At 42.4% G+C, this 57,671-nt stretch carries 56 protein-coding genes (1 of these 56 only partly in view); 17 read left to right on the forward strand and 39 right to left on the reverse strand.

The window, feature by feature from the left end:
• Both M2273_RS26755 and M2273_RS26760 read right to left on the reverse strand, forming a co-directional pair.
• A protein-coding gene (locus tag M2273_RS26755) for a Crp/Fnr family transcriptional regulator (protein ID WP_429400843.1) crosses the window boundary here: on the reverse strand, positions 1-362 show its 5' portion. The gene continues 214 nt to the left of window position 1, outside the view; 362 of the gene's 576 nt are visible here — the first part of the coding sequence; it begins with the start codon at positions 360-362; the stop codon falls past the left edge of the window.
• Between the two features lie 38 nt (positions 363-400).
• Positions 401-775: a winged helix-turn-helix transcriptional regulator gene (locus M2273_RS26760; protein ID WP_429400844.1), complete on the reverse strand. Its 375-nt coding sequence runs from the start codon at positions 773-775 to the stop codon at positions 401-403.
• Positions 776-870: 95 nt separating this feature from the next.
• On the opposite strand from M2273_RS26760, the gene M2273_RS26765 reads away from it, so the two are divergent.
• The gene (locus M2273_RS26765; protein WP_429400845.1) at positions 871-1,275 is read left to right on the forward strand and encodes a DoxX family protein; all 405 of its coding nucleotides are present in this window, start codon (positions 871-873) and stop codon (positions 1,273-1,275) included.
• A gap of 151 nt (positions 1,276-1,426) precedes the next feature.
• Here M2273_RS26765 and M2273_RS26770 read toward each other — a convergent pair whose 3' ends face one another.
• The 7 genes from M2273_RS26770 to M2273_RS26800 all read right to left on the reverse strand — a co-directional run bounded on the left by M2273_RS26770 (position 1,427) and on the right by M2273_RS26800 (position 5,927).
• Positions 1,427-1,741, reverse strand: coding sequence for a hypothetical protein (locus M2273_RS26770; protein WP_429400846.1), 315 nt, complete (start codon positions 1,739-1,741; stop codon positions 1,427-1,429).
• Positions 1,742-1,769: 28 nt separating this feature from the next.
• A complete protein-coding gene (locus M2273_RS26775) occupies positions 1,770-2,336 on the reverse strand; it encodes an ester cyclase (RefSeq protein WP_429400847.1) in 567 nt (188 codons plus the stop codon).
• A 69-nt stretch (positions 2,337-2,405) separates the two neighbouring features.
• Positions 2,406-3,179, reverse strand: a complete 774-nt coding sequence (locus tag M2273_RS26780) for a helix-turn-helix domain-containing protein (RefSeq protein WP_429400848.1) — start codon at positions 3,177-3,179, stop codon at positions 2,406-2,408.
• A 97-nt stretch (positions 3,180-3,276) separates the two neighbouring features.
• Positions 3,277-3,936 carry a response regulator gene (locus tag M2273_RS26785; RefSeq protein WP_429400849.1) on the reverse strand — a complete coding sequence of 220 codons (660 nt, stop codon included), beginning with the start codon at positions 3,934-3,936 and terminating at the stop codon, positions 3,277-3,279.
• 3 nt (positions 3,937-3,939) lie between these two features.
• Positions 3,940-4,743, reverse strand: coding sequence for a sensor histidine kinase (locus M2273_RS26790; RefSeq protein ID WP_429400850.1), 804 nt, complete (start codon positions 4,741-4,743; stop codon positions 3,940-3,942).
• Positions 4,701-5,369: a hypothetical protein gene (locus tag M2273_RS26795; RefSeq protein WP_429400851.1), complete on the reverse strand. Its 669-nt coding sequence runs from the start codon at positions 5,367-5,369 to the stop codon at positions 4,701-4,703. The genes M2273_RS26790 and M2273_RS26795 overlap by 43 nt, the downstream gene beginning before the upstream one ends.
• Positions 5,370-5,372: 3 nt before the next feature.
• Positions 5,373-5,927 (reverse strand): hypothetical protein, encoded by a 555-nt coding sequence (locus M2273_RS26800; RefSeq protein ID WP_429400852.1) that lies wholly within the window; start codon positions 5,925-5,927, stop codon positions 5,373-5,375.
• Positions 5,928-6,122: 195 nt separating this feature from the next.
• On the opposite strand from M2273_RS26800, the gene M2273_RS26805 reads away from it, so the two are divergent.
• Positions 6,123-6,743 carry a Vps62-related protein gene (locus tag M2273_RS26805; protein ID WP_429400853.1) on the forward strand — a complete coding sequence of 207 codons (621 nt, stop codon included), beginning with the start codon at positions 6,123-6,125 and terminating at the stop codon, positions 6,741-6,743.
• A 273-nt stretch (positions 6,744-7,016) separates the two neighbouring features.
• On the opposite strand, the gene M2273_RS26810 is transcribed toward M2273_RS26805, so the two are convergent.
• From M2273_RS26810 to M2273_RS26835, 6 genes are all read right to left on the reverse strand, one after another.
• Positions 7,017-8,750 (reverse strand): D-arabinono-1,4-lactone oxidase, encoded by a 1,734-nt coding sequence (locus tag M2273_RS26810; RefSeq protein ID WP_429400854.1) that lies wholly within the window; start codon positions 8,748-8,750, stop codon positions 7,017-7,019.
• A 159-nt stretch (positions 8,751-8,909) separates the two neighbouring features.
• Positions 8,910-10,694 carry a hypothetical protein gene (locus M2273_RS26815; protein ID WP_429400855.1) on the reverse strand — a complete coding sequence of 595 codons (1,785 nt, stop codon included), beginning with the start codon at positions 10,692-10,694 and terminating at the stop codon, positions 8,910-8,912.
• A 50-nt stretch (positions 10,695-10,744) separates the two neighbouring features.
• Positions 10,745-11,668, reverse strand: coding sequence for a PorP/SprF family type IX secretion system membrane protein (locus tag M2273_RS26820; RefSeq protein WP_429400856.1), 924 nt, complete (start codon positions 11,666-11,668; stop codon positions 10,745-10,747).
• A gap of 54 nt (positions 11,669-11,722) precedes the next feature.
• A complete protein-coding gene (locus M2273_RS26825) occupies positions 11,723-20,656 on the reverse strand; it encodes an MBG domain-containing protein (protein WP_429400857.1) in 8,934 nt (2,977 codons plus the stop codon).
• A gap of 77 nt (positions 20,657-20,733) precedes the next feature.
• Positions 20,734-21,669, reverse strand: a complete 936-nt coding sequence (locus tag M2273_RS26830; protein ID WP_429400858.1) for a methionyl-tRNA formyltransferase — start codon at positions 21,667-21,669, stop codon at positions 20,734-20,736.
• A gap of 26 nt (positions 21,670-21,695) precedes the next feature.
• A complete protein-coding gene (locus M2273_RS26835; RefSeq protein ID WP_429400859.1) occupies positions 21,696-22,235 on the reverse strand; it encodes a phage tail protein in 540 nt (179 codons plus the stop codon).
• 677 nt (positions 22,236-22,912) lie between these two features.
• Here M2273_RS26835 and M2273_RS26840 point away from each other — a divergent pair.
• Together M2273_RS26840 and M2273_RS26845 are read left to right on the forward strand one after the other, a co-directional pair.
• On the forward strand, positions 22,913-23,620 hold the full coding sequence (locus M2273_RS26840; protein WP_429400860.1) for an aspartyl/asparaginyl beta-hydroxylase domain-containing protein: 708 nt from the start codon (positions 22,913-22,915) through the stop codon (positions 23,618-23,620).
• Between the two features lies 1 nt (position 23,621).
• Entirely contained in the window at positions 23,622-24,572 is a 951-nt protein-coding gene (locus tag M2273_RS26845; protein ID WP_429400861.1) for a hypothetical protein, read from the forward strand.
• Between the two features lie 37 nt (positions 24,573-24,609).
• Here M2273_RS26845 and M2273_RS26850 read toward each other — a convergent pair whose 3' ends face one another.
• From M2273_RS26850 to M2273_RS26895, 10 genes are all read right to left on the reverse strand, one after another.
• Complete coding sequence (locus M2273_RS26850; RefSeq protein WP_429400862.1) at positions 24,610-25,083, reverse strand: RrF2 family transcriptional regulator; 474 nt, start codon at positions 25,081-25,083, stop codon at positions 24,610-24,612.
• A gap of 36 nt (positions 25,084-25,119) precedes the next feature.
• Positions 25,120-25,434, reverse strand: coding sequence for an iron-sulfur cluster assembly protein (locus tag M2273_RS26855; RefSeq protein WP_429400863.1), 315 nt, complete (start codon positions 25,432-25,434; stop codon positions 25,120-25,122).
• Between the two features lie 11 nt (positions 25,435-25,445).
• The gene (locus M2273_RS26860; protein WP_429400864.1) at positions 25,446-25,889 is read right to left on the reverse strand and encodes a SufE family protein; all 444 of its coding nucleotides are present in this window, start codon (positions 25,887-25,889) and stop codon (positions 25,446-25,448) included.
• Entirely contained in the window at positions 25,886-27,130 is a 1,245-nt protein-coding gene (locus tag M2273_RS26865; protein ID WP_429400865.1) for a SufS family cysteine desulfurase, read from the reverse strand. Before M2273_RS26865 ends, M2273_RS26860 begins: the two co-directional genes overlap by 4 nt.
• A 4-nt stretch (positions 27,131-27,134) precedes the next feature.
• Positions 27,135-28,448 carry a Fe-S cluster assembly protein SufD gene (gene sufD, locus M2273_RS26870; RefSeq protein WP_429400866.1) on the reverse strand — a complete coding sequence of 438 codons (1,314 nt, stop codon included), beginning with the start codon at positions 28,446-28,448 and terminating at the stop codon, positions 27,135-27,137.
• Positions 28,449-28,456: 8 nt separating this feature from the next.
• Positions 28,457-29,236 carry a Fe-S cluster assembly ATPase SufC gene (gene sufC, locus M2273_RS26875; RefSeq protein WP_429400867.1) on the reverse strand — a complete coding sequence of 260 codons (780 nt, stop codon included), beginning with the start codon at positions 29,234-29,236 and terminating at the stop codon, positions 28,457-28,459.
• 46 nt (positions 29,237-29,282) lie between these two features.
• Positions 29,283-30,728 (reverse strand): Fe-S cluster assembly protein SufB, encoded by a 1,446-nt coding sequence (gene sufB, locus M2273_RS26880; protein WP_429400868.1) that lies wholly within the window; start codon positions 30,726-30,728, stop codon positions 29,283-29,285.
• A gap of 126 nt (positions 30,729-30,854) precedes the next feature.
• Positions 30,855-32,408 carry a lipase maturation factor family protein gene (locus M2273_RS26885; RefSeq protein WP_429400869.1) on the reverse strand — a complete coding sequence of 518 codons (1,554 nt, stop codon included), beginning with the start codon at positions 32,406-32,408 and terminating at the stop codon, positions 30,855-30,857.
• Between the two features lie 42 nt (positions 32,409-32,450).
• Positions 32,451-33,242: a DUF2182 domain-containing protein gene (locus M2273_RS26890; protein WP_429400870.1), complete on the reverse strand. Its 792-nt coding sequence runs from the start codon at positions 33,240-33,242 to the stop codon at positions 32,451-32,453.
• Between the two features lie 43 nt (positions 33,243-33,285).
• A complete protein-coding gene (locus tag M2273_RS26895) occupies positions 33,286-34,083 on the reverse strand; it encodes a DUF899 domain-containing protein (protein WP_429400871.1) in 798 nt (265 codons plus the stop codon).
• Between the two features lie 323 nt (positions 34,084-34,406).
• Here M2273_RS26895 and M2273_RS26900 point away from each other — a divergent pair, with 323 nt between their 5' ends.
• From M2273_RS26900 to M2273_RS26915, 4 genes are all read left to right on the forward strand, one after another.
• Positions 34,407-36,083, forward strand: a complete 1,677-nt coding sequence (locus M2273_RS26900) for a phospholipase D-like domain-containing protein (protein ID WP_429400872.1) — start codon at positions 34,407-34,409, stop codon at positions 36,081-36,083.
• Between the two features lie 300 nt (positions 36,084-36,383).
• Positions 36,384-36,665, forward strand: a complete 282-nt coding sequence (locus M2273_RS26905) for an SMI1/KNR4 family protein (protein WP_429400873.1) — start codon at positions 36,384-36,386, stop codon at positions 36,663-36,665.
• A 415-nt stretch (positions 36,666-37,080) separates the two neighbouring features.
• On the forward strand, positions 37,081-37,581 hold the full coding sequence (locus M2273_RS26910; RefSeq protein ID WP_429400874.1) for a cupin domain-containing protein: 501 nt from the start codon (positions 37,081-37,083) through the stop codon (positions 37,579-37,581).
• A 120-nt stretch (positions 37,582-37,701) separates the two neighbouring features.
• Entirely contained in the window at positions 37,702-38,238 is a 537-nt protein-coding gene (locus M2273_RS26915; protein ID WP_429400875.1) for a hypothetical protein, read from the forward strand.
• 320 nt (positions 38,239-38,558) lie between these two features.
• Here M2273_RS26915 and M2273_RS26920 read toward each other — a convergent pair whose 3' ends face one another.
• The 3 genes from M2273_RS26920 to M2273_RS26930 all read right to left on the reverse strand — a co-directional run bounded on the left by M2273_RS26920 (position 38,559) and on the right by M2273_RS26930 (position 41,069).
• On the reverse strand, positions 38,559-39,629 hold the full coding sequence (locus M2273_RS26920) for an AI-2E family transporter (protein WP_429400876.1): 1,071 nt from the start codon (positions 39,627-39,629) through the stop codon (positions 38,559-38,561).
• A 110-nt stretch (positions 39,630-39,739) separates the two neighbouring features.
• Positions 39,740-39,883 (reverse strand): hypothetical protein, encoded by a 144-nt coding sequence (locus M2273_RS26925; protein ID WP_429400877.1) that lies wholly within the window; start codon positions 39,881-39,883, stop codon positions 39,740-39,742.
• Positions 39,884-40,037: 154 nt separating this feature from the next.
• Positions 40,038-41,069, reverse strand: a complete 1,032-nt coding sequence (locus tag M2273_RS26930) for a hypothetical protein (RefSeq protein ID WP_429400878.1) — start codon at positions 41,067-41,069, stop codon at positions 40,038-40,040.
• A 505-nt stretch (positions 41,070-41,574) separates the two neighbouring features.
• Here M2273_RS26930 and M2273_RS26935 point away from each other — a divergent pair.
• The 6 genes from M2273_RS26935 (at position 41,575) to M2273_RS26960 (ending at position 45,406) form a co-directional block, all read left to right on the forward strand.
• Positions 41,575-42,126: a hypothetical protein gene (locus tag M2273_RS26935; protein WP_429400879.1), complete on the forward strand. Its 552-nt coding sequence runs from the start codon at positions 41,575-41,577 to the stop codon at positions 42,124-42,126.
• A gap of 342 nt (positions 42,127-42,468) precedes the next feature.
• Positions 42,469-42,774: an ArsR/SmtB family transcription factor gene (locus M2273_RS26940; RefSeq protein WP_429400880.1), complete on the forward strand. Its 306-nt coding sequence runs from the start codon at positions 42,469-42,471 to the stop codon at positions 42,772-42,774.
• A gap of 12 nt (positions 42,775-42,786) precedes the next feature.
• Entirely contained in the window at positions 42,787-43,281 is a 495-nt protein-coding gene (locus M2273_RS26945) for an SRPBCC domain-containing protein (protein ID WP_429400881.1), read from the forward strand.
• Between the two features lie 52 nt (positions 43,282-43,333).
• Positions 43,334-43,810 (forward strand): SRPBCC family protein, encoded by a 477-nt coding sequence (locus M2273_RS26950; protein ID WP_429400882.1) that lies wholly within the window; start codon positions 43,334-43,336, stop codon positions 43,808-43,810.
• 67 nt (positions 43,811-43,877) lie between these two features.
• Positions 43,878-44,441, forward strand: coding sequence for a dihydrofolate reductase family protein (locus M2273_RS26955; RefSeq protein WP_429400883.1), 564 nt, complete (start codon positions 43,878-43,880; stop codon positions 44,439-44,441).
• Between the two features lie 149 nt (positions 44,442-44,590).
• Complete coding sequence (locus tag M2273_RS26960; protein ID WP_429400884.1) at positions 44,591-45,406, forward strand: hypothetical protein; 816 nt, start codon at positions 44,591-44,593, stop codon at positions 45,404-45,406.
• A 100-nt stretch (positions 45,407-45,506) separates the two neighbouring features.
• On the opposite strand, the gene M2273_RS26965 is transcribed toward M2273_RS26960, so the two are convergent.
• The 6 genes from M2273_RS26965 to M2273_RS26990 form a co-directional block, all read right to left on the reverse strand.
• A complete protein-coding gene (locus tag M2273_RS26965) occupies positions 45,507-46,022 on the reverse strand; it encodes a hypothetical protein (RefSeq protein ID WP_429400885.1) in 516 nt (171 codons plus the stop codon).
• Between the two features lie 524 nt (positions 46,023-46,546).
• Entirely contained in the window at positions 46,547-47,050 is a 504-nt protein-coding gene (locus M2273_RS26970) for a hypothetical protein (RefSeq protein WP_429400886.1), read from the reverse strand.
• Positions 47,051-47,142: 92 nt separating this feature from the next.
• Positions 47,143-49,296, reverse strand: a complete 2,154-nt coding sequence (locus M2273_RS26975; protein WP_429400887.1) for a molybdopterin cofactor-binding domain-containing protein — start codon at positions 49,294-49,296, stop codon at positions 47,143-47,145.
• Positions 49,293-49,763 carry a (2Fe-2S)-binding protein gene (locus tag M2273_RS26980; RefSeq protein ID WP_429400888.1) on the reverse strand — a complete coding sequence of 157 codons (471 nt, stop codon included), beginning with the start codon at positions 49,761-49,763 and terminating at the stop codon, positions 49,293-49,295. Before M2273_RS26980 ends, M2273_RS26975 begins: the two co-directional genes overlap by 4 nt.
• A 166-nt stretch (positions 49,764-49,929) precedes the next feature.
• Positions 49,930-50,340 (reverse strand): cupin domain-containing protein, encoded by a 411-nt coding sequence (locus M2273_RS26985; RefSeq protein ID WP_429400889.1) that lies wholly within the window; start codon positions 50,338-50,340, stop codon positions 49,930-49,932.
• A 38-nt stretch (positions 50,341-50,378) separates the two neighbouring features.
• Positions 50,379-51,368: an aldo/keto reductase gene (locus M2273_RS26990; RefSeq protein WP_429400890.1), complete on the reverse strand. Its 990-nt coding sequence runs from the start codon at positions 51,366-51,368 to the stop codon at positions 50,379-50,381.
• 388 nt (positions 51,369-51,756) lie between these two features.
• Here M2273_RS26990 and M2273_RS26995 point away from each other — a divergent pair, with 388 nt between their 5' ends.
• Genes M2273_RS26995 through M2273_RS27005 form a run of 3 tightly spaced genes read left to right on the forward strand, consistent with a single transcriptional unit; the run spans position 51,757 to position 54,720 of the window.
• A complete protein-coding gene (locus M2273_RS26995) occupies positions 51,757-52,920 on the forward strand; it encodes an NADH-dependent flavin oxidoreductase (RefSeq protein ID WP_429400891.1) in 1,164 nt (387 codons plus the stop codon).
• Positions 52,921-52,964: 44 nt separating this feature from the next.
• A complete protein-coding gene (locus M2273_RS27000) occupies positions 52,965-53,846 on the forward strand; it encodes a helix-turn-helix domain-containing protein (protein WP_429400892.1) in 882 nt (293 codons plus the stop codon).
• A gap of 37 nt (positions 53,847-53,883) precedes the next feature.
• Positions 53,884-54,720 carry an SDR family oxidoreductase gene (locus tag M2273_RS27005; protein ID WP_429400893.1) on the forward strand — a complete coding sequence of 279 codons (837 nt, stop codon included), beginning with the start codon at positions 53,884-53,886 and terminating at the stop codon, positions 54,718-54,720.
• Between the two features lie 78 nt (positions 54,721-54,798).
• Here the strand turns inward: M2273_RS27005 and M2273_RS27010 are convergent, their stop codons facing one another.
• From M2273_RS27010 to M2273_RS27030, 5 genes are all read right to left on the reverse strand, one after another.
• Positions 54,799-55,671 (reverse strand): helix-turn-helix domain-containing protein, encoded by an 873-nt coding sequence (locus M2273_RS27010; RefSeq protein WP_429400894.1) that lies wholly within the window; start codon positions 55,669-55,671, stop codon positions 54,799-54,801.
• 228 nt (positions 55,672-55,899) lie between these two features.
• A complete protein-coding gene (locus tag M2273_RS27015; protein WP_429400895.1) occupies positions 55,900-56,079 on the reverse strand; it encodes a hypothetical protein in 180 nt (59 codons plus the stop codon).
• A gap of 19 nt (positions 56,080-56,098) precedes the next feature.
• Positions 56,099-56,521, reverse strand: coding sequence for an organic hydroperoxide resistance protein (locus tag M2273_RS27020; RefSeq protein ID WP_429400896.1), 423 nt, complete (start codon positions 56,519-56,521; stop codon positions 56,099-56,101).
• 21 nt (positions 56,522-56,542) lie between these two features.
• The gene (locus tag M2273_RS27025) at positions 56,543-56,962 is read right to left on the reverse strand and encodes a MarR family winged helix-turn-helix transcriptional regulator (protein WP_429400897.1); all 420 of its coding nucleotides are present in this window, start codon (positions 56,960-56,962) and stop codon (positions 56,543-56,545) included.
• A 158-nt stretch (positions 56,963-57,120) separates the two neighbouring features.
• On the reverse strand, positions 57,121-57,339 hold the full coding sequence (locus M2273_RS27030) for a hypothetical protein (protein WP_429400898.1): 219 nt from the start codon (positions 57,337-57,339) through the stop codon (positions 57,121-57,123).
• Positions 57,340-57,671: the final 332 nt, after the last annotated feature.

Genomic DNA, 57,671 nt, shown 5'->3' on the forward strand with positions numbered 1-57,671 from the left:
TTTTCTCCTTCGCTTATCTCCCGGTAAAGACGCTGTAACTTTTCATAGCTAATAATATACAGCTGCGTAGGCTCCAGGGCCTGGATGCTTTTATCCGAAGCTGTTTGCGGCAAAAAACTGGTATAGTTGCATACAAATTCAAGCTCCTTGCTGAAATACATTGTCCGCTCTTCCTCATCATTATTAATAAAGTAACGAACCAGTCCCTTATTGATGAAGGCTACATGCCTGCATATCTTTCCTTCTTCCAGTAAATAATCGCCGGGTTCAAGGTTTAGTTCGGTAAATAATTCTTTGACGATGCTTTCTTCAGCGGCAGAAAGTTTTATAAATTGTTTAATAACCCTGATCAATAATTCCATTTGCGTAGTTAAAATCCGAATATAGTTTTATAAACACGCTAAACTCCCCTTCGGCTGGTCACTATCCGCTTACGGTGCTGTACTCCCCATTTCTTCAATTCTTCTATCACTTGCTCCAATGATTGGCTGTAAGGTGTAAGCTCATAGGTAACGGTAACCGGTGTGGTAGAAAAAACTTTGCGTTCAACAAATTCATTCAATTCCAGTTCTTTCAACTCTTTCGACAATATTTTAGGGGTGATCTCGCCTAAGGCCCGTTGAATATCATTAAAACGTTGTGGCCCGTTTGCGAGGGCCGCGATGAGTGGTAATTTCCACTTACCATTTAAAACGTAAAGTGTATCCCTTACCGCATTAACACTGGCTTTACATGCTTCTGGGCTGTGTTGTATTTTTCCTGTCAGGGCTTCCATATATAACCAATTACTATCCTAAAGGATACCGCTATCCTTTAGGATAGTAGTATCTTTTTAATAGTAAAGGTAGTTAAGTTTGCAGAAAAAAGAAAATGAAAGCACTAAAAATCACCTATTGGACAACCACTGTTATAGTTGCGTTAATGATGACCTACTCGGCCTACGCCTATTTGACCCAGGCAGCCATATTGCAGGCTTTTCAACACCTGGGGTTCCCTAACTATTTCAGAATAGAATTGGCCGTGGCAAAACTGATCGGGGCTGTTCTATTACTAATACCTCTTACTGCAAGGATAAAAGAATGGGTTTATGCCGGGTTTGCATTTACTTTTATCTCGGCCTTTATAGCACATACATCATCCGGCGATCCTATGGCCAACCGCATAATGCCCATTATTTTCCTGGCAATCCTGATTGTTTCTTATATTACATTTCACAAGAGCAACAGTGTTATAGGTAATCAGGAACCTGCTAAGACCAAAAGCCCTGCGCTTTAATTTGTTCTGATAATACCCCTCGTTTTTGAGCAGTTTATGCAGTTGTGACATCATAAAAAAGCTATGCACAGAATAGCAAAAAGGTGATACCATAAGAAATGAGCAATCAACAAGCGGACAAAGAATTTATCCGCTTGTTGATTGCTCATTATTAATTGTCCATAGGTTGATAAACACCCCTGTCCATCGTAATATTTAGGAGGGTGAGCAACTCCTGAGGATTAAAGCCTATGCGCTGATATTCTGTTTGCACAGCTGCCTTTGCTTTGCTCAAAGCTTCCTCGCTTTCCCAGGTGGCAATAGTTACACAAATTATGTTTCCGTTCCCGTCTTCGCGTTCGTAGGCTGCATCTTCAATAAAACCGGTGAGTTTCTTAATAAAATCCCGATTGTAGTTCATCCTTTCAGTAAATTCCTGTTTCGCGTTTTCGGGAATAACAAACTGATCAATAAAAATTTGTTTCATGATTGCTGATTTTAGGGAGATTATTAATTTATTTTTTAACAGGTAATGGTGGAGGTATTAATCCCTGAGGTATAACTCCTATTTGTTGAAAAAAGCCTAACCTGTCCGATTCCATCCAGGCTTTAATGATCTTACCGCCACTAAACTGAAAAATGTTGACCGCATGGTGGGTAATTTCTTTATTAGTAGGCTGAATTCCGTTAAATGAGCTTGTGTTTGTACCTTTCCATGACCATTTCGCCATCACTTTATCCCCTTCGGCAATTAAATCTTCAATTGTCCATTTGATGTCTGGAAATGCCATCCTTACAGGGGCTATGGCTTGAGCAAATCCTGCAGGCCCATTTTCGCCGAGAACCCCTATATAATCTTCAGCAATAACCTGATCTAATAATTCTAATTTGCCGGTGTTTAAAATATCTTCGTAAAGCTTACGAACGGCTGCTTTATTTTTGTCCTGACTTTGATCTATTCCCATTTTTACTTCTTTTTTTGATTGGGTTAATAAATGATTGATTTTTACTTGTGAAAACGAAGGCATACTGATAACTAATGCTCCCGACAGGATGTAGCCTAAGTTGATTAATGGTTTCATTTTCCTGAATTTTAGTTTATGTAAAATTCAGAACTATAGAAACCTGATGATTGTAAAAAATCATTGATTTTACCAGTAAAGAGGGGATTTGAAAAACTCCAGCGGGGTTTGGCCGGTGAATGATGTGAAGTCTTTTATAAAATGGGCCTGGTCAAAATAACCTGCTGTTAACGCGGTTTCGGTCATGTTAATAGCCGGATCATAGGTATTGATCACATTTCTGAGCCGCACTATGGACGAAAATTGTTTTGGTGAAGTTCCGGTTAACCGTCTGAATCTTTTTTCGAACGGGTCATGGCTTAAGGGCAATGTGCTTACCAGTTCTTTTATCCTGATGGAGCCATTTGCTAATTGTATTTGTTGTATGGCATGGTGTATAAGCAGGTCGGGCCGGGTTTCATTTAACCTGGAGATCAGGAAATGCTCTATTACAGCTATTCTTTGCAAACTGTCTTTAGCATCGGTTAATTGTTCCTCTATCTCATTTAGTTTACCGGGATTGATCAGGGCATCCAGCGATAAACTTATTCCGAATAATTCATGAAGCGGTTCTTTAAAAAATGCGGCGGCACCACCCGGGTTAAAAATCACTAAGAGCGTTGCGGCCTGCCTTGAGTAATTGATCAGGCGTGATGATTTTCTTATCCCTGTTATAACGGCAGCCGGCAACTTGCTTTTAACGCCTTGGACTTCATCACTAACCACTCCCCTGTACCTGAAAGCTATAACCATGGAAGTATCAGGCAATGTCCGGTTTTCCATTCCATGTTCGCTTTCAATGATCATGAAAGTTTTTATGAATGGTTTCAAAATGTTAACAGGAAGATGCGTCTCCATTTTCATACATCCTAATGTAGCGCTTAGAATGAATACTTTGCTTAAATCATTGTCATATTTACCAGGTGGAAAGCATGCTATATTGATTAAAGCATAAATTAATTTATACTTTAATCAACTGATTTTTTATAGCAAAAAGCACCAGGCCCGTACGTGATTTAATATCCAGTTTTTGAAAAAGCGTTTCCCTGTAATTATCAATAGTATGCGGACTTAAGCTCATAGCAGAAGCGATTTCCTTATAAGTAAGTTCTGAACAGCATAACTCCAAAAACCTTATCTCTCTTTCTGATAATTGACCAACCTTGCCATGAATGTCATACTGATCGTCCTGTACCGACCTGATCAGTTTACCCGATACCAGATTATTTAAATAAAAGCCATGGTCAACAACGGTTTGAATAGCCACAACAAGATCGGCTGTTTTTGATTCTTTTAGTAAATAACCGCTTGCACCGCTTTTAATCATTCTAATTATAGGAACATCGTCTTCAAACATACTTAAGGCCAAAACTTTTATTTGGGGATAGTTCTTTTTTAGCCATTGGGTTGATTCGTATCCGTTCATGATTGGCATAGTAATATCCATTAATATTACCTGCGGTAAAGCATCCGGAACCAGTTTGCTTATCATTTCTTCGCCATTGGCGGCACCAAATACCACCTCAATTTCATTCAATTCCGAAAGCAGGCTTGTTACTCCATTCCGAAAAAGTGTATGATCATCAACTATAGCAATACGAATAGTTTTATCATGCTGCATACTCTATTGTTTTTTAGGTATTTTTATCAATACCTCTGTACCCTCTCCGGGTACAGAGGTAAATGTTGCCTTACCGCCAAGCATGGCAGCTCTTCTTTGTATGGTATGTAAGCCCATACCATTGGTTTCTTTCATTTTTTCATCAATAACAAAGCCCTGCCCGTTATCTTTTATAATTAACTGGGTACCCTGTTCAGATTGCTGCAGGTCAACATTGATAACTGTGGCCCTGGCATGTTTAATCACATTGTTTATAATTTCCTGAAACAGACGGAATAGTATGATCTCATTATCCGTTTGTACGATGTTTTCTTGATAATTATCGCCTTTAAAGCTAATTTTATAGATCTCGGTTTTATTTAACCACTCCAGTTCAAACCCAATAGCTGTTTTAAGCCCTTTGCTGATGAGTTCTTTGCCATACAATAAACGCGATAGTTGCCTTAACTCTTTTATACACTGACTGGTGAGCTGCTCTGCCCTTTCTATTTTTTCGAGTGTTTTAAACGTATTATCAATATTATTAATGTTGATAGAGGTTAAGGTAATGGAGGTAAGACTAAGCATCTGCCCTATATTATCATGCAGTTCAGAGGCAATGTTTTGAAGTGTTTGCTCCTGTACCTCCATTTGGGTTTTGAGCAATTCATTTTCAAAACTTTGCCGCAGCCCTTCTTTTTCCTCAGCATGAGCCTTCTTTTTGCGATTATATGAAATAACATATAATATTAAAAACAGCGGCGCTATCAAAAAAATCAATGACGTTAATCCGACGAGGGAGTATATATCCGTTGAAGATATCTGCATATAAAAGCGTATGACCAAAAACCATATAAAATAATATTCAATATACTAAAAACTATGTACCTGATGGAATTACCAAATAATATATGAGTATCCTTGATAAGGTAATTAAAGAATATATTACACGTAGTACTTCCAAAATAAAAAAACAATGCGCCATTAACCCACCAAAATGGCGCGTAAGTGCTTAATTGCATATACTTTTCGTCCATAAGCATCAGGTAATAAAAATATAATGCCGTAAATACAAACACTATTGACATAACCGACGCGGTATAAAATAAAAACTGCCCCATCTGGTTTAAGATGAGCTCTGTGATGTATACAGCCATAAAAATAACCAGCCATATAATTACATAAGGCATTATATTCTTATAGCCTTTAAACAGGTAGTAAAAGAAAAAAGTAACTGTGCCGCATTCGGCTAATAATAAAAGGTTATAAACAGGATAATTATGATGATGTAGCTTTACCCGTATATAAATGCCAGCTACCTCGGTAGCACAGTTTAATAGCATGTAAAAAACAAGTAATCTCCAGGCCAGGCATTTGTCTCTTGTTAAACAAATCAGGCTGGTGATCAGGCATACAAACTCTGATACCGTGTTAACTGTGAAGTAGCTGGCCATAATTTAGTTATCCAATAAGGTAGCGCCTATATCCTTACAATTTGCAGGCGGCGGGCATAGTTCCCCACGGTTTTCAGGAACTGCCATTACTATAAAACCATGTCCGAGGGGGTTTGCTTTGATGGAATTGGTGTAATAATCAACATGGTTGCCATTGATGTACTGCGTTGAAACCATGATCAGCGTATTATAACCCCAATAAGCTTTTTCGGGTTGATGGGGCTGTTTATTACCTATGTACTCCTTATCGTATGTCGACAAATAAAACCTAACGCCGTCACCTTTTTCTTGTTCTATCTGATCGGCCAACGCCCTTAATCTTTCGGCACTAAACCATATACAGCGCGTATCGGGCAGGCTATCTTTAGTTAAACGTTTTACAACCCCGGCATGTGGGGCATAATTCTGCACATACTTTTTGGCCACTTTATAACTCAGTAAATCAGAATCAGGAATAGCCGTTTTAACAGCATTTTGAGGAGCCTGCCTTTCTGTACAGGCGCTCATAAATAAAATAACAAGTGCCGTGGCGCATAAAATGTTTCTTTTCTTTTTCATAATAATTAATAATTGGTTTTCCATATTAGTTTATGAATTTGGTTAATTATTTATTAAAAACCTACTATAAAATATCCCTTTTTTAATACTTAAAAATACCTTGAAAAAAAGCTGTTTTCACCCTATAAAATAATAAGTATTGCCATGAAATTTGTTTTCTCAATGATTAATATTTAACCTTTAAGCAACAAAGACATGAGCACAACTAATCCTACCGTACTACGGTCAGCACCAAAAGGCACATCAGCAACTTTAAAACAAGGCGAACCATCATTGTATGTAAGTTATACCAGCACTTACAACTTTATATACAATGATGAAGGTTCAGGATCAGACGGAGATGTTGGTATCTGGAGGCCGGCTCCATCTGACAATAATTATTTTGTTGTGGGAGATTATGCACAAGGTAATTATGGAAACCCTATAGGTTCATCCCTTATTGTAACTGCGGTAAATGATGATCCCTCAAATCCATTACTATTACCGCCAATACGTTATGAACAAGTATGGAACGACTCAGGAAGCGGCGGTGATTATGACGGCTCTATATGGCGTCCGGTTGCTCCTGATGGCTATGTAACATTAGGCTGTGTTGCCACCCTTGGTTATAATGCCCCTATCATTCCCAATTTCCGCTGTATACGCAAAGACATGGTAACCGACGCGTCTGTAGGCTCACTGATCTGGAGCGATTTAGGATCAGGTGCAGATGGCGACGTATCCTTATGGCAGGTTCAGGGAGTTTTAGGCGTTTTTGTAACCCAGGGAAATTACAATCCTTATATCGGTCCTTGCTTTAAACTGGCAACTACCTAACAATTACCTATTACCTACTCCTTATATCACTGTTTAAACCGGTAGCAAAAAAATTTGCTGCCGGTTTTTTTATTAATCGTTAACCGCAAATTTGATATTAATGACGAATCATTATTGGATCAGCGCCTGAATATAGTAAGAATAAAAACGATGGCCGTACCCATGCAGTACTATTGATCTGCAAAATTAAGCCCGGTAAGCGCTTTGTGCTTACCGGGCTTAATTGTTACATTGTATTAAATAATGCTTGCAGAAAATAAATTCCTATGCGTATTATTTAAATTCCACATCCTGTAAGGCTGTAGTTGATTTTACTTCCTTCTCCTTACCATACAAATGGCGTGACCAATAATCTGTAAGGAAAATATTGTTAGGATCGCGCTGTTCGCGTAGCTTCATAAAATCATCCCAGCGTGTATAGGATCCCTTTATATAAGCTGCCCAATCCTCAAAATTATACTCAGGCAAAAACTTAGCCCAATGTAACCTGAAATCGATGTTTTCTTTCCGAAGCGCTTCCCAGAACTGGCTAAAGAACCCGCCTTTTGCTGCGGGGTTGCCCTCATTGGTACTAAACCAAAAGAAGTCTATCCTTAGTACATCGCGCTGATATGCTGGGCTCAGCCAGTAATTACTTTGTTTACCCGCATAAAGTTCGGTAGAATAATAGCCCGTAGCATTAAACCCGCCTTCTTTAAACAATTTGTCAAGCAGTTGCATCGCGCGTTCCGTATCTGTTAGCGGGATCCATATTTCTGTAAACTCAGTTCCCATCAATACATCATTTGCGCCATTATCCATAGGCAGGCTGCTATAGGTATAATCCATAAATAATTGCCCCTCGCCTTTTTTGGTTAACGGTTGCAGCGCATTAATTACAACCGGATATAGCGCATGCAGTAATCCTGTAAAGGTCATAAAGAAGAGCACCATAATAAAACCGATTATCTTAAGGATAAAGGTGAGCACCCAGGCTGCGATCTTTGCAAAAAAGCCTCCGCCCCATGATAGCTCGGTAAGATGCCTGAATTCTTTAAATGAAGGTTTAAGTTTTTCCCAAACCACCATTATTTTACTATTCCCCAACATGGTAAATAATATAGAGGCCAATAATTGCTCTATATTGCCAATCAGGGAATCCTTTGCAAACTCCTCATAAGGCACAGGGTCAAACACCGGCATAGCCGTCCCGCGCGAAGCCTCCCATATCACTACCCGCTCCACTTTTTCCTGTGGCCACCAAAGCAACCGGGTATAAGGTGTGGCCTTTAAAAAACTTTCAAGGCTGGGTTTACCGGGTGTGCCACTGCCAAACAGGTCAATAGGGCAATCGGCCGGTTTTGTCGGATAGGTGATCTGCTGCCCGTAAATATTAAAAAGCGGTGTTAATTGCAGGCGTACCTTACTCACTATACCCAACAGGCCCAGTGAAAGTACCATGGCGCCAAATTCATCCTCACTGCTATCAAACCATTGCAGGTTACCATTGCCGTCAATAATGGAAAGCGCCGTTATATTTTCGTCTATACTGTACATTAAAGAGCCTCCGGAAGAACCTGTCATCAGGAACCCACTTATGGTTTGATGAGAGATGCCTCCAAGATCACTCAGGGTAAAGCCATTAACAAATGCCTGGTACAACAAACTGTTCTCCAGTGTTGAGGTGCCGGTAGGATCTTCCGGGTCGTATCCCAGGTGTATACCTGCTTCTACTTCAATAATACCCTTCTCTTTATCTACCCACACCAGCCTATTATATTGATCAAACATCACATTCAGATTTGGACCTTTAGGAGGTTTTTGCTCCGATACCTCATTAGGAAGCGGTGGCTCGCCTTCTCCCGGATCGGTATAAATGGCCCTTGCCAGTGAATGGGCCGCGCCCCGGCATCTGATCTCCAATAATTCGCCGGCGGCTTTTTGCACCAGACCTATTAGTTCATTTTCATTAGAGGGATGGTAAAAGCCATCTGCTCCAATCGGTGGTGATAATGATAATAAAGACATAATGATAAGATTTAAGTGATAGATATAATTTTGTTTTACATAAAAACTATCGTATTTATGGTATTACTGAAATGAGGTAAAGGAGTGGTCATCATAACCACTCCCCACATCATTAAATATATTCGCCAGCTCATTCAACAAGCGGGCATACTGTATCAATTACTTTTTCTTCTTCTTATTTAATAAATCATGAGTAGCTATTAAGGGCTGTAGTTTTGAATATATATGGCTCAAAGTATCAGGAAACAAAACAGGGTTAGCAGGGCCGTTGGAATGGCAGTAAAGACAGCTGGTTGTTGTACCCTGAAAATATGTTTCCATAGTGCTGTTGGCCAATACGCTGGTTCCGATAGATACACCTGCGGTAGTATCCGAGCCATAGCTGATCCCCGTAGGTGCAGCGCCGCCGTCTGTCCAGGTAGCGCCAATCAGAATATAGTTTTTGCGGATATCGTTACCAACTAACAATTGATGGATTGTATTATTAATGGAAATAATTTCGCTGTTAGATGCTGCCGAACTTTTATCCTGCTGGTTGGTAACCGAGTCCATAGCACTGCCCCAGGGCATAGTCCGCAGTGTATTACTTGCACTAATTGTATGGGGCGCTATGGCATTAATAGTATCTCCGGCGGCTTTCATGTGCGAAACATTATAGGGTGTATCAACAGCATTTGCATTAAACAACCAGTTTGTGCCCTGCTCCTGTGGTACCGTTACTGTTTTATTATTGGTATCGATATATTGGAAGGTCGCATTTGGCGCATTATTCAGGTGCTCAAAGGTTGCCCATATCATTTCGGGGTGACCTGCCACACTGCCAACAATGTGCATCCCTACTAATGCCATTTTCACTATTTTTTCACCTTTAGGGATCCACTGCGCCGAGTTTGTGGTATCATATGTTGGAATGGAAGCATTCACGGTGACATAATTGTTAGGGTCAGAAAGCGAGCTGGCTTCTACCCATGATGTTTTAAGCTCCATAGCCAAAGCATTTGAATCGGGCAGCGTAACATGGTTGGCCTGGGCAATGGCACAAATACTGTCTCGTGCCGCGGCGGTGGTAGGGAACTGGCTGCCGCTAATTTGTCCGTTCTTTGCCCCGGTTAAATAATAAGCATAAACATCGTTTACAAAAGAAAGGTAATAAACCAGTGCGCCGTTTTTAGCCATTAACGCATCGTTTGTGGCCTGTCCTTCTTCAGATTCTATAACATTACCGGCTGAATCAAGGAATACGAATTTTTTACCCAAAGCAAAGCGGTGTACTATATGCTGCGGATTGTTTTTATGCTGAATAATAGCCTTTGGATGCGGAATAGGCTTACCGGCTTTATCCATAAAAACAATGGCTCCTTTGGCATCTGTTTGTACATGATCAACTTCAACCGCTGCTCCTACATCGTTTTTTACCAGCGCTTTGGTATTTGCCCTAACTACTGGGGTTTCTATTTCAAATAACTTACCTGTTTTTTTGTCTTTAATAACCGGCAACCTGTTAGGGCCGTTCTTCACCAGATGATTGGACATTCTTAAAATAGTATTTGGCAGGTGAGGGATCAGTACGCGTTGATTAGCCGAATCCACAGGCGAAACACTGTAAAATACCGGAGATTCCAATATGGTATTTCCCTGGCCGTAAGCTCCGGAGGCCGGAGAAGTAACCCATGAGAACATCCTCTCGGACCATTGATAAAAATCACAGTTATTTTGATGCGGGAAGGTAACACTATTGGCTGGGGTCACCAATCCATTTTCGGTTGCTGTGCCGCTGGCAAACCAGGTATTAAACGTGTCTTTTGTAACCGTGCATGAAGGTAAAACATCCGGAGGAAGTATACTTCCATTTACAACGGCATTAGAAGAATGAGGAGTACTGCATCTCCACAATAAAAATCCGAATACAACGACTGCGGCAATTACTTTGAACTTATTTTTCATGGTTTTAGGTTTTAATGATGAAAATATGTTTGTTTTAATAGTATGCTTTGTTACTTCTGAAACAGTTTAAGTTTAAGTCCCAGTTCAACCGCTCCGGCGGTATAACTGTTAATCCGGCCGGTTTCCAGGTTATAAGTAAAGTTTATGGCAAATGCTTTTTGGTCAAACGCGAAACCGAGCCCCGCGCTTTGGTTACTGTGATAAATAGCCTGAAGCGATATATAATAATTGACCATTGTAAAATTAAGGCCGGCATCAAAAATGTTGGTTGCCCCTTTTACTTTTCTGAAAGCTACCAGTGGTTCAAATACCAGGTTGCTATAATCATCGTTCGTGTTAATCTTATAACTTATCGCGGTCATGAACAGTACCCTGTCCACATCAATCCGTTCAATGGAGTTTTTGAAAAACGCAGCCTTTAAATTGGGTACAACAGCTTCAACAAACAAATTATTGCTGGTATAGGCTATACCAAAGTCGCCATCTACATAAGGCTTAGCCTGGTTATACCTGGCAATCTGTTCATCGGCTTCGTCACCTACAATTTTATCGCGGTCAAGTCTTGAATCATCTATACCCAGTGATAATCCAAAGTTTAACTTCTGGTTATTATCACTCAGCGGCAAATGGTAGGCATAGGTACCCATAGCCCGGGTTTGCCTTATTAAACCAGCCTGGTCGTCATTTACGTTAATTCCTAAACCTACTCTATCCGTCGCCTGGTAATCGGCAGTGAATACTTGCGATTTAGGCGCTCCGGGAAAAGAGCTCCATTGCTGGCGATAGCCTATATTGAGGTTAAGACCCGGATTAAGGCCAGCCATAGCCGGGTTAATCAGGTACCGGTTTTGAAAGTAAATAGACTGAAACGGATTTAACTGGGCTTTACAGCATAGCGCACTGCAGATAAGCAGCAACATCACCAGTAAAGGCTTTTTTAACATCATATTTTTATTCCGTTTAAAGTTTTTCATGTTATTTAATAATTTCTATAGCTTGTTATTCGCCTTTTCTTTTGTTTAACCTGTTTATCTGTTCCTCACTATGGTTATATACCCTTTAAACTTGCGCTGCTGCGGCCCCAGGTCAACTATGTAATAATAGGTACCTTCTGTAAGCGGCGATCCGCCATAAGTTCCGTTCCAGTCATTTGTATAGCCGTGTTTAGTGTAAACCGTGCGACCACCCCTGTCGTAAACAGTAACGATGTTATTAGGGTAAAGCTGAATGTCCTGTATCAACCAGACATCATTTTTTCCATCGCCATTTGGTGTAAGGATATTGGTAACTACTAAGTTTTTCTGATCCGCCCCTCTGTATATCAATACCGTATAGGTGTTGGTAGTGGTACCATCCTGGGCAGTTACCACAATGGTAATAGTGTTATTTCCCTCATCAAGCGGAATGCTATAGGAAGGACGGTCATTTGGCGTTAATGTGCCATTTACCCTTGCCGTAGCTGTTGCATCAAAAGTTAAGGTAAGCCTGATACGCTCAACATCATTATCTACCTGGGTGGTGTAAGCAAAATTACCCGGTGTAAATGCTGGCAATAATGTGCCCGAACTTAAAGTAAGGTTGATCAGGTTGGCATTGCTTAACGGCCTGACTGTTAATTTTCCGGACACATAATTGAAGCTATAATTAGGAGATACTGCACCGCTTGCTGTAACAGGATAATTTCCTGGCGCTGAATTAATAGTTGCCACTGTTTTTAGTATAGGCTGAGTTATTAAGCCTGCCTGGTTATCCCCGTTTACAAAACCACTATAGGTAGCGGTTAACACCGGATTAGGGGTACCGTATAATCTGCTCTTGTTATCGGCCGTAATGGTCAGCATTGCTTTATTAATAGTTAAAGTTCCCGGAGCATAAACAATATTATAATTAGCTATGGCTGCCCCACTCGCTGTGATAGGATAAGTACCTGCTGCCGATGTGACTGTAGCCGTTGTAACTACAGCCGGTTTGGTTGTTAAGCTTGCGCTGTTATCACCATTAACAAAACCACTGTAGCTTACACTTAAAGCAGGATTGGCTGCGCCATAAATTTTACTTTGATTGTTAGCTGTAATGGTCAACGTAGCCCGGCTCACCACAATATTGCCAGCTACATAAGTAATATGATAATTGCCGGGTGTAAATGTGCCGCCGGTTGCCGCGCTGGCTACTACCGATCCGGTATAAGTATTTACCGCTGCATTTGCCGCCGCTCCTGTGCCATAAGCAATGGTTACACTGCCAATAGTTTCGGAATTTACAAGCCCTGTTGAAGTGAACGCGGCAGAACCGGCACCTCCCGTTATGGTCTGGCCGTAAGGTTTATTTTTATTATTGGCGGTGATGGTTAAGGCAGCCGTTGTTATGGTTAAAACACCCGGTTTGTAAACAATGGTATAGTTTGTTGATACCGCTCCGCTTGCCGTGATCGGGTAAGTATTCACCGGAGAGTTAGTTATCGCGGTGGTACTAACCGTCGGCGCGGTAGTTAGGCTCGACGCATTATCCGTACCTACGAAGCCACTGTAACTCACGCTAAGAGCCGGATTTGCTGAACCATAAGTTTTCGCAGCGTTATTTGCTGTAATGGTTAATGCTGCTGAGGTCACGGTTAAAACACCCGGTTTGTAAACGATAGTATAGTTTGATGATACCGCCCCACTTGCCGTTATCGGGTAAGTGTTGACTGGTGAGTTAGGTATCGCAGTGGTGCTTACTGTTGGCGCTGTGGTTAAACTCGATGCATTATCTGTACCCACAAATCCGCTGTAACTCACGCTAAGAGCCGGGTTAACCGAGCCATAGGTTTTAGTTGCATTATTAGCTGTGATGGTTAATGCTGCCGAGGTTACGGTTAAAACACCCGGTTTGTAAACAATGGTATAGTTTGATGATGCAGCCCCGCTTGCCGTGATCGGGTAAGTGTTGACTGGTGAGTTGGTTACTGCTGTAGTGCTTACCGTTGGCGCAGTGGTTAAACTCGAGGCATTATCCGTACCCACAAATCCGCTGTAACTCACACTAAGAGCCGGATTTGCAGATCCGTAAGTTTTAGTGGCATTATTAGCTGTAATGGTCAGCATCTTCTGCGTAATGGTCAGGTTAGCACCGGTATAGGTAAGCGTATAGTTATTGCTGAGCGCTAAGTTTCCCTGTTTAATGGCATATATACCTGCACTTTCACCCGCATCCCTGATTAACGCTCCGGTGAAAGCATCAGTACCCACCAATGCGCCACTTGTAATGCTATAAGTTAAGGCCGGATCAGAACCGCCATAAGGTTTAGTTTGAGGGTTTGCGGTTACAGTAATGGCCTTTTTACTGATCGTTAGGTTTGCTCCTGTATAAGTGAGGGTATAGTTACCGTTCAATGCCAAACTACCCTGTTTAATAGCATAAGCACCAACATCCTCACCGGCATCCCTGCTTAGTGTTCCGGTGAAGGCATCTGCACCAACCAATGCGCCGCCGGTAATGCTATAGGTTAATGCCGGATCGGCATCGCCATAGGTTTTGATTTTAGCATTTGCAGCAATAGCCACCGCGACTTTACCAACTATAATATCACCGGCAACATAAGTAATATTATAATTACCCGGTGCAAATGTGCCGCCGGTAGCCGCGCTGGCAACTACAGATCCGGTGTATGTATTAACCGTTGCCCCTGCCGCTGAACCTGTACCATAAGCAATAGTTACAGTGCCAATGGTTTCGGAATTTACAAGTCCGGTTGACGTAAACGCGGTTGAACCAGCGCCACCCGTTAATGCCTGACCATAAGATTTAGTTTTGTTACTTGCAGTAATGGTTAGCGACGCCGGTGTTACTGTTAAAATACCCGGCTTATAAATAAATGTATAGTTTGCCGATACCGCTCCGCTTGCCGTGATCGGGTAAGTATTTACCGGCGAATTAGTTACCGCTGTAGTGCTTACCGTTGGTACGGTGGTTAAGCTCGATGCATTATCTGTACCGGTAAACCCGCTGTAGCTCACACTTAATACCGGATTAGCAGAACCGTAGGTTTTCGTAGCATTATTAGCTGTAATAGTTAAAACTTTTTTACCAACTATGATATCACCAGCAACATAAGTGATGGTATAATTACCTGATGTAAATGTACCGCCGGTAGCCGCGCTGGCTACTACAGATCCCGTATAGGTATTAACTGCCGCCCCTGCTGCTGAACCCGTACCATAGGTAATGGTCACACTACCAATAGTTTCGGAATTTACAAGCCCTGTTGAAGTGAACCCTGTTGAACCTGCCCCGCCAGTTATGGCCTGACCGTAAGGCTTCATTTTATTATTTGCTGTAATGGTTAATATCGCAGGTGTTACGGTTAAAATACCCGGCTTATAAATAAATGTATAGTTGACTGATGCTGCTCCGCTTGCCGTTATCGGATAGGTATTAACCGGAGAGTTGGTTACCACTGTGGTGCTTACCGTTGGCGCGGTGGTTAGGCTGGATGCGTTATCCGTGCCCACAAAACCGCTGTAACTCACGCTGAGTACCGGAACGGCTGCACCGTAAGTTTTCGTCGCATTATTTGCTGTGATAGTTAATACCGCCGGTGTTACGGTTAAAGTACCCGGATTATAAATAAATGTATAGTTTGCCGACACCGCTCCGCTTGCTGTAATCGGATAGGTATTGACCGGCGAATTAGTTACCGCTGTGGTGCTTACTGTTGGCTGGGTGGTTAGACTTGATACATTATCTGTACCCACAAAACCGCTGTAGCTCACGCCGAGTACGGGAACGGCTGCACCATAAGTTTTGGTAGCATTATTGGCCATGATGGTTAATGCTGCAGGTGTTATAGTAAGTGTGCCGGGCTTGTAAATAAATGTATAATTTGCAGATACCGCCCCACTCGCCGTTATCGGATAGGTATTAACCGGCGAGTTGGTTACCGCAGTGGTGCTTACTGTTGACCCAGTGGTTAAACTTGCCGCATTATCTGTACCCACAAAGCCGCTGTAACTTACACTAAGAGCCGGATTGACCGAGCCATAGGTTTTAGTGGTGTTATTGGCTGTAATGGTTAATGCCGCAGGTGTAACGGTAAGTGTCCCCGGTTTATAAATAAATGAATAATTAGCAGATGCCGCCCCGCTTGCGGTAATCGGGTATGTATTAACCGGCGATCCAGTTACTGCCGTAGTGGTTACTGTTGGCGCGGTGGTTAAGCTCGATACATTATCTGTACCCACAAAGCCGCTGTAGCTTACACTTAAGGTTGGATTGACTGAGCCATAAGTTTTCGTGGCGTTATTGGCAGTAATGGTTAACGCTGCCGGTGTTACCGTTAAAGTACCTGGATTATAAACGATGGTGTAATTTGATGATACCGCTCCGCTTGCTGTAATTGGATAGGTATTAACCGGCGAATTAGTTACTGCCGTAGTACTTATGGTTGGCTGGGTAGTTAAACTGGATGCGTCATCAGTACCCACAAAACCACTATAGCTCACGCTGAGTACGGGAACGGCTGCACCGTAAGTTTTGGTAGCATTATTGGCCGTGATGGTTAAAATTGCCTGACCTACCGTAAGGTTACCGGCAACATAAGTGATGGTATAATTACCGGCGTTAAACGTGCCGCCTGTGGCCGCGCTCGCTACTACCGATCCGGTATAGGTATTAACTGGCGCACCTGCTGCTGCTCCCGCGCCATAAGTAATGGTTACACTGCCAATGGTTTCTGAGTTTACCAGTCCGGTAGAAGTGAACGCTGTAGAACCGGCTCCGCCGGTTAGTGCCTGACCAAAAGGCTTGCCTTTATTATCGGCAGTAATAGTTAGCGCAGCTTTGCTAACCACAATATCTCCGGCAACATAAGTAATGGTATAATTGGCCGGGTTAAACGTACCTCCTGTGGCCGCACTTGCTGTTACCGAACCTGTATAAGTGTTAACTGCCGCCCCCGCTGCCGCCCCAGTGCCATAAGCAATGGATACACTGCCAATAGTTTCGGAATTTACAAGCCCGGTTGAAGTGAACGCCGTTGAACCTGCTCCTCCTGTTAAGGCCTGACCATAAGGTTTGGTTTTACTATTTGCTGTAATAGTTAATGCAGCCTTTGATACGGTTAAAGTACCCGGATTATAGATAAACGTATAATTAACTGATGCTGCTCCAGTGGCTGTTATCGGATAAGTATTAACCGGCGAGTTAGTCACTGCGGTGGTGCTTACCGTTGGCGCAGTGGTTAAGCTTGATGCGTCATCTGTACCCACAAATCCACTATAACTTATACTGAGTGCTGGATTGACTGAACCGTAAGTTTTAGTGGCGTTATTAGCGGTAACGGTTAACGTAGCCGGTGTTACCGTTAAAATTCCCGGACTATAAACAATAGTATAATTTGCAGATACCGCCCCGCTTGCCGTTATCGGGTAAGTATTTACGGGTGAACTGGTAACCGCGGTGGTGCTTATGGTTGGCTGAGTAGTTAAGCTGGAGGCATCATCTGTACCCGTAAATCCGCTATAACTTACACTTAATACCGGATTAGCAGAACCATAGGTTTTAGTGGCATTGTTTGCTGTAATGGTTAAAACCGCTTTGCCTACTACCAGATCACCGGCAACATAGGTAATGTTATAATTACCGGGAGTAAATGTGCCGCCGGTTGCCGCACTGGCTACTACCGATCCGGTATAGGTATTGACTGCTGCTCCCGCTGCTGAACCTGCACCATAAGCAATAGTTACACTACCTATGGTTTCAGTATTTATCAAGCCTGCTGAAGTGAACGCCGTTGAACCCGAGCCTCCGGTTAGCGCCTGGCCAAAAGGTTTTGTTTTATTATTAGCTGTTATGGTTAACGCTTTCGGCGTTACGGTTAAAGTACCCGGGTTATAAACGAAAGTATAATTTGCAGATGCCGCCCCACTCGCAGTTATCGGATAGGTATTAACCGGCGAATTTGTTACCACTGTGGTGCTTATCGTTGGCGCGGTGGTTAAGCTCGATGCATTATCTGTACCTACAAAACCGCTGTAGTTCACGCTGAGTACGGGAACGGCTGCACCATAAGTTTTGGTAGCATTATTGGCCGTGATGGTTAATACGGCAGGGGTTATAGTTAGTGTGCCTGGTATATAGGTAATGGCATAGTTTGTTGATACGGCCCCACTTGCGGTGATCGGATATGTATTAACCGGCGAGCCCGTTATCGCGGTAGTATTTACCGTTGGCCCAGTGGTTAAACTTGCCGCATTATCTGTACCCACAAAGCCGCTGTAGCTTACGCTAAGCGTCGGATTTATGGAGCCGTAGGTTTTTGTGGCATTATTTGCGGTTATAGTCAATGCTGCCGGTGTTACTGTTAAAGTACCCGGATTATAAACGATGGTGTAATTTGATGATACCGCCCCGCTTGCTGTAATTGGATAGGTATTAACCGGCGAATTAGTTACTGCCGTAGTGCTTATGGTTGGCTGGGTGGTTAAACTGGATGCGTCGTCAGTACCCACAAAACCGCTGTAGCTCACGCTGAGTACCGGAACGGCTGCACCGTAAGTTTTGGTAGCATTATTGGCCGTGATGGTTAAAATTGCCTGACCTACCGTAAGGTTACCGGCTACATAAGTGATGGTATAATTGGCCGGATTAAATGTACCGCCGGTAGCCGCACTCGCTACTACCGATCCGGTATAGGTATTAACAGGCGCTGCTGCTGCTGATCCTGTGCCATAAGTAATGGTCACACTGCCAATGGTTTCTGAATCTACCAGTCCGGTAGAGGTGAACGCTGTGGAACCGGCTCCGCCGGTTAGCGCCTGGCCAAAGGGCTTGCCCTTATTATCGGCAGTGATAGTTAATGCGGCTGGGGTAATCGTTAAAGTACCTGGTTGATAGATAAATGTATAATTAGAAGACACCGCTCCACTTGCTGTGATAGGGTAGGTATTCACAGGCGAGTTAGCTACCGCGGTGGTAGTTATGGTTGGCTGGGTGGTTAAGCCTAAGGCATTATCCGTACCCACAAAGCCGCTGTAGCTTACAGTAAGTGCCGGCACTGGCGCGCCGTAAACCTTGGTATCACTATTGGCGGTAATGGTTAAAGGGGCTTTGTTAACCGTACTGGCAACTGTAGCAACATTAACACTGGTAGCACCAGTACTGCTCAATACCACATTGCCCGAATAATTACCTGCATTGATGCCGGAAGCAAGCCTGATGCGAACCTGCGTGGATGCGATATTTCCTGATAAACCAACAGTAACCGTGTTAGTAAACGTGATATTATCTGTACTTACTTCAAAACCTGTTGGTGCGGTAACTAAAATACCAGCAGCCATGTTTACGCCTGATACATTAAATGTGCCTGCCGATGATGCGGTGCCATAAGTTGTAGTCAATGCTGATAGCGTGCCTGTTGTACTGATGACCGGAACAGCTATCGTTATATTTTTGGTAGCAGGTGTGCTGTTTATATTGCTGTCGTTCACTACAAATGTTACTGTACGGGTAGCAGTGTTAGGGCTTGCGGCGGTGTTTTGATAAGTTACAGCTCTTAAAGCAGCCTGCCACTGCCCGGTTGTTGCCGTTGCACCTGCCGATGTGAGGGCAAATACGCCCGTTGTAGTGTTAAAACTACCTGCTATATTACCCGTACCTCCCGGGGTAAAAGCAAGGAGATCTTCGGCAGACTGGAAATTACCGGTGATGGTAACTGTTGCCGATGCAAGCGTGGCATTGTCAATATCACTTACGGTGATGCCATTATCAACAGCCACAGCCGATGGGCCGGTAAATGTTGTTGAGCCTCCTGAGGCTGTTACAACCGGCGGGGTATTAGGGGTAAGCGTTGTTACATTAGCTGGATTACCGGCAGCAGTACTTGTCTGGTATTTTTCGCTGCCCGATGTACCGTTATACTCCACTACCATTACCTGGTAGGCGGTTGCCCCGGTAAGCCCGGTTACCGGTACAAATGTACCCGTTCCGTTGTACACACAGTACCAGCCGGTAGCACCTATTTGTGTTCCTGAACCAAAAGCAGCATTTCCGGTATAGGTTGTATTATTTGCCGGCGACGGACTACCGCTTGATGCCGCTTTAATAAATACAGCTCGTGATGAGCCGTTACCATTTGTCCAGCTGGCGGTAAATGATGTTGTAGTAGTACTGGCAAAGGTTACATTGCTTGCCTGTGTGGTTGGGGCTGTGATCACCGCTCCCAAAGTAAATGATGCCGGAAAATTAGCTCCATTTAGTGACAGGTCCTGCGCAGATGGACTCTGGACCCAGTTGGCCCGGTCGGCTATTAAGCTGAGTATTGCGGTTCGCGTGCCTGCAAAGCCGTGACTTTTGGCATTATAAACATAATTGTGATTAACATTTTGACCACAAAAAGCAATGGCCGTAGCAGCATTGCTATTGTTTGAATTGGTAAGCCCCGACGGCAATTGTGAATCGCGATTAGTAGTTACCGCTGTGGTTTGCCAATCGAGCGTTGTGCTGGGCGAACCATTTGATGTGGAGCATGAAAACCCGTAAACAAATGTTGGAGAAGCATCTGAGCCTTGATAAACAATTGTTTGGTCGCCATTATTAGCAAAAATACTGGCACTTGTCCATCCCGATATGGAAGTTGACCCATTTGGGAAACCCGTAATTGTTGGATTAGGACCAGCACTAATGCTTACGTTAACTACCGTACCCGCGCTAACCGCTGCCGAAGCAGTCCAGGTAATAGTTCCTTCTGTGGCTAAATTATTAAATCCGGAACCTGTCCACCCCCTGTCTGTAAAGTTTACAACCGTGTTGGCACTTATATCAGTTAAGGTAACAAATGCAAATTGCCCATTGGTTATATTGAAGCCAATTACAGCAATATCGCCGGGAGTCAGCGTAGTTTGTGCATTTGCAAATTGCAAAGAACACATCACGGATACAAACAGAAAAAAGAATATTCGTTTGCTTAAATGTAAAAATTCATTCATGCGATTGTGATAAGTAATTTAGGTTAGCAGATGCTTTAAAAAATCTTTCTTAATAGGCTGTAAAACCTATCTATATATTATATCTGGCTTATAAAACTTTGCCCGGTTTTAAATCCGTATGCAACTGCAAACCGGGCTGGTATATAGCAGTTATTGATCTTAAAATAGTTTATATTTAATAACTTATTTCCTTTACAAACCGCTCCAAAACCATGGTTCTTTTTAATAATAATGGTTCCCGGAGCATATTGCTGGTTATTTGTTATGGTAATGGTCGCGTCCAAAATTTTCAATTCCAGTCCATTGAACATGGTGATTGCACCCATATTCCAGGAGTTACAAGCCTTTATCATATCAATGATCTCCCCGGCCTCCATCCCATCCCAATTAATCAGAATGTCTTTAAGTTGTGGCCGTTCATAATAAGCGGCCTTACTTTCATCTTGTTCAATTTCAGGTAGCGCGATACCTGAATTAATACTATTCAGAATTTCAAATACTCCCACTACCTGTAGCTCACCAAATAGCTGATTAACATGATCATAGCTAAAATGTGGCTGATTTGTTACCGTATGTTGCCATTTTACAGGTCCGCTATCAAGTTTATCTGTAAGGCGATGGATAGCTAATCCTATTTCTTTAAATCCCTTCCTCAGTTGCCAAAAAACAGGTGCTGGCCCTCTAAACTGTGGCAACAGGCCAAAATGTATATTGTAAATACCGTGCTTTACATGGGTAAATTGCCCGGTTTTTACAATGCTGCTATAGCCCACAAAAAAAATAATATCTGGTTGGTATAACTGCCCCCAGCTATACAGATCGTCTTTCCCGGTTTCAAAAGTGAGCGCAATACCTGCAGCATTACAAAAACCCGCTGTTACACTCATGTCTTGATTAGGGTCGGCCGATTTACCAACATATAACATTACCCCTGCTTTATTTTTATAGTTATATAAATTTGAAAGCAGGGGCATGTATAACATTGCTGAATTTGATACAATACCTATTTTCATCAAATACAATTCAGCGTATAAATCATTTAGTTTCTTGCCGGAAAAATTCCGCTTAAAGCAATAATAAAGGTTACTGCCAGGAAAGGCTGCATATTATCATGCGGCTGACTCCCGCCTGCCGGCGCGATCATACCCGGAGCCATGGTTGTATTGGCACTTGCCGGCGCTATAAAGTTTAGTGGGTTACCTCCCGAGTCGGGATCAGCAGAGACAGCTAAAACATTCCCGGTCGGCGAGCCCTGATCACCAACTGTAGTACTTGCAGCAACAGCATGGCTGTGCATAGGCATCTGGGTACTTATTAAGGTCACATTTTCTTCCCCAGCCGATTCTCCAATGGTTCTGGGTGTTAGGCCCGGCCCTTGCCCCCAATGTATCGGGGCCCTACCCTCCAGATTAGGCAACGCGAAGGTTGTTACACCATCACCACCATACGTAGTACCTAAAATTGAAAACAACGCCGAGTTTTGTGATATGGCCATAAGCTGACCATTACATAATGCCCAGCCGCGGGGGGCAAAATTGCCAGCGAACAATGAAATTGTTCCAAGAAAAGGATTATCCATAATTTTAATTTAATTGGTTTAAGTATATAATTGATATATAAATAGGTTCAATGTACCCGTATCTTATTTTAAGAAGATACAGTTCATATTATAGTATGGAGCACGTAGTTTATAAAAAACTATATCTATAAACTATATTCTTTAAATAATGAGTATAGATAAAAACTATGGGTATTACTACTTAATGCCAATAGCCTTGTATAACTTTATAATAATAAAATATCAGGGGGTAAATTCAACGCAAAACAACAGTAACTGCTTTTGATAGATATTCATTTTAGGCTTAGGTTTATTACGATAAATATAATTACTTTTAATATATTATTATAATTTTTTTTATTCAGTTTTTAAATCAAAAAACAACATGATATATGCGCTAATCACATTAACCATATTTCCCATCAAGCACATACCAACCACTTAAGGCAATAAATTAAATAATTTTATAAACAAACAGCACAATTAGTTAATAATTAATCAATAGTTTACCACTTGCTATAATTTATTATTTACCAAATCTCTACTAAAAACATAAACTTAAATAGGGTGAAAACAGCTTTTTTAATGGGTATTTTCAGGTATAAAAAAACATAAACTGATTTGTATACTTACCAACAAACAAGCACTTTCGGGAAACCTTATTTTAACACTCAGGATAAAATGATAAATAACGATCTATGATCCGCTATGCTAAACTACCGCTGCCTTATGATCTCAAGGCTATGCAAAAAGAATTAATCTTGTTTCAAGGAGAATGGCAGGCACATTTTAACACACTTTATTATGAGGGATCATGGACGGGAATAACATTAAGATCACCAGGAGGCGGCACTAAAAATATCATACCCGACCTGATAGCCGATGCCGATTACCAGGATACCGCATTTATGCAACATTTTAAGACGGTAATAACCTTGATATCACATATCAGCTGCCCAATTATGGCTGTACGTTTTTTAAATTTACAGGCTGGGGCAGTAATAAAACCACACAGAGACAACGAATTAGCTTTTGAAATGGGTGAAGCACGTTTGCATTTCCCAATTATTACCAATCCCCTCGTATCATTTAATATAGAGGATACCAGCATTCCCCTGCAAGCCGGTGATTGCTGGTATATAAATGCCAATTTAACGCACAGTGTAGCAAACATGGGTTCCACAAACAGGATCCATTTGGTTATTGATTGTAAGGTAAACGACTGGCTAAAACATATGATGAGCCAGGCAACCGAAGTATCCTATAAAGAAGATGATAGCCGCAATCTGCTAAACATTATCAGGGAGCTTAGGATGCAAAATACGAATACCTCAAATAAATTAGCCGCCGAACTGGAACAACAGCTAACAGTAATCAATACCATACATACACCGGATATTAAATAATATGCATGAGTTAGCGCTAAAAAACTGGATCCCGTATAAACTTGAAAACAAAGCAGCGCAATTGCAATGTTATTGGTTAAATACTTTCGCCGAACCCTTTACCGAGCCTTTTTTTGACGATACCCTTATTAAGTGCAGAAGGTTGAGTGATGGACACCCTCTATTTGAATCGGTAAGTGACCTTGCCATGCTCAAAGAATGGGCGACCGGCTTAGATAGCCTTGAACCGGCCGCTTTTATTTTCCATATATCGCGTTGCGGGTCAACATTGGTTTCACAATTACTGGCAACATCTAATGAGCATATTGTACTTTCAGAAGTACCTTTTTTTGACGATTTGCTTCGTTTACCTCATCAGGGCAGTAATTTCAATCAAGATACGGTATCAGATTTATTGGTTGCCGCTATAAAATTTTACGCGCAAAAAAGAACGGGACAAGAGAAACGCTTATTCATTAAAACAGATAGCTGGCATATATTTTTCCATAAACAATTAAGAATTATTTACCCGGAAGTACCTTTTATTTTGATTTACCGAAGTCCTGACCAGGTATTGGCATCGCACATGAAAATGCCGGGGATGCAGGCAGTGCCTGGTTTAATTGAACCAGCTATATTTGGATTTAAGCCTGAAGAAATAATGTATAACCGGCCCGATATTTATATTTCAAATGTGCTTGAAAAGTATCTGGATCAATATCATGAAATTATAGCAACCGACCGCAAATGTTTGCTGCTTAACTATAATGATGGCCCGGTTGCTCTGATTAAAAAGATTGCAGCTTTTACAAATACGCCGCTGAGTAAAGAAGCCTTATTGAGCATGGATGAACGAAGCCGCTATCATTCTAAAAGACCAAATGAACCTTTTTCGGAAATAAGTCCACTTCAAAAGCCTCCATTTCTGCATAAGGCCATGGAGCTTTATCAGGCATTAAATTCTAATTTATAATTGTTGTATAGGCTCAATGGAGGCGAATAAAGTAGTATCAGGACAATACCCTGGTGTGTTGCGCCATGAGTGTATGGAGCAGCTGAAGCGATGTTTGTTCAGAACCAACCAGGTCGGCCAAAGTTATCTGATCCAGTAGTTGATCAACCGAGAGCTGGATCATTTGCCAGAGTGAACGCACTGAGCAGTCAACAGAATTGGTACATAAAGGACGTACGCCCGAGTAGTTTCCGCAAAAGTTCTTGCTAAACAAAGTACCACCCAGTAATTTCAATACCTGGTTAATATTGATCTGGCCGGCAGGGCGGGCCAGTATATACCCCCCTTTGTAACCGGGTGTGCTGCTGATATACCCGGCTATACGCAATATGCGCGTAAGTTTGGCTACGTAAGCTGCCGATAAGCCTTCGGCCTCGCTTAGGTCCGGGATACTCATTCCGCTGTTATCACTGCATTTCGCAATCCGCAGTAATAACCTTAAACCATACTCTTCCTGGGCCGTAATTTTCATATTTAATTTTATATTTTGTATATGTGCTTATATCTTTTATAACATACCCAATTCGAGCTTAGCCGTTTCAGACATCATGTCCCTATCCCATGGTGGATCCCATACTACAGAAACATGTACTTCGTTTACGCCTTCAATCTGTTTTATTTTTTGTTCCACTTCTACCGGCAATGACTGCGCGGCGGGGCAGCCGGGCGCGGTCAGGGTCATCACAACCTGTACATTGTTCAAAGGCGGCATAACCGTGGTTTCGTAAATAAGCCCAAGTTCATAAATACTCACCGGGATCTCGGGATCATAAATGGTTTGCAAACAATCAATCACCTTCTGTTTTAATGCTTCTTCATTCATCGTTGTATTCTTTAATTTCCGATTGTTTTATAAACCAGCGCATAGTTTTTCATCTGCCTGATCATAGCTAAAAGGCCATTGGACCGGGTTTGTGCCAGATGCGTCATCATGCCTATCTGCTCTATAAAATCAAGCTTTGCATGGATGATCTCATCAGGCGTATGCCCAGACAGCACCCTAATCAGCATGCTGACCAGCCCTTTTACAATAACCGCGTCACTATCCGCTTTGAAAAACACCCTGCCATCACGGTAATCTGCTATCAGCCATACGGCCGACTGACATCCTTTGATCATGTTTTCCTCTACTTTATACTTTTCTTCCAATACAGGCAGTTTTTTACCCAGTTCAATGATATATTCATACTTCTCTTCCCAGGTATCCAGAAAAGAAAAATCTTCAATAATCGCTGCTTCGGTATCCTGCATTTGCCCGTTGTTGTCTGTAATCATCATGACAGCATTTTAATGGTTTTATGTAAGCCGGTAATCAATTTATCTACCTCTTCCATGGTGTTATATAGCGCAAACGAGGCCCTTACCGTGCCGGGAATATCAAAGCGTTTCATTAATGGCTGGCAACAATGGTGCCCCGTTCTTACTGCAATTCCCTGATTATCCAGTAAAATACCAATATCCTGCGGATGCGTGCCTTTGATCACAAAAGATACCAGGCTTGCTTTCTCCCTGGCTTTGCCTATAATCGTTAGCCCTGGGATGTTTTCTAATTGCTCCGTAGCGTAGGCTAATAACCCAACCTCGTGCTTCCTGATTTCGGCTTTCCCGGTTGTATTAATAAAGTCCAGCGCCGCTTTTAACGCGATGGTATCTGCTATATTGGGGGTGCCTGCTTCGTATTTATAGGGGAGCTCATTGTACGTGGTATGCTCAAAAGTTACTTCCTTGATCATCTCTCCGCCACCCTGAAAAACCGGCATATCCTCCAGAATCGCTCTTTTACCATATAGCACCCCTACGCCGGTTGGCCCATAAACTTTATGGCCCGAGAAGGCGAAAAAATCACAATCCAGATCCTGCACATCAATATCCAGATGAACGGCTGATTGCGCCCCGTCAACCAATACCAAAGCACCGGCCTGGTGAGCCGCGGCTATCATTTCTTTAACCGGATTTACCGTACCTAAGGCATTGGACACCTGAACAATGGCAACCAGCTTGGTTTTATCAGTCAACAGTTCTTGATAAGCCTTTAAGGAAAGCTCGCCATTTTCTGTAACCGGGATCACTTTGAGTACAGCATGTTTTTCATTACACAGTATTTGCCAGGGCACAATGTTTGAATGATGTTCCATCCCCGAAATGATGATCTCGTCGCCTGCATGAACATTTTGCCTGCCCCAGGTATAGGCTACCAGGTTAATGCCTTCCGTGGTTCCCCTGGTAAAAATGATCTCTTCAGTAGCAGCCGCGTTAATAAATTGTTTTACTGCATAACGCGACGCCTCATAAGCTGCTGTAGCTTCCTCGGCCAGGGTATGGATGCCCCGGTGAATGTTGGCATTATAACCGGTATAATAATCATTAAGGGCATTAATAACGCTTAATGGCTTTTGTGATGTTGCCGCATTATCAAGGTATACCAATGGCTTATTCTTAACCATACGGCCCAAAATAGGGAATGCCTGCCTAATGGCATACACATCAAAAGCGGGCGATATCGTGCTATATGTTGTCATTCTTTTATTTATCATTAAAAAGCTGCGCGGTAATGAGTTGCCTTATATGTTCGCGGAGCAATTCAGGTTTTACCTGTGCCAGTATATCTGAGGCAAAGGCCTGTAGCAACATAGCCTGTGCATTTTCTTTGGGGATACCTCTTGCTCTTAAATAAAACAAGGCTGTTTCATCCAGTTGCCCCACGGTACAACCGTGTGAACATTTTACATCATCCGCAAAAATTTCCAACTGGGGTTTGGTATTAATACTGGCCTGATCAGATAACAGGATATTTTTATTGGATTGATAAGCATTGGTTTTTTGCGCATCCGGCTGTACCATGATCTTTCCATTAAATACGGCGGTTGCTTTATCATCCACAATTCCTTTATAAAGCTGGTTGCTGAAACAATTTGGCCTGCGGTTATCAACCAAAGTATGGTTATCAGCATGGGTATGGCCTTTTAGCATGTATAAACCATACAAATGTGTTTCATTGCCCGCTGCATCCATTACCAGGTTCATATTATTGCGGATCATGCCGCCGTTAAGCGTAATGGTCACCGCATGCACATAACTCCGTCCGGCTTGCCGGATATGCGTTGTGCTTACCTGGTTGGCATTAGCCGTGTCGTTCTGTAATTTATAATATTCAATATGGGTGTTATCGTTAACTACCACTTCCATTACCTGGTTGGTAAAACTATCTGATCCACCTATCGTTTGATACGTTTCCACCAGCTGCAGTTTACTTCCTTCGGCGGCATATATCAGACTGCGGGGCTGGGAAAGTGTATGATACTCCCGTGCGTCTGAAAGATAATACAGGTAAACAGGATGCTCCAATTGTTGCCCTTTAGCGATATGAATAAATACCCCGCCATAGATGAATGAGGTATTAAGTGCATGGATCCCGTCTTTAATATACTTACCGCTTTGCCCCAGATGTTCCTTAACCAGTTCTTTATATGGCCCATTTGCAGCATCTTCCAATGGCACCACTGTTAATTGATCGCCGGGAGAACGGATGTTGGAAAACGTGGGTATAAACCGGCCATTTACAAAAACCAGTTCATTGGCGCCTGAATGTCCCGGCAAGCGAATGGAATCAACATCCGTCAGGTTAAGAACAGGCTTCTCATCAACCGCTGCAACGTGATACTCCTTATCAAACAAACTGCTGATATTGGTATATTTCCACTCTTCGTTACGTAAAGATGGAAGGCCGGCGCTGCTAAAACGGTCAAAGCTTTCTAAGCGCATTTTGGCAATTTCGTTATCCGGGCTTGCACCCTGCAACTGTTCAAACCGGTCCTTAAAATAACTTACATCTGTCATGATCCTGTTCAATTTGTACCTGCCGGTAAGCCTTCAGTTAAATTAACCTCATCCTTAATAAAATCATACCCTTTTTCTTCCAGTTCCAGAGCCAGCTCCTTACCTCCTGACCTAACCATACGACCATTGTACAACACATGTACAAAATCAGGCTGCAGGTAATCCAGCAAGCGCTGGTAGTGGGTAATGATCAGTATAGCCCGATCCTTATTGCGCAATTGATTAACACCATTAGCTACAATGCGCAGGGCGTCAATATCCAAACCGGAATCCGTTTCGTCCAATATGGCCAGTTTGGGTTCCAGCATGGCCATCTGGAAAATTTCGTTACGTTTTTTCTCGCCACCAGAAAAACCCTCATTAACAGAACGGCTCAATAAAGCCTGATCAACATTAACCAGGGCCATCTTCTCTTTCATCAGTTTCAAAAAAGCAACGGCATCCAGCGCCTCTTCTCCAAGGTATTTCCGCTTTTCATTCACGGCTGCTTTAATGAAATTTGTGGTGCTTACCCCAGGTATTTCTACCGGGTATTGAAATGCCAGGAACAAACCTTCACGAGCCCGGTCTTCGGGTGGCATAGGCAACAGGTCTTTGCCAGAAAAGGTAACTGAACCCTGGGTTACTTCATATCCTTCTCTGCCTGCCAATACCAGTGCAAGTGTACTTTTCCCGGAACCATTCGGCCCCATAATGGCATGAACTTCCCCTGGCTTGATCTCCAGGTCAATCCCGTTTAGTATTTGCTTCCCTTCAATGGACGCATGTATATTTTTTATAGATAACATAACAGTTCTATACGTATTTTATAAATAATCTGTGTCTTTCAAAAAATTATCCAACACTACCTTCCAGGCTAATGGCCAGCAGTTTTTGTGCTTCTATGGCAAACTCCATCGGTAGCTGATTCATGACCTCTTTGGCAAAGCCGTTAACGATCAGTGCTACGGCGGTTTCGGTATCAATACCCCGTTGCCTGCAGTAAAAAAGCTGATCTTCACCTATTTTTGAGGTGGTTGCTTCATGCTCAATAATTGAAGTTGTATTTTTAACTTCGATATAAGGAAAGGTATGCGCGCCGCACTTATCACCCAGTAACAGGGAATCACATTGTGAATAATTACGGGCATTGGTGGCCCATTTGCTGGCGCGTACCAGCCCGCGATAACTATTGTTACTATGGCCTGCGGAGATCCCTTTAGCTACAATCCTGCTTTTGGTATGCTTACCCAAATGAATCATTTTGGTACCGGTATCAGCTTGTTGAAAGTTATTGGTAAGCGCGACCGAGTAAAACTCGCCGATGGAATAATCGCCCTTTAAAATAACGCTGGGGTATTTCCAGGTAATAGCCGAGCCGGTTTCTACCTGAGTCCAGGAAATCTTGGAACGTTCGCCCAGGCATATGCCCCGTTTGGTTACAAAATTATAAATACCACCGCGCCCTTCCTTGTCGCCGGGGTACCAGTTTTGAACGGTGGAATATTTGATCTCCGCCTTATTTAACGCCACCAGCTCCACTACGGCGGCATGCAGTTGATTTTCATCCCGCATAGGAGCTGTGCACCCTTCCAGGTAGCTTACGTAGCTATCATCTTCGGCGATGATCAGCGTGCGCTCAAACTGGCCCGAATTTTCTGTATTGATCCTGAAATAAGTGGATAACTCCATTGGGCAGCGTACACCTTTAGGTATGTAGCAAAATGAACCATCGGTGAATACAGCGGCATTCAGCGCTGCAAAATAATTATCGGTCATGGGCACTACAGAACCCAGGTATTTTTTTACCAGTTCGGGATGCTGTTGTATGGCTTCGCTCATGGAGCAAAAGATCACCCCAATTTCAGATAATTGCTTTTTGAATGAGGTTGCGACAGAAACACTATCCATCACCACATCCACAGCCACACCGCTCAGCCGTTTTTGTTCATCAAGCGAAATGCCCAGTTTTTCGAAAGTGCGGCGCAATTCCGGGTCTATCTCATCAAGACCGTTTAACTGCGGTTTTTGCCTGGGTGCAGCGTAATAAATAATATCCTGGTAATTGATGGGCGGGTAGGTTACGTTAGGCCATTTAGGCTCTTCCATTTTTAACCATTGGGCATAGGCTTTAAGGCGCCATTCCAGCATCCAGTCGGGCTCGTTTTTTTTGGTCGAGATCAGGTGGATAACCGATTCGTTGATCCCCTTCGGAACTATGTCCGTATCGATATCAGTAACAAAGCCGTATTTATAATCATTTGATACGGTTTGTTCCAGTGTGTTCAGTTCTTCTTTCATTATGCCTGTCTTTAAGTGGAATCAGCAATAATTACTCTACAAAGATACGTCATTCCTTGTTTATACAAAAAAGTATAAACAATATGACAATGTTGTAACTTTTTACTAATCCTTAAGCAAATCACCTTAGCGAATCCATCCTGCACCTTTTAGAAATTCGATCAGGCGCGGATCTTTAGCCGAAAGGGGCGAAATCCAAATGTTGATTTGCTTACGGTTCCAATAAAGGCGCGCGGGATTACCCGGCCTGGCAAACGTATAACGATATAGAACTGCCCGGATAAATCGCGGTGGCTTAGCGGGGAAAGGATTACCGGCGAACAAGTTTACAGCGCCGGGGTCATTATGAAGGAGTTTCCACACCAGATTATACGTCCATAGATATTGATCTGGAGACGACATGGCGGCGAACCACATTTGCCAGTCTAAACGCAACTGGTAGGGAGCTATTTGTGGCGACCCTTTGTCAAGAGATACAGGCAGACCTTTGTAGATATATGGTTTCCAGTTGGCTTTATCGTCAGGCTTCTCATCCATCGTTCCTTCGAATATTACGTTCAAACGTTCCCGCCCCACGCTTCCGAATGCACCATAGGTATTTACGAGATCCAGCGGGTCAAATGAGGAATTCATGATTTGCCCCGGCGATAGAATATTAAGTGCAGGGCGAATGCTAAGGAGTACAACAATACCGGTAACAACCCAGGCGGTGGTTAACATTGGTCTGGATACTTCGGCACGACCAGCAGCGGTTTCGGCCTTACGAACGAGCTTACGGGGAAGAAGCCTGGACCAGAAGCTGTCATCAAAACAGGCTAAAGCAGGGACAATAGTGAGCCAGTTTAAAAACGAGAGGTTACCACTGAGTATAATGTTGATCTGGAATAACACGATCACCAATCCTGCCAGGTGACGTGCAAGTTGTGGCCAAAATACGAACCATGGTGCTACAAGCTCGGCCAGCCAATTGAACCAAACGCCAATTTTCAAAACTATACGCGGTAAAAAATGGAGCCACCGGCTTAACGGACCAGGGATGGGCTGTGTTTCAAAATGGTAATAGAGGGCGGTCCCGTTACGCCATATTTCATCTCCACGAAACTTGATCAATCCGGAGCCAAGCATGATACGGCAAATGAGCCAACGGAATAAAACGATGATTGGCATGGGTGGCGCGCGCTTGGGAAATGGACGCATATCGAGCAACGGACAAAGAAAGATAGCGAGAAACCCGGTTTCGGAAAGCTGGATTTCCCAGCCGTATCCATACCAATCTTGTCCTACATGAACAAAGGACATGTAAAGAAACCAAATAACAGCCACTAATAACGCATTGGCATAGCCTGACACTACTACACAGGATAGCACAAATCCGATCCAGGCCGTAGTTAAAAGTGCCGTATCAGAATGCCAGAGCCAAAAGAGTGACGGCAATCGTACGAAACCAGCTCCTGGGGATCCCAGTGCAGCGCTCACCTGCTTCAGGTAAATATCTACCGGAAGAAGCCCATCAGAGCCTATCAAAGGAACGATCTGATTAATTGCCACAAGAAAAGCCACCGCGTAGATTACGCCCAGCAAACGAAGAATGACAAAGCGGGTAAGCCAGTAGGTTGGCGGGGTACCCGGCATACGAAAAACGCTATCGGCATTGCTATCCATTTTGTTTTCCACTTCCATTTGCAATTCTTTATATCAGGCACATCATTGCATAATATAAAGTTAAAAAATTCCGACTGCCTGGGCGATCAGAAAAAAAGCAGCTGCAATACCAATGGCTCCAATAGTACCAGTAACCCATTTACTGGCAGGTGCGAGGCGTTCAAAGGTGATTGCCAAGGTTACAATAGCCATTCCAAAAAGGTTCATCATTCCCATGACAAGCAGAATCGACATCAGACCCGCGGAGCACCGGGTACACTGGACTCCGAGGTGCAGCCCATGTTTCCAGGCCGTGCGGGCGTTATCAGGCGCCGTTTGCCCCCGGAAGGGCAATTCCCGGCAGCACGTAAGTTGATGCAATTTCCAGTCGGTGAGCTGGAGTAAGCCTACGGCCAATACGACTATTCCGACCGCAAGCGGCACGATTAAGGACAGCTCCTTATATTGCATTAAGATTGCATTAAGTCCAACCCCCAGTGGAAAAACGGCCAATCCAACGATTGTCCAGACAAAAAAATAACCAAGTCCTACTAAGATGGTCAGCCAGCCTAAACGCCTTGTACTTGTCGTCTGAACGGCCTGGCGATAGCGCAACAGCATGGGCACCAGGCACGGGATCATCATAGCCAACATCATGACATCCCACATAGCAAGGAAGGATGCTGTGGCATTGAACAGCGACTGTCCATACATGGGCATCCACGTCATAGACATACTCCAACCACCGGGCATCGGCATTTCTTGCATCGCCGACATGGATACGCACCATACAATTGTTACCACCACACTGGCAGTAAAGAGCAATGCAACTATTCCCCAAAACGTTCGAAGCGCATTTCTATCAGACGTCATATTTCCAGTTTCGGTTTATTAAGGCGACTAAATTTTTCCCATCCTAATACTCGTCATGCCGGCGCCACCAAAAACCTGTTTCGTTGCGTCCCAGGGGCGCACGGTCAAGCCATTGGTACACGCTCCATAGGCCATCCAATCCACGCGAATAGGTAGAATAGGTATGATAAACCTCGCCGTTCTCCAGCACAAAAGCGCTCAAGCCCGGCCGCTCACGGGTAAACGTTGCAATGTCGGTTCCGGCCATCCTGGCAACCTGTGCAACAGTACCTTCGTCATTTACAGTTTCCCATTCCCGCACTGTTTCACCTGCAAGCGGCTCACCTGTTCCGGTCTCGCGTTGGTAATTGTATTCTATATCTCCGCTGCGCTGCTGCTCCTCAGTGAACCAGACATTGAAGTCGGAGTTAAAATCGCTACCGAACGAAGATGCCCAGGGAAACGTCCAGCCCAGTCGCTGCTTATATTCCTTCAGTTTTGCAAACGGTGCGCGTGATACCGCGGCAAGCATCACATCATGATTCGCCAAATGAACCGCTATTCCATTGAAGCCGTCGGCGATTGCCGAGCAGGCCGGACATCCCGCCTTATAATCAGGCCCGAACATGAAGTGATATACCAAAAGTTGTGAGCGGCCTTCAAAGAGGTTAGCCAGTGAAATACTTCCCTTTTCGGTTTCAAATTTATATGCCTTGTCTATCTTAACCCAGGGCATTTCTGTTCGGTGACGCGCTACCTCGTCACTGCGCCTGGTTAATTCTTTCTCTTCCTTTAGCAGCTTCAGTCTTGCTTCCAGCCACTCTTCCCTTGTCCCAACCCTGTGTTTTTTTTCGTTTTCCATATCATTATTATTTATTATTAGATGTGTTGCCCGAACTTAAATTACCGGTATAAAATGAACTTTTTATTGAGAACAGATTTGCACGTCATTACTGGCCAGATAAAGTTGATAGCGATATACCTGCCCACTTTATCTTATAAACTTATTTTCTTTCGATGCCATATAAATGCACAAACACAGTGCCATTATCATTATATGGTCGCAAGCGGATCGACATCCTGCAAACCGATTTAATTTATAATTTATATTGCTTATTTACAAGCAATTATATATATTTAATTGTTTTTAAATCCTCCCAAATTATTCCATTTAACCTTACTCACATGCGTAAATCATCAACCTCAGAAGGATTTAAAGTTTTGGCAGTTGCAGGAACTTATGTAGTAACCCTTGGTTTTCACCTGCCTGAAAATAAATGCAATAACCTTTTAGGCTTTTCTATTCACCGGACGGATCATACGGAGAATGAAGCCTATTATCTGGAAGGAATGAAGGCATTTGTGGAAACAGATCCCGGCTTTCCGTCCGGCTCTCTCTATTCTACTAAAGATCACCCGATACAAAGTTTTCAATGGGCTGATTATTCTGCCAAACCAGGCCATGTTTACACCTATTTGATCAGTGCCTTGAAAGGAACTCCACAAGTATTAGTAAAATTTGCATCCGTTTCCATTAAGATAACTACAGAATCTCCTGAATCTGGCGATCATGATGTTTACTTTAACCGGGGAGCCGCGGCATCACAGGAATATATACGGCGGTTTGGGAATAAAAAACCGAAAGACGTTGTACCCGAGCAACCGGTTTGGGATTGGTTATCCAGGGGATTATATGAAGCAATGGTACTTTTTGTTAAAAGCTGTGTTCCAGGCAAGCATAAGCTTCGTATCGCCGCTTATGAATTTCATTATGAGCCGTTTTTGATGGAATTGAAAAAAGCGTCGGACGCAGGAGTGGATATTCTCATTGTCTATGATCACCGGAAGGCTGATCCGGCTAAAAAGAACGAGGCTACTGTAAACAAATGCGGGCTTTCTGAAATATGCACCAAGCGTATTATGGGCAAATCATTTATTTCGCACAATAAGTTTATGGTCAAACTTGATGGTGATGAAGTGATCAGCGTTTGGACCGGCGGCACCAATTTCTCTAACGGAGGAATCTTCGGGCACTCTAACGTAGCGCATGTTGTTGAACAAGCACCGGTAGCTAAGCAGTACCTGGCTTATTGGACGGCTTTGCATGATGACCCTAAACAGGCAACCATTCAGTCTGCAAATGAAGCATTAACGCTGGTACCCAAAATTCCAGTTTCCAGGGGAACAGCTGCATTGTTTAGTCCAAGAAAGTCGCTTGACGCGTTAACCTTTTACGGCAAACTGGCTAAGACTGCCAGGCAAGGCTTATTCATGACCTTTGCATTTGGGATCAATGAAATTTTTAAAGATGTTTATCGCGATTCAACAGCTAAGGTAAGGTTTGCGCTTCTGGAAAAGAAAACGCGTTCAATGAGCGAAAAGACACCTGAGGACCAAGCCAAAAAGAAAGCCGAGGAAGAAGCGATTCAGCAACTAAGAAATTTGCCCGAAAATGTTTTTGCCATAGGGTCTTTTATCGAGACCAATGAATTTGATGGATGGGTAAAAGAGCAACTCACGGGGTTAAATCCAATGGTTAAATATATTCACAACAAATTCATGCTCATTGACCCACTTAGCCAATCACCAATCGTAATTACGGGCTCAGCAAATTTCAGTGATGCCTCAACCACCAATAATGACGAGAACATGCTTATTATAAAAGGTAATAAAAGAGTTGCAGATATATATCTTGGAGAATTTATGCGCTTGTTCTCTCATTTTTCATTTCGGGAATCTCTTGCATTTCGCAAGCCCAATAATCCGCCTAAACCGCTTAATACAGGAGATTGGTGGAAGGATAGTTTTGGGGATACACCAAGGTCATCAAGAAGGAAGTTTTTCGCCAAAGTAACTGTTTAGCGTGTGGTTGATGTATAAGAAAAAGCCGATAGCATTTCTGCTATCGGCTTTTTCTTTTGGCTCCGGACAGTGGCGTTTTCTCGAACCAATTCATTGAGAACTTGCGAAGAATTGGAAATTTGGGCGAGCAATACTTATGATTTCTTTGCTTTTAAACTTAAAATCTGATCTAAGATTTACAGAGGATTGCAAACATTGGAGAAGATCTCTTGAAAGATTTCAATAACAAGTAGTGTTACTTTAACCTTTTGATATAAATTAATTCAGAGTAATTTAGTATTGATTTGACATAACTTTAAAATGAAGGATACCCTTAAAGAAATCTCTCTGTTAGCAATCCAACTAAATAGGGAAACGTTTACTGATGAACAAAAAAATGTTGAATGGCTGGGGAATATTCCAGCTCAAAAAGAAGAAATAAAATTGACGGAAAACAGATTGGGTATTGAACTTCCCGATGATTATAAGAGTTTCCTTTTGCTAACAAATGTTTTTTTTACACCTTGCGATTCTACAGAGCCGACCTTTGAACCGGTTAGCAAGGTCGATTATCTCAAAAAATATCGATACTTATTTACTTGAAATTTGGAACGAGGGAGTGCTTATTGATGTAGGCGAGCAATTAAATAAAGCAATTGTAATTGGTGGTATGAATGACGAGCAATATTTTTTTCTTATCCCACCAGATTATCCAGACAATAAATGGCAATACTGGAAATTCGCAAACTGGATTCCTGGCGAGCAACGGTATGAAAATTTAGAAAATTACTTTCAATCTGTTTTAGATTTCATAAAGGGTCTGCATAATAAGTCTTAAAGGATTTCGAAAAAAGGCTTTTTGATAGGGGAAAACTCTTGCTCTTGATGCTGGGCTCGAACAAGCTCCTCTCTGATTAACAAGAAAAAGTAGCATATAAAATATAGCTGATCAGACTATTCTGTTTATCTGGTTATTTTATCCATAATAGTTTGAACTTTAACTTATAAATCAAACGCTATGAAAAACTCAAAACCAGCCCCATTTACAATAGGGGCTCAGGATGGCAAAAGCCTGTCGATGGCTGGCGGCACCTACCGTATACTTATTTCCGGCAAGGAAACCAATGGTGAATTTGCGACAATAGATATGCTTGTTCCACCAGGCGGTGGCCCCGGACCGCATGCTCACGCAAGCTTCCAGGAATCTTTTTATGTAATTGATGGCGAAGTAGAAGTTAAATCGGAAGCCGGAACCTATACTGCTAAAAAAGGTTCATTTATTTGTATCCCCAAAGGCGGTATTGTACATGGCTTCAAAAACAAGGCAGATAAAACAGCACATCTGCTTTGCATGGTGGTACCATCCGGACTGGAAGAAATGTTTATGGAGCTGGGCACACCTGTTGCCACGGGCACCTTTTTACCGCCATCTCCACCTGATCCGGAAATGTTAAAAAAAATGCAGGAAACCGCTGAAAAATATGGACAGCAATTATTTCCGCCCGACTACCTGGATTAAGGCGAATGATGCTGAAAGGATCTATGAGATATTTATTATATTAGAGTAAATTTAACCTACTGAATGTCAAGACACTAACGACCAAACCAACATCATACAAAACAATTAAACTAAGCACTCATGAAACAGACTACGCTTCTTTTTATGATGATATGCATTTTGCTTTTCAGTTGCAAAAGCAAATCGGACACCGATCAGGTTAAATCTGATACAGCTACAAAACTTACTTATCCTTTTACGCCGAAGTATTCGATAAACTGGCAGCCGGGGGATGAGAAAAATGCCGTGATCGTACTTAATTGCTTAAAAAAATATTTGGCGGGCGACATGAAAGGCACTATTGAGAATTTTGCAGATACGGTAGAATTTATTAGCGATCAATTTTATTTCAAAGGCAAAAAGGATAGTCTGGCAAATATCCTTGGGCAAGTGCGCGGCAATATGGTATCCGTTTCAAAAACTTTTGATTCATGGATGACTACCTATTACCCCGACAAAAAAGACACCTGGGTTACGCTTTGGTATTTAGAAAAATGGACCGACAAAAAGGGAAAAACGGATTCTTTATATTATACTGATGATGTTAAGTTAAAGAATCGGAAAATACTGGTGTATGATGAAAAAATTCGTCGGTATCCACCAGCGATAAAAAAATAATAGTATGCGCATTTTTAAAGGCCTTTTTAAAATCCTTTTTATAAGTAGTCAGGCTCTGCCGGTTAAATACCCGAATTTCTCCAATGAAAGATTGAACATATAATTTTTCTCCATGAAATTCACCAGGTCAAGTTTACCCGCCCTTCAAACTGCCCAAACAGATGATCCACATTTTTATCAATGGCACAGAGTACACGGATCGCTTTTTCCATTTTAAAAACGGCCAGATCCATCGGTAGAGCATTAGCCAATTTAAAATAAGGCATTAAGGAATTGAAAAAGCTTTATCCGGACTTACAAAGCATACAGAAAAAATACAATTAAACTTTCATCAGGCTTTTTACCGGCCGCTCATCGCCCAGCAATACACCCCATTGCTTATAATTTTCGGAGCGGTCAAACACTATTTTTAAAATAGAAAGAACGGGCATTGCCAGGAACATACCCGATATACCTGCCATGTTTCCTGCTATAATAATTCCAAGAATGGAAACAAGCGGATTAATTTTTACCTGTGAGCCTACAATACGTGGCATCAAAATATTATTATCCAGCAACTGCACAAACGTAATAGCTCCTAATACAATCAGTACATCTGCAATACTATCTGATGAAGCAAGGGTTAACAATACGCCTAAAATATTACCAATTAAGGCCCCCAGGTAAGGAATAAGGTTCAAAAAAGCAAAAATGATTCCGATCAGTAACGCATTTTGAATACCAAAAAGCCACAATATTCCGCCTAAAAGTATAATGATATAGGTAATTTGTATCAATAAACCAATCAGGTAGTTTTTTACCATTTGCTCTGTTTGCCGGATACCTTCTTCTACATTTTGATACTCGTTTTGTTTAAACCACATCAGCACGAACTTTAAAAAAAGATTCCTGTATAGCATGATCAGGTACATATATATGGGCAACAGTCCTATAAATATGACTATGCTTGTCAAAGACCCTGCTGCACCTTTCAAAACACCGCCCAGGGAGCTGAAAAGTTTTTGGCTTTGTACATTAATGAATTTCAACTGTTCTGCCGGAGAGTACCCAAATGAGTTGCTTATCCATATACTTAAATTATCTAAATGTTTAGCTACAGTCTGTTCTATTTGCGGAAAATCATCTAACAAAGCTCCTACCTGGCTGGAGAACAACCAAATGATCAAGGCCATTACAATAGTTAATAATAATATCGGCAAAAAAACAGCAATGGCTTCAGGCAGTTTTAGCTTTCTGAAAAAACGAAATACAGGCAAGAGCATTAGGCTGAAGAAAAATGCCATTAACAATGGCATTATGATTGTATTTCCGGCCACTACGATAGTTCCTAAAACAAACAGACCAATTAATTCTATAGCACGTTTTACGGTCGCGGGTATTTCTTTTACCATGAGGTACAGTTATTTACACTTTTTGCAATACGCTTTTTTTTATTACCCAATATAAGTCTTTTTGTTTTACTAAATAATTAATAGTCAACAGGGTAAGAACACCTGGGGCTTTATTCCGGAGCGGGCAGGTTCTTCATAGCAAAGGGCCTGAAAACAAGCTCAACCTGAAGGCCAACAACCTGCGTACAGAAAAGATCGAGGGGCAGGAAAAAAATGCCGGCATTTACCGGAAAGCGATCTTTCAGCTTATTCACGAGCGCTATACGGCGCCTACCTGATTAAAAAATGTTCGCGCTGTTAAAGAATCAATACAGCATGCCCCCTTATTTTTTATAAGGGGGCTTTTTTTCTCCATATCCGGGATATCCGGTTACGGATTTCGATAAAGACAGCGTGAACAAGTTGTGATCAAAAATTAATTTTGTATAAGCCTTTTCCCGCAAAATACAGCGTTTTGCCATCCTTAGAAATCGCCATTCTTTTGTTTTCAACGTTTTCGGCTATAAGGGTAACCATGTTGTCGCGAATCCGCAATACCCCTCCTATGTTATCCGTTGTTTGAAGAATCGGATCGTACTCACCAGTTTTTAAATATATGGTTTTAGCATCCTTTGATATTTTAATGGCCGCCATTACATTAAAACCAACAGCATCCAGCTGACCCTCAAGTGGAAAAGGTGAATGATTGGTTAATTCTATACCATAAGTGTGTTGCAAAGTATAATTAAATGGCGGATTGATAAGCTTATAAATATAAAGCTGGGAATAATAATTATCATTAAAAGAAGACAGCCCTGTTAGCCAAAGTTGCCCCGGAGCACCGCCTACGTCAAAAGCTGTAAAAAACCCGCCTTTAGTTTCCCCATCATCTTGTGAAAGCAAACTGGCCTGGCCGTTCTTAGTGATCTTTAATGTTGATACCAAACCGGGATTAAAAAGCCTTGGCACACCAACAATCAATGACTGATCCGTTTCGTCCACAGCAACGTTACGTTCGCCAAACGTTTCTGTTGTAAAGTCCTGCAAAGGTGGCTGGCCAACCTTGTATTCCTTGATCACTTGCCCGCCTTTGATGATTTTAATGCCTGTTGCTGCCCGCAGATAAAAAGTAAAGTCTTTTGATATAGCAAGAAATGTTGGATGAAAATTGGTGTAAACCGAACCAGGTAACGCCATGTCAACCAGCCCGTTATTTATTAATCGTTTCAGTTTTCCGTTTTCCAGCAGGAACACTTTATCATCGTAACAGATATGAATATCGGTAAATATATGTTGCTCAGCCGTAAAAATGGTTTCAGGAGTATACAATGTACTATCACTTGCCGCCAGATTTTTTGAGCCTACCGGTTGTGGCGAATCTCCAAGTTTCTTGCAGGAAAAACTAAAAGCAATGACGATAATTACAACCAGCCTGAATGCAATGGTATTTGAATTTTTCATAACAACCTGTTTAATTGGTTTGAATAGATATAGGCAAAGTTCAAATAAAGTAAAGCCAGAAAAATAGGCAGAGCCGAATTGTATACTTAAATGTGAAATATGTTAACATATTTATTAAATATATATATCCTGGCGGGATCAATACCTGACAAATACATCACCTTTGAACCGAATTTTCCGTCTCAAAACAAATCGGTGTTTAAGTTTATATTTTAAATCCTGCTGGGATTATTTATTTATTTTGAGTTTAAATATATTTTATATGTATTCTTTTACATTTTAGTATATACACTGATCCAAGTATACTTTCCAGTTATGTTTTTATTAACCAGACCATCTGGAGATTTATCTACTTTATAGGGCTAAGTACAGGATACTGGTTTTTTATAGCGACATTAAAACACCAAAAGAAAATATCGGGGTTCGAAAAATCGGAGTTAATAAGTATTTTAGAAAAAAAGACCCGAATGAGCAGCTAATTTATAAAAACACAAATAATTGAATTATGAAAACGAAACTGTTATTGTTAACCATATTTGTTTTAACCGCCTCAATAAGTGTTAAAGGTCAAGACATTAAAAACACTTCTTATACAACCACCACCGGGGAAAAGGTACTCAAGTTAGAATTTATTCTTCCACTATCTAAACCACAGGCATGGCAATACTTTACAAATGACGATAAACTAAAACTCTGGATAGCCCCTGTTGCACATATCAACCTTAAAACTGGCGGTGTGCTCCTAACCAATTATGATAAAAACAAGTCTATAAATGATAAATCAGCCATCAAAAGTGATATAATGACTTATATCGAAAATGAATTTATTACCTTAAAAGTCAACCTGAATGAAAACTTCACAAAAAAAGTACGATCCGAAGATAAAAATCTGCAGGAGGTAATACAGTTTATTCCTATTGATGATAGCCACACAAAGGTTATTTCTTCTATGATTGGCTGGGGCACTGGTGCTGATTGGGATAAAACTTATACTTTTTTTGAAAAAGGCAATATTTGGACCTATAAAGAATTAACCAAACTATTTAAATCTAAATAGCCCTTTCAAAAGCAAGAAGGCTCTACTTGTATGTTATCCTTACTTTTATTACATCAATTTGCCTGGCACAAACCTTCAAGCTGTCAGCATCAGTATTGTTATGATCTCCTTGACTGAGAATATCTGCAATCTTAGACATCTGTTTTTTTACGCAAATCACCCTATTTTTCCTCGCCATCGAACAGCAGGGTGATATTTAAAGAGTTTCATGTCCGCAAACTAAATAAGGATCACTTTTATACTTCCTGTTCATATTTATTATATCACCAAAAATATTTTCAAAAAAATTTGCGCAGTTGATTAACTGCATGTATATTTGCAGTCAATCAACTGCATGTTTATATGAGACGAGATATTTTCCAGGCCATTGCCGACCCTACGCGCAGAGCCATTTTGGGTTTACTTGCACTGGGCGCGATGACACCCAATGCTGTCGCAGAACACTTCGAAAGTACCAGGCAAACAATATCAAAGCATATCCAGATCCTAACAGAATGCGAAGTATTGATACAGAAGAAGACTGGTAGAGAAATTTATTATCACTTTAACCCCGAAAAAATGAAAGAGATTGATATTTGGCTGGAACGCTTCCGCAAGTTATGGGAGACCCGTTTTGACCAGTTAGACAACCTGTTAAATGACTTATAAACTTAAACAATCATGACAAATCATTTTGTTTTCGAAACAGACCTTGCCGCTAAAAAATTTCACGTAATACGCGAATTTAACGCGCCAATTGAAAAAGTATGGAAAGCCTGGACTGACCCTGACCTGCTTGATAAATGGGTGGGGCCGAAACCATGGACAGCCGTAACCAAAACATGGGATTTTACCATTGGTGGAATATGGTTGTATGCTATGGTTAGCCCTGAAGGTCAGAAACACTGGGTCTATGCTGAATTTACTGCAATAGAAAATGGCAACGCTTTTTCATCAACAGGTATATTTTGTGATGGCGATGGTAATCCGGTTCTTAGTGGGCCAAAATCATACCGGGATACGAAATTCTCATCCATTGACGGTAATAGAACGAAGGTCGATATGGTGATCACCTTTGAGGAAGAAGCCACCATCAAAATGTTCGTTGAAGGAGGCTTTAAAGAGGGCACTACCATGAGCCTTAACCAGCTGGATGAGTTACTGGCTTCAGAATAGATTTTGACCTGTTAGACAATCTTTTAGATAACCTTTAAAATAAAAACACAACATGATCAGCATCAGCAAAGACACCGCGAACAAAACAATGCACATTGTGCGGGAATTTAATGCGCCGCGCCAGAAGGTATGGAGCGCCTGGACAGAAAGTAATATATTGGATCAATGGTGGGGTCCCAAACCATGGCACGTCGAAACCAAAACAATGAACTTTAAAAATGGCGGCCATTGGTTATACGCCATGATAGGCCCTGAAGGTGAAACGCACTGGAGTATATGCACCTACCACGCCATTGATGCGCCGAACAGCTTTAAGTCTACTACTAAATTCAGTGATGAGAATGGCAATCCCATAGATGATGATGTCCCTTCATATTGGCTGGTGGAAATGAGCGAGAACAACGGCGTTACTACCGTAAACGTAACCCTCACCTTCGCTGATACCGCCGGGTTGGAGCAACTGGTAAGCATGGGCTTCGAGGGAGGCTTTACCATCTGCCTTAACCAACTGGAAGAGTTACTGGGATAATCATTTCGCTAACTCATTTGCAGATATTGGTGATAAAGAAACCTAATTTACTTTTAAAAACAATTCCATGAGAAAATTAAAATTACAGATGCATATGACCATTGATGGCTTTGTAGCCGGGCCAAATGGCGAAAATGATTGGGTGTTTCTGGCCGGTCCGGATGAAGCCGGTTTCCAGAAAATAATTGAGTTGGCCGACAGCAGCGATACTCTTTTGCTGGGACGCAAATTGGCCGCGGAGTTTCCCGCCTACTGGGAAAATATGGCAGATAATATGCCCGATAACCCGGCACACCCTTTGGCGCAACTGATCGTAAATATGCGCAAGATAGTTTTCAGCAAAACAGAAACAGCCATTGCCGGCAGGAACGTGGAAGTAGAAAATGGCGACCTGGCTACCACAGTACAGGCGCTGAAAGAACAATCGGGCAAGGATATTCTTGTTTATGGCGGCGTCAATTTTGTAAGTTCGCTCATCAGCCTCAACCTTATTGATGAATATTATATCATCATTGCCCCTGTCGCTATTGGTGCCGGACTTTCCATTTTTAAGGAAAGGAAAATACTGAAATTAGAAAGTTCAATAGCTTACAAACACGGGAAAGTACTTAATAAATACCTGCCGGCATAGGCCGGGTGTATTTGCGCCGCAGTCGCTCGGCTGGAGCCGAGCGACTGCGTGGATTGAAATTTTGAAAGTTTTTTTTCAATTTTTACCCCGTCCATACCCGGGGGCTTTTTTATATTATAGATAATTGATCTTTTTTATTAGCATTCACAATGAAAAACTTTTACACCTCAACACTTCTATTAATAACTTCCTTTTGCCTGCTAAGTACCAATGCGAAATGTGATCATATTTGGGTGAATGGAATTAAAATGAATGTGGTATCGAGAAGCCCGTTCGATAAATACTCCGGCATTACGAAACTAAGCGAGCTATTAAAGGACTATGGTACCCAATGTACTGAAGATAATTGCCAATTTGATGCCGAATGGAAAATCATCAACCATCAACTTTTATTGGTACAGATACATAGTTGCGCTTGCAACGAAAAACAACAAACAGCCGATTTAGCTGAGCTATTTAAAGGGAGGTTAAAAAATGGCATGTTAAAAGCAGGCTGGTTTACGGGGAAGATTTGGCTTACAAATGACAGACCTTTGACTTGGTTTTGCTTGGTTTGCCCGGTTTGGGTACGCGAAACGTGTATCACCGTAGCAAATGGCATGGTAACAAATATTGAAGACGTGATTTATCCTCAATCTCCCGATCCTAATAAAATAAAAACCATCGACTCCTTAACTAATTTAATCTATTCCCATATCCATTGGGATGAACTGCGAAATCTTAATCAGCAAACCGGCCATGTTATGTTAAGTTTCAGCAGTGACTCAGCTGGCAAACCATTTAATATCAGAACTTTTGCTAATAATGCTCAAGTTGACTCTACTTGGGTTATTGAAGTCAGAAAAGCGATAGGCCGGTTCAAATGGCCGCTTTACTTCTTACATGGGATAGCGAGCAATCCTTATTGGTCAATCGATCTAAAATTCAATAAAGAACAGGGAGCATTTAGCAAAAAGCAGAATTAAGAAAACTTAGTTGTTTTAGCTTTTAACCACACTGGATTATCGAACCAAATCTATTATGAAATCACAATTTCTCTTACGTTCAGTCGAGCGCCTTTTTCTACTATACTAAGTCGACCTGATTTGATATAATTTTGAAATTCTGGGTTTTCCAAAACTTTAAGATTTGTGTTAAATTATCTCTTTGGTCTTTAGAGGAAATAACAAATTTTGTTTGAATAACATTTTTGTCTTTTGGGGTTATTATTATTTTATTACCAGTTCCATCGCTAAATCCGCCTCGAGCTCCTTTTCCTTTATAATCTCCAGAATTAATTTCTATGGATAGCAATTCAGTTAAAAAATAAGCATTGTCATTAAATGTGACTGATAAATCGGTCAAAGTAAGGTGCCCATCTTTTATATATGTTTTAATTGATGACCCACCCATAAACATTGACCCAATGGTTATAATAAAACCTATTAAAAACAGGCAAACCATTAAAGTTTGAGGGGCTTTAGATATAACTTGTGGAAAGCAGATACAGGCAAGAACAAAAATCATAAAGCTTGCAACAACGCAAGAGATTAATGTATAAAAGTTAGTTCGTTTTTTATAGGTGTCAAAAATTTCTTCCATAGGTTTTTTGCAGCACCCACAATGTAAATAAATTAGTATAAGCATAAAAAAAGCCCCGCGGACGTGCGGGGCTTGTGGCTCCCGACAGTGGTGTTTTTTCGAACCAATTCATAGAAAAATTAAAAAGAATTGGAAATATCGGTGAGGATACTTTAAAAAATTTTAAATAAAGTTATTGTTTATTAAGATTTTGAAAAAATAAACGTATGGCTGGTTTAGTAGCCTATATCTTTTCTTTAAGGGGGATCAAGGGAGCCAATTAGAACACCTTTCTGCAATTTTGGCAATTATCAAGGATGTTATGAAAGATAACTAATAAGCATTGGCCGCAAACATTATTATATTTTCAAAATGCATAGGTTAACAATGAGGTGTACAGCAAAGGATTACTTGCCGAAGATATTTACTCATTAGTCAAACCTATAAAAGCGTTAATTCCTTCATGCTGTTAACGTGAACCTTTAATTCAATAGTTTGATGACCGGTAGTTATCCGGTCAGAACTGAGCTATACGATCACGATGTTTATTTCGCAGGAGCATAGGCGCCGGTTGATAACCAGGTCAACCATGCTTTTTTAAACGCGGCGTGGCTCATCGGCGGAAGTTTCCGGCCTTCGCCCGGGTTCCACCCAGCCAATACCAAGCCATCATCAGCATGTTCAATCAGCTTCTTCATGTCCTTATGGCCGTTTTGGTTAGGATCGATCAATTGTTTGGCTAACTGCCGCGGCGTTCTTCCCTGGAAAACCATCCTCATATTGGCTGGCGGTAAGTGCCAGTTTGGGTTTCCCGGTGGCGTATGCAAGCCAGGGGTATTCGTTGCCTGGTGGCAGTTGGAACATTTCATCGCATACACGCCTTTTCCGTCCACCCCTCTTTTGGGCCCCATCGTATGCAGATGACTATCGTCACCCTGCAAGGGTATATCCCCTGAAGGATGGCAATTCATACAACGGGAACTCATCAACACGGTGTATACCTGTTTAAATGCTTTTACAGAAGCAACACTATCTTTTCGCACCGCCATCGGATAATCTGCGCGAGTCGTATCTTCAGATTTAAATGACAGCGCGATAATTGCAGCGGTGAATAATAAAATACAGATGACCATCAATTTTTTCATGCTTGCTGGATTAGTTTATGGTTCATAATTGGCAGGTTGTAAATACGTTTGCCGGTGGCGGCAAAAATTGCATTGGCAATGGCTGGCGCCGTTGGTGGTACGGCACATTCTCCGGCACCGCCCATTTTACCGTCACTTTCGACGATGTAAACGTTGATCTCCGGCGACTCGTTCATACGGGCTATCCGGTAATCGTAAAAATTATTCTGCTGCAATTTCCCGCCCTCCAGCGTAAGTTCGCCGTAAAGCGCCATGCTCAGGCCAAATATGATCCCGCTTTCCATCTGTGCTTTTACGCCTTCCGGGTTAACCGCCAAACCGCAGTCTATCGCGCAATCTATCTTATGTACCCTTACCTCTCCGTTGGCAATACTTACTTCTGCAATGGTAGCTACATAACTCCCGAACGCCTCATTCACTGCCACTCCTTTATAGCGGCCTTTAGGCAATGCCTTTTTCCAGTTCCCTTTTTCAGCAACGAGATCAAGCGCTGCTAAATGGCGGGGATGTTCTTTAAAAAGACCACGCCTGTATTCGACAGGATCACGTCCCGCATTATGGGCCAGTTCGTCCAGCATGGTTTCCATCACATAAGCCGTATGAGTATGTCCAACAGAACGATACCAAAGGACTGGTACTACTTCTTCCGTGTTGTGCAATCCGACAAAATGATCCGGCACACTGGTCAGGTAGGGCGACCCCATTACCCCCTCAACAGAAGTAGGGTCGATAGGGCTTTTCGGTTCTCCAAACGCCGGGGCGGCACCCTTCATGATGGATTGTCCTACAATATTATGTTTCCATGCTACCGGCATACCCTTTTGATCAAGGCCAGCCTGTACATTATGCACAAAGAACGGCCGGTAATACCCGCTTTTCATATCATCCTCGCGGCTCCACACCATTTTCACAGGTTTGCCGCAAACCTTGGCAATTTGCACCGCTTCAGAAACGAAGTCGGACGCAGGTGTGGCCCGGCGTCCAAAACCGCCACCCAAAAACGGGATATTTATCTTTACCTTTTCAGGAGCTAAGCCCAATATTTTAGCCGCCGCGACCTGGTCCGTGGCAGGTAACTGCGTACCTGTCCAGATCTCACAACTATCCTTGTTTATTTTTACGGTGCAGTTTAAAGGCTCCATTGGTGCGTGTGCCAGGTATGGAAAAACATACTCGGCTGTCAGTATTTTTGCGGATTTGCCTAAACCTGCTATTGCATCCCCTTTTTTCTGGGCGGTTAAGCCGTCGGTAGCGGCTAATTTTTTATAAGCGGCGGTTTGCCTGGTCGTAAACAAGTTTGCACCTGTGCCATTTTCCCAGGTAACCTGTAATGCTTTTTTGCCCTGCTGTGCTGCATAGTAGTGATCTGCTATAACAGCAACGCCGGTAGGGATCTGCAATACTTGTCTGACACCCGGAATGGCTTTCGCTTTCGTCGCATCAAAAGACAGTACCTTACCACCAAAAACCGGTGCATGTGCAACAACAGCCGTTAACAAGCCGGGGAACTGAATGTCCATGCCAAATTTGGCCGTACCATCAGTTTTTACGCTTGCGTCCAGTCGCCTGGCACTTTTACCGATATATTTCCATTCTGTTTGGTTGCGTAACGAAACCTTTTCCGGAAGCGGTAACAGCGCGGCGTCTGCCGCCAATTCGCCGTAGGTGAATTTCTTTCCACCGGCAGTGACAACACCCTTTTCTGTCTTACAGTCCTGTATCGCCACGCCTGAGCGTTTAGCGGCGGCCTGTGTTAACAGCACTCTGGCTGTTGCACCGGCATTCCGATAGCGGTCAAACTCAGACCAGGTGGTCGACGATCCCCCGGTAATTTGTACGCCATAAACCGTATGATTGAATTCCTTACCTGCCCCGCCATGCTTCACCGTAATACGGTTCAGGTCAACATCCAGTTCCTCTGCCAGCAGCATAGGGAGCGTGGTCCAGATGCCTTGTCCCATTTCTACGTGGCTCAAAATTACCGTGACCTTATTATCGGTACCGATATTTAAAAAGGCATTGGGTATAAATGCCGTTTCAGCTGCTGTTTCGTTCAATGCTGCGAGCTTATTGGCTGCCGGGATCTTAAACGAAATCAGCAGTCCTCCGCCCAACAGGGCACCGGACTGAATAAAATTGCGCCTGTTCATGATTTTATCCCTTCCCGCTGCATTTTAGCAGCCTGATGGATTGCGGCTCTTATCCGGGGATAGGTTCCGCAACGGCATATATTACCGGACATGGCATCATCAATATCCTGATCGGTAGGGTTTGAATTCTCCTTTAACAGTACAGCGGCAGACATCAACTGACCGGACTGGCAATAGCCGCATTGCGGCACATCAAATTCGGCCCAGGCTTTTTGCAGGTAATGGTCATTGTGATCTGATAATCCTTCTATGGTTGTTATCTGCTGTCCGGCCGCCCGGCTGACTTTGGTTACACAAGACCTTACCGCCTCACCATTAAGGTGTACGGTGCAAGCGCCACATTGGGCAACCCCGCAGCCGAATTTGGTACCCGTCATGCCTAAAATATCCCGGATCACCCAAAGCAGTGGCATGTCCGGATCGGCATCGATCTCCCGTTGTTTTCCGTTAATGGTAAGACTTAACATGGCGTGTATTTTTAAGTTAGTTTTACTTTAAGTTATGATATAAATGTCGGGGTATAGAACACAACTACATTGCACTATTCAAACCAATAGTTAAGATATTCAAATAATTATTTCAGTTTCATGTTAACCAGGTACTCCCCCGGAGCATGTCTGAAGAATACAATGGTTACAATTTATAATGATACTGTTCATCTGATACCGGTTCAAGCCAGTTAACAATGCCTTTTTCCGTATTAATGCCTATCGCTGTGTGCACCATGGTATCATCAGGAGAGGCACCATGCCAATGCTTAACGCCAGGCAGAATATTGATGATTCCGCCAGCTTTAACAATTTGGACAGGTTTGCCTTCTTCCTGAAAATAGCATAGCCCTTGTTTAACCATTAGAATCTGATTACCTGGGTGCGTGTGCCAGTGGTTTCGGGTGCTAGCCTCAAAAAAAACGTCGCTTATAATACAATTAGTGGTGTCATCCGGGACAATCAAGGTCTTAAGCCAGGCCTGACCGGTAAAATATTCAGCCGGAGCGGGCTTAAATCCTTCATTTTTTAAATTTTCTATGGTAATTGGTTTCATGATAATTCTGTTAATTAAATATTGCTTTAAGGGCTTGACTATTCATCAAAACCAATTACCCTGTGAGGTTGATAAAGCTCTTCTATCAGATTGATCTCTTCCTGGGATAATTTAAGTGACAAAGCAGCTACTGCATCTTCAATATGACCTGGCTTGGTAGCACCGACGATCGGCGCGGTGATCTCCGGCTTGTTCATCATCCATGCCAATGAAAGCTGAGCTGGTGGAACGCCTTTATCCTTTGCAACCTGGTGCACCCGTTCGATCACATCATAATCAGACGGTGAATTGTAATAACCGCCACTGAAATTATCCGTTTTAGCGCGTTTTGTTTCTTCCTGATCTTTAGCGTCTTTTCGGCCAAGCAAGCCGGCAGCCAGCGGTGACCAGGGAATAATGGCTATCTTTTGATCTATACAAAACGGGATCATCTCACGCTCTTCTTCGCGGTAGATCAGATTATAATGTGGCTGCATAGAAACAAAGCGTGTCCAGCCATTAAGATCTGCCGTGTATTGCGCTTGGGCAAACTGCCAACTGTACATGGACGAGGCCCCGATGTACCTTGCTTTTCCTGCTTTTACAATATCATGCAGAGCTTCCATCGTCTCCCCGATAGGCGTATGCTCATCCCAGCGATGGATCTGGTATAAGTCAACGTAGTCAACTCCCAAACGCGTAAGACTGCCATCAATAGCGTTCATGATATGTTTCCGTGATAATCCATGTTTATTCGGACCGTCAGCAGGATGTACAGGATTAAAAACCTTCGTTGCCAGGACATAATCTTCACGGCCGGCAAATTCTTTCAGGGCTTTACCAACGGTTTCCTCGCTGCCGCCTTCATTGTAAACATTTGCGGTGTCAAAGAAATTGATTCCCAGTTCCAGTGCTTTTTTAATGAAAGGGCGGCTTTCCTCATCTTTTAGGGCCCAGGGGAACTGCTTAGTTGGACCGCCGTAGCTCATCGTGCCAAGGCACAGCGGGGACACCATTAAGCCGGTGTTCCCAAATTTTACGTATTCCATAATTAGATATTTAGATGTTATACAAAGTTACCGGGACTGGCAAAGAGGCTTTTAAGGTATTCAAACAAAAAAGTAAGGATTTCAAATGATTTTACTTTTCAGTGAACACTTACAAGATGATTTCGATCAAACAACCGGCCTGCATATCGGAAGGGATTTTCGGTTATAAATACAGGGTCTTTTGTTGATGCAATCCGAAACCTCATCGCGTGGTTCCTGAAGCAAATCAAGACCCGCCATATTTCAGATAATGGAAGATATGGAATGCGCAATTGCCGGATTCCTGACATTTCTGTTTGAACTTTATACTTTTTTGTTTGAATATCTTATTTATCCGATCCTCAGGATGAAGACCTTTGCCCTCACTAAATACATAAGTATCAAACAAATGAGTACTACATATTATAAAGAACTATTTGACGCTTTCACTTTTAAAAGTGGTGTAAGTGTCCGCAACCGGGTAGCTATGGCACCCATGACAACCTGGGCAAGTAATGAAGATGCAACGATCTCCGATGATGAAGAACAGCACTACCGCGCTCGTGTTAATGGCGTGGGTCTGGTGATCACCGGATGTACAAGGGTACAGGCTAATGGCCAGGGTTTTCCAGGTGAATATGCTGCGTATGATGACCAGTTTATTCCCAGTTTGAAAAGACTGGCAAACGCTGCCAAAAGCGGCGGCGCTCCGGCAATCATGCAGATTTTCCATGCCGGGAATAAAGCAGTTCCCGAATTGGTGCCGGGTGGCGTGATTGTCAGCGCCAGTGCAATTGAGGCCGCCCCCCAGCCATTCTTACAAGGCGGGAACATTCCCCGTGCGTTGGAACACGAAGAGGTTTTAGCGGTTATCAAAGCTTTTGGAGATGCCACCGGAAGGGCAATTGCCGCAGGGTTTGATGGTGTTGAGTTACACGGGGCGCACGGTTTTCTTCTTCAGAATTTCTTTTCCCCATATTCCAATCACCGTAAGGACCATTGGGGAGGCTCACTTGAAAACCGAATGAATTTTCCGTTGGCCGTTGTTCAGGAAGTTCAACGTGTTGTAAAAGCCAACACTGACAGACCATTTGTGGTAGGCTATCGCATTTCACCTGAAGAAAGCTACGACGGCGGTTACCGGATAAATGATTCCTACCGCCTGATCGACCGTCTGATCGATCTGGATATCGATTATATCCATGCTTCATTGACCAGTGTAGCGGACGCCAAACCGATTGGAGCAATTGATGACCAATCCATGGTGCAGTCGTTAGTTAAACATATCGCTGGAAGAATCCCGCTTATAGCAGCCGGTCAGGTTAAAACCCCGGAAGTGGCGGTAAAAGCTATAGAGGAGGGATTAACCATGGTTGCCGTGGGACAGGGACTGATCATCAATCCCGATTGGGTGAAATTAGCCCGGAACGGGCAGCAACCGGAAACTGTGTTACGCACATCAAGAATTGATGAACTGCATATACCCGGGAAGCTATTGCAAGTCATTGATGCCGCCAAAGGATGGTTTATGGTGGAAGAAGACCTGGAATTGAATGATAAAACGGTAGCATAGTTTGCTATTAATTTTACACTAAACATACTATATAAAAGCAGGCAATGAGTAAAACTATCAGCACCGCTGAGTTCCTGAATGAGCAAGGGCATATGGAGGAACTAAACAAACAATTCATCGTATTTGAAAGGGAGACTTTTGCATGCAAGGCATGTTCTTACAACAGAAGGGACTTTTATAAAATCTCTTTGTTATACGGGAACAGCAGGCTTTACTATGCCGACCGCGGTATTGAATTGAATCAGCCAGCATTGGTTTTCTCTAATCCCATGATACCGAGCTCCTGGGAACCTTCGCCTGAAGACCAGGGAGGTTACTTCTGCTTATTTAATGAAGAGTTCCTCAAGGAGAAGGATCGCGACATCGTGTTACAGGAATCTCCTTTATATAAAATCGGCGCTGACCCGGTGTACTTATTGACAGATGAACAAGCCGCCGACCTTGACAGGATCTTTCAAAGCATGGTGAAAGAATTCAATTCCCAATATATCCATAAGTATGCTTTGCTTAAGAATTATGTGAACCTGATCCTCCATGAAGCGATGAAGATGCAACCCGCAGGAAACTACTTTAAACATCACAATGCTAATGAAAGGATATCAACACTTTTTTTGGAACTGCTGGACAGGCAGTTCCCCATTGACTCTCCGGGACAGGCGCTAAAACTGAAAACGCCTAATCAATATGCCGAATATCTTTCTGTTCATGTGAACCATCTGAACAGGGCAGTCAAAGAAATAACCGGAAAAACGACGACCGTCCTGATAGCCGAGCGGATCATCAAAGAAGCGAAGGCTTTATTGACGCATACCGATTGGAACATTGCCCAGATCGCGTATAGCCTGGGTTATGAGTATCCCAACTATTTTAATAATTTCTTTAAAAAACAAACGGGTTTAACGCCCCGTTCACTCAGAATCCAATAGATCTAATAAATAAAAAACTAATGAGCATAATAAGAACATGGAAAATCAGAAAGTATGGTTCATAACCGGCGCAGGCCGCGGAATGGGACTTGATATTGCAAAAGCTGCCCTTGCGGCAGGTAATAAAGTAGTGGCTACCGGCAGAAACCCTGAAAAAGTAGCACAGGCTATCGGCGCATCCGAAAACCTTTTGGTTGTAAAGCTGGATATTACGGATGCTGCCCAGGCAGAGGTTGCCGTAAGTCAAACCATCGAAAAATTCGGTCAGATAGACGTATTGATTAACAATGCCGCAAGCTTTTTCGCAGGTTATTTTGAAGAGCTTTCTATGGAAGAAATTGAGCAGCAGTTTGCAACCAGCCTATTTGGACCGATGAAAGTAACTCGTGCGGTATTGCCGGTAATGCGTAAACAGCGTTCAGGACATATCATTACCATTTCATCAACAGCCTCGTTAATTGGATTTCCTTTCAGCTCAGCTTATGCTGCTTCTAAGTTTGCCACAGATGGCTGGATGGAGTCACTAAATTTAGAAGTGGTACCTTTTGGCATCAAAACGACTATTGTTAATCCGGGCTTTTTCCGTACGGAACTACTGACAGAAGAATCGACAAAATATGCTGGCAACGCCATTGAAGATTATACCGAAGGACGGATACAACAAATGGCTTTCTGGAAAGGTGCCAATGGCCAGCAACCAGGCGATCCTGCTAAATTGGCGAAGGCCCTCGTGTGGCTTGCAAATGAAGAAAATCCTCCACTGCGTTTTGTGGCTGGTGCCGATGCGGTAGGTGCAGCCGAACAGGTAAGTGAAACACTCAAAAAGGAAGCCGGTGCATACCGGGAATTATCTTCTTCTCTTGCATATGATTAATTGTTGCATAACTTATAAAAATCCCCGTATGATATTTTAGTACGGGGATTTTTTTTACTATACCGAAAAAAACAATATTTAGACATTAAACATTCTAATCGATTTTGGAACTTCCCCCGTCTTCTTCTTGAAAAAGTTATTAAAGTAATTAGGGTATTCGAAACCAAGTGCATAAGCAATTTCTGAAACGTTCCAGTCTGTATGTTGAAGCAACGCTTTTGCTTCACTGATTATCCTGTCGGAGATGTGGGTTGTCGTTGACTTTCCTGTCATCGTCTTAACAGCGCTATTTAAATGGTTCACATGAACAGACAATTGATTTGCATAATCCTGTGCTGTTTTTAACTCCAGCGGTCGTTCCGTACTTTCTATTGGAAATTGTCGCTCCAGAAGTTCAAGGAAAACCGAAGTTATACGTTGTGCAGCATTTGCTTTCTTAGTTGTGGTATCCGAAGGCTGCATTTTCAGCGCCTCGTGAATAATAACCGTAATATAATTTCTGATCAACTCATCTTTATAAACATAGGCGGAATCCTGTTCCTCCAATATTTTGCCAAAATTATGGATAACAGCCTGTTTTTGTTCCTCATTCAGGATAAGGATAGGCGTTCCCCCAAACTTAAACAGGGGTGAATGCAAAATGCTTTCGGAGTGTTCTCCCAACTTTAAAAATTCTTCAGTAAAGAGACATGCAAAGCCATCCGGCGATGGTCGCATGACCTCGCAGGAATACGGAATCCTGGGATTACCAAAAAACAGAATGGTTTCATCGGTCTCAAAGCTTCTGTCGGCATAATGAAATAGATAGGCTCCCGACGTCAAGCTGATTTTATAGTAATCCTTACGGCTATAGTTGTGACCGGCAGCGTTGCTATCAACCTCATAGGCCTTAAATCCCCTTTGTTTCAATTCCCTGATAAAATCCGAAGTTCCTGTTTCCCTTTCTTTCATATCGTAAATTTAAATCATTCGAAGAGTTTTGCAAAATGACATAGCTAGAACAATCATAAATGATTTAACCCTAACAATTTGATCTCCTGTACATAGGCCGGAAAATCGCGCCGCTTTTGACTTTGGCGTGTGCCGACCTCCTTTGTTGTAATGTGAACACCTTTTTTTAAATTTAATGCTTAAAAGTAGCCCGGCTCCAGCGGCTGTGATTGTAAAAATCCGTTTATTTCAATTGCTCCAGGTATTGTTCCGGGTAACTGCTGCGAACTTTTTAAATTCCTTAATGAAATGCGCCTGGTCATAAAGATAATCAAAGCGTCCGGCATAGCCCTGATCCCCGTTTTTCATGGCAGCCAGCACATTCCGGGCGCGCACAATGGTCGCATATTTTTTTGGTGAAGCGCCCAAAATGACAGTGGATTGGTTTTTAGTTATTGGTAACCATCAAATCTACTTGTATATTGCCACGGGTTGCGTTGGAATATGGACATACCTGATGGGCTTTTTCTACCAGTTCCCTTGCCTGTTCTATGTCCAATTGAGGAACATTCACTGCCAATGTTACTGCTAGAGCAAATCCGCCATTATCAATCTGGCCAATCCCAACTTTTGCTGTGACGGTCGTTTCTCCCGCTGCAATTTTTTCACGTTTAATAATGTGTAGCAATGCGTTATCAAAACAGGCGGCATAGCCGGCTGCAAACAATTGTTCTGGATTGGTATAGTCATCGTTTGCTCCACCCATCGCTTTTGGTAGCCTTACTTCAATATCCAATACGCCGTTATTACTTTTTACGTGTCCGTTACGACCGCCCGTTGCAGTTGCTTCTGCAGTATACAATGTTTTCATTTTTTTTAATTTATTGATTATTTATTTGACCAGAATTTTATTGACTATTTTTTTTAAATGGAGCAGATCGTCTTCCGAAACCCCAAAGGAATCAACCAGTTTCTCAGGAATGCATTCTGCCTTTTCTTTTAATGACGCACCAAGATTGGTTAAGGAAATTAAGACAATGCGTTCATCTTTTGTACTCCTGCTGCGGTTTACAATACCTTTTTGTTCCAATCTTTTGAGTAATGGTGTTAAAGTGCCACTGTCTAAACGCAATTTTTCACCAAGCTGATTGACCGTTTGTTCGTTCGTCTCCCATAAAACTAATAACACCAGGTATTGCGGATAAGTGATGTTGAGTTCTTCCAATAATGGACGGTACAAATTTGTTATCTCACGGGACAATGCATATAGTGGAAAGCAAAGTTGCTCATCTAATTTTAACTTGGTTTTCATTTGCTATCAAATTAGATCACAAAGATAATATATTTTACACAATTAAATTGTGTAAAATATATTATCAAAAAATATCCGTTATTTAAGCAAAATCATCAAAAATGCAAACGTTCCTGATGACGTATTTTGCTTAACAAATTGATGTTAAATATCGGTATTTAAGTTTTTGTTCGGTTCAGTTCTCCGATACCCTTCATCGTACAGATCCCCTGATTGAAATGCGTTAGCAACTGCGATTGTACCTCCCATAAGTTGAACACAGCCGCCGGGAACAAGTGCGGATCAAAACCTGCCTCAATTTGATCTACCCGCATCCTGGCCATAATTTTAATATTTATCTCCGGGCGGAAATAACCCGCTTCTATTCCTCTTTCCAAAAGCCCCTCGAGTGTATTAACCAGGAAGTCCCCTTTAAATTTTTGGAATAGCTGCCAAGCTGGAAAAACCAATTTGGTTGGCCACTCTTCGCCAATTTTCTTTCTTTTCCTAAAAGCTTGAACTTAAGCACAAAAGGTGGTCATTTTAAAATTGGCCAACGGGGGCAATCAGGTGTGGTTTATCTAGCAATTGCTTAGTTCGGCAAAAAAATCATATGCCCACAAGTATTCAGGTACTTTAAATACATATAATAAGATGGCAGGCGATAGTGCTGCCATCTTATTATATGTAATCTTTTTTCTTCCAGGCTTGGCGGTATCAATTTATACAT

Origin of the sequence: Mucilaginibacter lappiensis (genome assembly GCF_050433765.1) — a bacterium.
Classification (GTDB): domain Bacteria; phylum Bacteroidota; class Bacteroidia; order Sphingobacteriales; family Sphingobacteriaceae; genus Mucilaginibacter; species Mucilaginibacter lappiensis_A.

Excerpts from the sequence above, each read along its gene's own strand:
- M2273_RS26760 (WP_429400844.1), bottom strand. The coding sequence starts at position 775 with ATGGAAGCCCTGACAGGAAAAATACAACACAGCCCAGAAGCATGTAAA.
- M2273_RS26765 (WP_429400845.1), top strand. The coding sequence starts at position 871 with ATGAAAGCACTAAAAATCACCTATTGGACAACCACTGTTATAGTTGCG.
- M2273_RS26770 (WP_429400846.1), bottom strand. The coding sequence starts at position 1,741 with ATGAAACAAATTTTTATTGATCAGTTTGTTATTCCCGAAAACGCGAAA.
- M2273_RS26775 (WP_429400847.1), bottom strand. The coding sequence starts at position 2,336 with ATGAAACCATTAATCAACTTAGGCTACATCCTGTCGGGAGCATTAGTT.
- M2273_RS26780 (WP_429400848.1), bottom strand. The coding sequence starts at position 3,179 with ATGAAAATGGAGACGCATCTTCCTGTTAACATTTTGAAACCATTCATA.
- M2273_RS26785 (WP_429400849.1), bottom strand. The coding sequence starts at position 3,936 with ATGCAGCATGATAAAACTATTCGTATTGCTATAGTTGATGATCATACA.
- M2273_RS26790 (WP_429400850.1), bottom strand. The coding sequence starts at position 4,743 with ATGCAGATATCTTCAACGGATATATACTCCCTCGTCGGATTAACGTCA.
- M2273_RS26795 (WP_429400851.1), bottom strand. The coding sequence starts at position 5,369 with ATGGCCAGCTACTTCACAGTTAACACGGTATCAGAGTTTGTATGCCTG.
- M2273_RS26800 (WP_429400852.1), bottom strand. The coding sequence starts at position 5,927 with ATGAAAAAGAAAAGAAACATTTTATGCGCCACGGCACTTGTTATTTTA.
- M2273_RS26805 (WP_429400853.1), top strand. The coding sequence starts at position 6,123 with ATGAGCACAACTAATCCTACCGTACTACGGTCAGCACCAAAAGGCACA.
- M2273_RS26810 (WP_429400854.1), bottom strand. The coding sequence starts at position 8,750 with ATGTCTTTATTATCATTATCACCACCGATTGGAGCAGATGGCTTTTAC.
- M2273_RS26815 (WP_429400855.1), bottom strand. The coding sequence starts at position 10,694 with ATGAAAAATAAGTTCAAAGTAATTGCCGCAGTCGTTGTATTCGGATTT.
- M2273_RS26820 (WP_429400856.1), bottom strand. The coding sequence starts at position 11,668 with ATGAAAAACTTTAAACGGAATAAAAATATGATGTTAAAAAAGCCTTTA.
- M2273_RS26825 (WP_429400857.1), bottom strand. The coding sequence starts at position 20,656 with ATGAATGAATTTTTACATTTAAGCAAACGAATATTCTTTTTTCTGTTT.
- M2273_RS26830 (WP_429400858.1), bottom strand. The coding sequence starts at position 21,669 with ATGAAAATAGGTATTGTATCAAATTCAGCAATGTTATACATGCCCCTG.
- M2273_RS26835 (WP_429400859.1), bottom strand. The coding sequence starts at position 22,235 with ATGGATAATCCTTTTCTTGGAACAATTTCATTGTTCGCTGGCAATTTT.
- M2273_RS26840 (WP_429400860.1), top strand. The coding sequence starts at position 22,913 with ATGATCCGCTATGCTAAACTACCGCTGCCTTATGATCTCAAGGCTATG.
- M2273_RS26845 (WP_429400861.1), top strand. The coding sequence starts at position 23,622 with ATGCATGAGTTAGCGCTAAAAAACTGGATCCCGTATAAACTTGAAAAC.
- M2273_RS26850 (WP_429400862.1), bottom strand. The coding sequence starts at position 25,083 with ATGAAAATTACGGCCCAGGAAGAGTATGGTTTAAGGTTATTACTGCGG.
- M2273_RS26855 (WP_429400863.1), bottom strand. The coding sequence starts at position 25,434 with ATGAATGAAGAAGCATTAAAACAGAAGGTGATTGATTGTTTGCAAACC.
- M2273_RS26860 (WP_429400864.1), bottom strand. The coding sequence starts at position 25,889 with ATGATGATTACAGACAACAACGGGCAAATGCAGGATACCGAAGCAGCG.
- M2273_RS26865 (WP_429400865.1), bottom strand. The coding sequence starts at position 27,130 with ATGACAACATATAGCACGATATCGCCCGCTTTTGATGTGTATGCCATT.
- sufD (WP_429400866.1), bottom strand. The coding sequence starts at position 28,448 with ATGACAGATGTAAGTTATTTTAAGGACCGGTTTGAACAGTTGCAGGGT.
- sufC (WP_429400867.1), bottom strand. The coding sequence starts at position 29,236 with ATGTTATCTATAAAAAATATACATGCGTCCATTGAAGGGAAGCAAATA.
- sufB (WP_429400868.1), bottom strand. The coding sequence starts at position 30,728 with ATGAAAGAAGAACTGAACACACTGGAACAAACCGTATCAAATGATTAT.
- M2273_RS26885 (WP_429400869.1), bottom strand. The coding sequence starts at position 32,408 with ATGGAAGTGGAAAACAAAATGGATAGCAATGCCGATAGCGTTTTTCGT.
- M2273_RS26890 (WP_429400870.1), bottom strand. The coding sequence starts at position 33,242 with ATGACGTCTGATAGAAATGCGCTTCGAACGTTTTGGGGAATAGTTGCA.
- M2273_RS26895 (WP_429400871.1), bottom strand. The coding sequence starts at position 34,083 with ATGGAAAACGAAAAAAAACACAGGGTTGGGACAAGGGAAGAGTGGCTG.
- M2273_RS26900 (WP_429400872.1), top strand. The coding sequence starts at position 34,407 with ATGCGTAAATCATCAACCTCAGAAGGATTTAAAGTTTTGGCAGTTGCA.
- M2273_RS26905 (WP_429400873.1), top strand. The coding sequence starts at position 36,384 with ATGAAGGATACCCTTAAAGAAATCTCTCTGTTAGCAATCCAACTAAAT.
- M2273_RS26910 (WP_429400874.1), top strand. The coding sequence starts at position 37,081 with ATGAAAAACTCAAAACCAGCCCCATTTACAATAGGGGCTCAGGATGGC.
- M2273_RS26915 (WP_429400875.1), top strand. The coding sequence starts at position 37,702 with ATGAAACAGACTACGCTTCTTTTTATGATGATATGCATTTTGCTTTTC.
- M2273_RS26920 (WP_429400876.1), bottom strand. The coding sequence starts at position 39,629 with ATGGTAAAAGAAATACCCGCGACCGTAAAACGTGCTATAGAATTAATT.
- M2273_RS26930 (WP_429400878.1), bottom strand. The coding sequence starts at position 41,069 with ATGAAAAATTCAAATACCATTGCATTCAGGCTGGTTGTAATTATCGTC.
- M2273_RS26935 (WP_429400879.1), top strand. The coding sequence starts at position 41,575 with ATGAAAACGAAACTGTTATTGTTAACCATATTTGTTTTAACCGCCTCA.
- M2273_RS26940 (WP_429400880.1), top strand. The coding sequence starts at position 42,469 with ATGAGACGAGATATTTTCCAGGCCATTGCCGACCCTACGCGCAGAGCC.
- M2273_RS26945 (WP_429400881.1), top strand. The coding sequence starts at position 42,787 with ATGACAAATCATTTTGTTTTCGAAACAGACCTTGCCGCTAAAAAATTT.
- M2273_RS26950 (WP_429400882.1), top strand. The coding sequence starts at position 43,334 with ATGATCAGCATCAGCAAAGACACCGCGAACAAAACAATGCACATTGTG.
- M2273_RS26955 (WP_429400883.1), top strand. The coding sequence starts at position 43,878 with ATGAGAAAATTAAAATTACAGATGCATATGACCATTGATGGCTTTGTA.
- M2273_RS26960 (WP_429400884.1), top strand. The coding sequence starts at position 44,591 with ATGAAAAACTTTTACACCTCAACACTTCTATTAATAACTTCCTTTTGC.
- M2273_RS26965 (WP_429400885.1), bottom strand. The coding sequence starts at position 46,022 with ATGGAAGAAATTTTTGACACCTATAAAAAACGAACTAACTTTTATACA.
- M2273_RS26970 (WP_429400886.1), bottom strand. The coding sequence starts at position 47,050 with ATGGCGGTGCGAAAAGATAGTGTTGCTTCTGTAAAAGCATTTAAACAG.
- M2273_RS26975 (WP_429400887.1), bottom strand. The coding sequence starts at position 49,296 with ATGAACAGGCGCAATTTTATTCAGTCCGGTGCCCTGTTGGGCGGAGGA.
- M2273_RS26980 (WP_429400888.1), bottom strand. The coding sequence starts at position 49,763 with ATGTTAAGTCTTACCATTAACGGAAAACAACGGGAGATCGATGCCGAT.
- M2273_RS26985 (WP_429400889.1), bottom strand. The coding sequence starts at position 50,340 with ATGAAACCAATTACCATAGAAAATTTAAAAAATGAAGGATTTAAGCCC.
- M2273_RS26990 (WP_429400890.1), bottom strand. The coding sequence starts at position 51,368 with ATGGAATACGTAAAATTTGGGAACACCGGCTTAATGGTGTCCCCGCTG.
- M2273_RS26995 (WP_429400891.1), top strand. The coding sequence starts at position 51,757 with ATGAGTACTACATATTATAAAGAACTATTTGACGCTTTCACTTTTAAA.
- M2273_RS27000 (WP_429400892.1), top strand. The coding sequence starts at position 52,965 with ATGAGTAAAACTATCAGCACCGCTGAGTTCCTGAATGAGCAAGGGCAT.
- M2273_RS27005 (WP_429400893.1), top strand. The coding sequence starts at position 53,884 with ATGGAAAATCAGAAAGTATGGTTCATAACCGGCGCAGGCCGCGGAATG.
- M2273_RS27010 (WP_429400894.1), bottom strand. The coding sequence starts at position 55,671 with ATGAAAGAAAGGGAAACAGGAACTTCGGATTTTATCAGGGAATTGAAA.
- M2273_RS27020 (WP_429400896.1), bottom strand. The coding sequence starts at position 56,521 with ATGAAAACATTGTATACTGCAGAAGCAACTGCAACGGGCGGTCGTAAC.
- M2273_RS27025 (WP_429400897.1), bottom strand. The coding sequence starts at position 56,962 with ATGAAAACCAAGTTAAAATTAGATGAGCAACTTTGCTTTCCACTATAT.